We start from the raw sequence: 56,283 nt of genomic DNA on the forward strand, positions 1-56,283 counted from the left end.
GCCCAGGCCGTCGCCCCGGCCGCGTCCCACGCCACCGGAGCCGCCGCCCCGCCCGATGCGCACCCAGACCGGCCGTCGGCCGCGTCCCACGCCACCGGAGCCGCCGCCACGCAGGGCGCGCACCCGGACCGGCCGTCATCCGCGTCCTACGCCACCGAGGCCGTCGCCCTGCCCGGCGCGCACCCGGACCGGCCGTCGGCCGCGTCCCGCGCCACCGGGGCCGTCGCCCCGCCCGGCGCCCGCCCGGACCGGCCGGCTCCGCGGGTCGCCGTCGCCGGTGGGCCCGCGTTCACCTTCTCCTACGCCGAGCACACCGAGCTGCTCACCGCCGCGGGCGCCGAGGTCGTGCCCTTCGACCCGCTGCGCGACGAGCGACTGCCGGACGGCACCCGCGGCCTGGTCATCGGGGGCGGCTTCCCGGAGGTGTACGCGGCCGAGCTGTCCGCCAACGAGCCGCTGCGCAAGGCCGTCGCCGACCTGGCGCTCGGTGGTGCTCCGGTCTCCGCCGAGTGTGCCGGGCTGCTGTACCTGTGCCGGGAGCTGGACGGGCAGCCGATGTGCGGGGTCCTCGACGCGCGTGCGCGGATGACCGAGCGGCTCACCCTCGGGTACCGGGACGCCGTCGCCGTGAGCGACAGCGTGCTGGCGGGCGCCGGGACGCGGATGCGGGGGCACGAGTTCCACCGGACCGTCGTCGAGCCGGGGGCGGGCCAGGACCCCGCCTGGGGGCTGCGGGCGCCCGAGCGACGGGTCGAAGGTTTCGTACAGCGCGGTGTGCACGCGAGTTATCTGCACACGCACTGGGCGTCCGAGCCCGGTGTCGCCCGTCGGTTCGTGGAGAGGTGCCGGACGTCATGAGCAGCAGGCTGATCGGAGTCGGGGTCGGGCCCGGGGACCCGGAGCTGGTGACCGTCAAGGGCGTCAACGCCCTGCGCGCGGCGGAGGTCGTCGTCGTGCCCGTGATGGACACCGGCGAGCGGGGGCGGGCCGAGGCGACCGTGCTGCACTACGTGCCGCCGGAGAAGGTCGTCCGGGTGGTGTTCGCGCTGAACGAGCGCACCGACCGGGCCCGGCGGGAGGCCGCCTGGGACGCGGCCGGGGAGCGGGTCGCCGAGCTGCTGCGCGCCCACGGCAGCGTCGCGTTCGCCACCATCGGCGACCCCAACGTGTACTCGACGTTCACCTACCTCGCGCAGACCGTCGCCGAGCTGGTGCCGGGGACCGCGGTGGAGACCGTGCCCGGCATCACCGCCATGCAGGACCTGGCGGCGCGGTCCGGGGCCGTGCTCACCGAGGGCACCGAGCCGCTCACGCTGGTGCCCGTCACGGCCGGGTCCGCCGTGCTCAAGGACGCCCTGGCCGGTCCCGGGACCGTCGTCGCCTACAAGTTCGGGCGGCAGGCCCGGGAGGTCGCCGAGGCGCTGCGGGAGACCGGGCGGCTCGGCGACGCCGTGTGGGGTTCGGCGCTCGGGCTGCCTCAGGAGTCCATCCGGCCGGCGGCCGACCTCGACGCCGGTCCGCTGCCGTACCTGTCGACGCTGATCGCGCCGGCGCGGCGCGACGGCGGGCGGGGCGGCAAGCTGTGAACCCGTCCGCGTCACTCGCCCAGACCGACCACGAGCCAGATGAACGCCGCTCCCACGACCGTGCACAGCAGCGTGGAGCGGGCGCGGTGCTCGTGGTGCGCCTCGGGGAGGATCTCGGCGGCGGCCAGGTAGAGCAGCGCCCCGCCGAACAGGCCGAGATAGCCGCCGAGCAGGGGCTCGGGGACGGTGACGAACGCCGTGGAGGCCGCGCCGAGCACCGGCGCCGCCGCGTCCGCGCACAGCATCAGCAGCGCGCGGCGGCGGGCGTTGCCGTAGACGCTGGTGATCGTGTAGGTGTTGAAGCCGTCCGCGAAGTCGTGGGCGATGACCGCGAGCGCCACCGCGGCGCCCATTCCCCCGTCGACCTGGAACGCCGCGCCGATCGCCACCCCGTCCATCGCGCTGTGGCCGACCATCGCCGCGGCGGCCGTCAGGCCCACCTCGGGGGTGCGGCCGTCGGTCTCCCCGGCGCCGTGCGCGGCCTGCCGGTGGGCCAGCAGCCGTTCCACCAAGTGGGCCAGCAGGAATCCGGCGACGAACAGCAGCAGCGCGGCCGGTACGCCGTGGATCTCCGTGCCCGCCGCCTGAAGCGCCTCCGGCAGCAGGTCCAGGCCCACCACGCCGAGCATCAGGCCGCCGGCCAGGCCCAGCACCAGGTGGCGGCGGTCGGTCACGCGCTGTGCCGTCCAGCCGCCGGCCAGCGTCATCAGGAACGCGCCCAGCGCGACGAGAACCGCCATGCGCCCTTGCTATCGGATCGGCCCCCGGTCGCGCACGTCCGACAGCCCGTCACGCACTGACTTACGCCCCGTACTTGTAGGAGAGGACCGATTCCCATGGCCGATGCCCCCACCGGCAAGGTGACCTTCGTCGGTGCCGGCCCCGGCGCCGCCGACCTGCTGACGTTCCGTGCCGCGCGCGCCATCGCCGAGGCCGACGTCGTGATCTGGGCCGCGAGCCTGGTCCAGGAGGAGGTCCTGCAGCACGCGCGTCAGGACGCGGAGATCCTCGACTCGGCGACGATGCCGCTGGAGGACGTCGTCGCGGTGTACGAGCGGGCCCACCGGGAGGGCCTGAGGGTCGCCCGCATCCACTCCGGCGACCCGGCCCTGTGGGGCGGCACGCAGGAGCAGCTCGATCGCTGCCAGGAGATCGGCATCGCCACGGAGATCGTGCCGGGCGTCTCGTCCTTCTCCGCGGTCGCCGCGCTCGCCCAGCGGGAGCTGACGATCCCGGAGGTCGCGCAGTCCGTGGTGCTGACCCGGCTCGGTGGCGGCAAGACGCCGATGCCGCCCGGGGAGGAGGTCCGCGAGTTCGCCAAGCACGGCACCACCATGGCGATCTTCCTGTCGGCCGCCCGCAGCGGGCAGCTCGTGCGGGAACTGCTGGAGGGCGGCTACCCGACCAACACCCCGGTCGTCGTGGCCTACCAGGCGACCTGGCCGGAGGAGCTGATCGTCCGGTGCACGATCGCCACGCTGGAGGAGACGGTCAAGGAGCACAAGCTCTGGAAGCACACCCTGTTCCTGGTCGGCCCCGCCCTCGACGCGCACGGCACCCGCTCGCACCTCTACCACCCCGGTCACTTCCACGGCTACCGCAAGGCCGACCCCGAGGCCCGCAAGGCCCTGCGCTCGCGAGGGGCCGGTACATGATCACCGTCGTGGGGGCGGGGACGGGATCGCCGCCGGCCGATGATCTTCTCGCGCGGGCCGAGCTGGTGGTCGGCGGGCGGCGGCACCTGGACGCCGTACCGCTGCCGGAGACGGCCGAGCGGGTCGTCCTCGGACCGCTGGAACCCGCCCTGGACACCATCGCGGCGTACGACCGCGCGGACCGGCGGGTCGTCGTGCTGGCCTCCGGGGACCCCGGGTTCTTCGGGATCGTGCGGGTGCTGGCCGAGCGGTTCGGGCCCGGGCGGCTCCAGGTACACCCCGGGGTGTCCTCGGTGGCCGCCGCCTTCGCGCGGCTCGGACTGACCTGGGACGACGCGGTGGTGGTCAGCGCGCACGGGCGGGACCTGCGGACCGCCGTACACCTGTGCCGGGCGCGTCCCAAGGTCGCGGTGCTGACCGGGCCGGGGGCCGGGCCCGCCGAACTCGGCGCGGCGCTGCGGTCGTCCGACCGGGTCCTGGTCGTCGCGTCCGCGCTCGGGTCCCCGGACGAGCGCGTGGAGCGCGTGAGCCCCGCCGACGCCGCCGCCCGCGACTGGGGCACGGCGGTGAGCGTGGTGCTGTGCCTGGACGAGACGCGGGCGCTCGGCCCGGTGCGGACGGTCGCGGGAGGGGATCCGGCGCCCGCCGGTTGGGCGCTGCCGGAGTCGGCGTTCGCCCACCGCGACTCGATGATCACCAAGTTCGAGGTGCGGGCGCTGGCCCTGGCCCGGCTCGGGCCGCGCCCGGGTGACCTGGTGTGGGACGTCGGCGCGGGCTCCGGCTCGGTGGCCGTCGAGTGCGCCCGGTTCGGCGCCGCGGTCACCGCCGTGGAGAAGACGGCGGAGGGCGTCGAGCAGATCCGCGCCAACGCGCGCGTGCACGGCGTCGACGTCCACGTGGTGCACGGCGCGGCGCCGGAGGCGCTGTCCGGCCTCGACGACCCCGACGCCGTGTTCGTCGGCGGCGGGGGGCGTGAACTGCCCGCCGTCGTCACGGCGTGCGCGGCGCGCGCCCGGCGGAGCGTGGTCGTCGCCCTGGCCGCGCTGGACCGGGTGCCGGCCGCGCGGGCGGCGCTGACGAGCGCCGGGCTCGACTGCGACGGGGTGCTGCTGCAGTCGTCCCGGCTCGCCCCGCTGCCGGGGGACGTCACCCGGCTCGCCGCGACCAATCCCGTGTTCCTGCTGTGGGGCGTCAGGTCCCCGGCGCGTAGTGAAGGAGTTGCCCAGTGATCGGCCTCATTTCCGCCACCGCGGCGGGAGCGGCGGCGCGGGACCGGCTGGCCGCGGCGTGGCCGGACCGCACGCGCGTGTACGACGGTCCCGTCGGGGACGCCGTACGGACCGCGTTCGCCCAGTGCGAGCAGCTCGTGTGCTTCCTGGCCACGGGGGCCGTGGTGCGGCTGGTGGCCCCGCTGCTGGAGGGCAAGACCTCCGACCCGGGCGTGGTGTGCGTCGACGAGGCCGGGCGGTACGCCGTGTCCCTGCTCGGCGGGCACGCGGGCGGCGCCAACGACCTGGCCCGTGAGGTCGGCGAGGTGCTGGGCGCCGAGCCCGTCGTGACGACGGCGACGGACGCGGCCGGGCTGCCCGGGCTGGACACGCTCGGCTTCCCTGTCGAAGGGGACGTCGCCGGTGTCACGCGGGCCCTGCTGGACGGCGAACCGGTGGCGCTGCGCGCCGAGGTGAGCTGGCCGCTGCCGCCGCTGCCGGTCGCCGGCCAGGGCGCTCATGTGATCCGGGTGACGGACCGGCTGGCGGAAGGCGCCGAGCGCGAGGTGCTGCTGCGCCCGCCGTCCCTGGTGGTGGGCGTGGGCGCCTCCCGGGGCGCTCCCGCCGAGGAGGTGCTGGAACTCGTCGAGGGCGCCCTGCGCGACGCCGGGCTGTCGGCCGCCTCGGTGGCCGAACTCGCCACCGTCGACGCCAAGGCGGAGGAGCCCGGCCTGCTGGCGGCGGCCGAGCGGCTGGGGGTGCCCCTGGTGACGTACCCGGCCGAGGAGCTGGCGCGGGTCGAGGTGCCCAACCCGTCCGACGCGCCGCTCGCCGCCGTCGGCACGCCCTCCGTCGCCGAGGCCGCCGCTTTGCTGCGCGGCGGCGAACTCCTCGTGCCCAAGCGGAAGTCGGCCATGGCGACCTGTGCCGTGGTACGGCGGCCCGGGCGCGGGCGGCTCGCGGTGGTCGGGCTCGGGCCGGGCGCGCGGGACCTGCTGACGCCCCGTGCGACGGCGGAGCTGCGGCGGGCCTCGGTGCTCGTCGGCCTCGACCAGTACGTCGACCAGATCCGCGACCTGCTGCGGCCCGGCACGCGCGTGCTGGAGTCGGGGCTGGGCGCGGAGGAGGAGCGGGCCCGCACGGCGGTCGAGGAGGCCCGGCGCGGGCACGCCGTCGCGCTGATCGGCAGCGGCGACGCCGGGGTGTACGCCATGGCCTCCCCCGCGCTGGCGGAGGCCTCCGACGACATCGACGTGGTCGGCGTGCCCGGTGTCACCGCGGCCCTCGCGGCCGGGGCGATCCTGGGCGCGCCGCTCGGCCACGACCACGTGTCGATCAGCCTGTCCGACCTGCACACGCCGTGGGAGGTCATCGAGCGGCGGGTGCGGGCGGCGGCCGAGGCCGACCTGGTCGTGACGTTCTACAACCCGCGCAGCCGGGGCCGCGACTGGCAGCTGCCCAAGGCCCTCGCCATCCTCGCCGGGCACCGGGAGCCGGCCACGCCGGTCGGTGTCGTACGCAACGCGTCCCGGCCCGACGAGTCGAGCCGGGTGACGACCCTGGCCGCGCTCGACCCGGCGACGGTCGACATGATGACGGTCGTGACCGTGGGCAACACCGCGACCCGCACGATCGCGGGCCGCATGGTGACCCCGCGCGGCTACCGCTGGCAGGAGGAGCCGAAGTGAACCGTGTCGTCCACCCCATCGAACAGGAGTCCTTCCGGCGGCTGCGCGCCCGGCTGGACACCTCGCACTTCCCGCCGCTGACCCGGGCCGTGGTGGAACGGGTCATCCACTCCTCCGCGGACCTGGCGTACGCCGACGACCTCGTCATGGACGAGGACGACCTCGTGACGGCGCACGCGGCGCTGCACGCCGGGGCACCGGTCGTGGTGGACGTGGAGATGGTGGCCGCCGGGATCACCCGCCGCGAGACCGTCTGCCGTCTGAGGGACGCCGGGTCCGGTCCCGGGCTGACGCGGTCGGCGCACGCGATGCGGCTGGCGTACGAGCAGGTCGGGCCGGGCGCGCTGTGGGTGATCGGCTGTGCGCCGACCGCCCTGGAGGAGCTGCTGACCCTGGACGCCTCCCCCGCGCTGGTCATCGGGCTGCCCGTCGGGTTCGTCGGCGCGGCCGAGTCCAAGGCCGCGCTGCGCGAGAGCGGACTGCCCGCCGTGAGCAACGTGTCCGAGAAGGGCGGCTCGGCCGTCGCCGCCGCCGCGCTCAACGCCCTGCTGTACCACCCCACGTCGTCTGCGACCGAGGAGAACCTGTGACCACCCCGCCCGCCCTGCTCATCGCCGGACACGGCACCCGGGACGACGCCGGCGCCGAGGCGTTCCGCGACTTCGTGCGGGAACTCGGGCGCCGCAACCCCCACCTGCCCGTCGCCGGCGGCTTCATCGAGCTGTCCCCGCCGCCGCTCGGCGAGGCCGTCACCGAACTGGTCGAGCGGGGCGTACGGCGGTTCGCCGCCGTACCGCTGATGCTGGTGTCCGCCGGGCACGCCAAGGGCGACATCCCGGCGGCCCTGGCCCGCGAGAAGGAACGCCACCCCGGCATCTCCTACACCTACGGCCGTCCGCTCGGCCCGCACCCGGCGCTGCTGAGCGTGCTGGAGCGGCGGCTGGAGGAGGCCCTCGGCGGCGGCGCGGGCAGTGCCCCCGGGGACCGGTCGGACGTGACCGTGCTGCTGGTGGGGCGCGGGTCGACGGACCCGGACGCCAACGCCGAGGTGTTCAAGGCGGCACGGCTGCTGTGGGAGGGGCGCGGGTACGCGGGCGTGGAGACGGCGTTCGTGTCGCTGGCGGCGCCGGACGTGCCGAGCGGGCTGGACCGGTGCGCGCGGCTGGGAGCCCGGCGGATCGTCGTGCTCCCCTACTTCCTGTTCACCGGGATCCTGCCGGACCGGGTGCGGCAGCAGACCGAGGTCTGGGCGGCCGCGCACCCGGAGGTCGAGGTGCGGTCGGCGGACGTCATCGGGCCGGAGCCGGAGCTGCTGGACCTGGTGATGGAGCGGTACGAGGAGGCCCTCAAGGGCGATCTGCGGATGAACTGCGACTCGTGCGTGTACCGCATCGCGCTGCCCGGGTTCGAGGACAAGGTGGGCATGCCGCAGCAGCCGCACTTCCACCCCGACGACGACGGCCACCACCACGGGCACGGTCACGGGCATCACCACCATGGCTCGCACTCCCATGCGCACTGAGCACCCGGGCGGGGCGGGACAGGCCGGGCCGGACCTGCGGCACCACGGGGACGCGGAGGTCCGCGACGACGGGTCCGCGCTGGTCGACCTGGCGGTGAACGTGCGGGCCGACACGCCTCCGGCGTGGCTGCGGGAGGTGATCGCCCGGTCGCTGGACGGCCTGGCCGCCTACCCGGACGGGCGGGCCGCGCGGGCGGCGGTCGCGGCGCGGCACGGGCTGCCGGTGGAGCGGGTACTGCTGACGGCGGGAGCCGCGGAGGCGTTCGTGCTGCTGGCGCGGGCGCTGAAGGTACGGCGGCCGGTGGTGGTGCACCCGCAGTTCACCGAGCCGGAGGCGGCGCTGCGGGACGCCGGGCACACGGTGGACCGGGTGCTGCTGCGCGAGGAGGACGGCTTCCGGCTGGACCCGGCGGCCGTCCCCGAGGACGCGGACCTGGTGGTGATCGGCAACCCGACGAACCCCACCTCGGTGCTGCATCCGGCCGAGGCCGTGGCCGGGCTCGCTCGTCCGGGGCGGGTGCTGGTGGTGGACGAGGCCTTCATGGACGCCGTGCCCGGGGAACGGGAGGCGCTGGCCGGGCGGGTGGACGTGCCCGGGCTGGTGGTCCTGCGGAGCCTGACCAAGACGTGGGGGCTGGCCGGGCTGCGGATCGGGTACGTACTGGCCGCGCCGGAGGTCGTCGCGGAGCTGGAGCGGGCGCAGCCGCTGTGGCCGGTGTCGACGCCGGCGCTGGCGGCGGCCGAGGCGTGTGTCGGGCCGCGGGCGCTGGCGGAGGCGGCCCATGCGGCGCACCGGGTCGCGGCGGAGCGGGCCCACCTGCTGGCCGGGCTGTCCCGGTTCGCCTCGGCCGGGTTGCGGGTGGTGGAACCGGCGCAGGGGCCGTTCGTGCTGGTGCGGTTGCCGGGGGCGGCCGGGGTACGGCGGCGGCTGCGGGAGCTGGGCTTCGCCGTGCGGCGCGGGGACACGTTTCCCGGGCTCGGGGAGGAGTGGCTGCGGCTGGCTGTACGGGACCGGGGGACGGTGGAGGCGTTCCTGCGGGCGTTGGAGGAGGCGGTGGGCTCCGCCCCGGGCCCTTGCGGGGGCTGACAGGGACCGCCCCCGCACCCCGCTCAGGTCTCCCGCCGAACCACGCCTAACCGGCCACCCACCCGTTCAGCACCACCCGCCGAGGTGCCCCCAGCACCCGTACGTCCGCCCGCGGATCCTCCTCGTACACCACCAGGTCCGCCGGTGCGCCCTCGTCCAGGCCTGGGCGGCCGAGCCAGGTGCGGGCCGACCAGGTGGTCGCCGACAGGGCGTGGACGGGCGGGATGCCCGCGGTGACCAGTTCCGCGACCTCGGCCGCGGCCAGGCCGTGCGGGAGGGTGCCGCCCGCGTCGGTGCCGACGTAGACGGGGATGCCGGCGTCGTAGGCGTTGCGGACGGTGTCGTAGCGGCGGGCGTGCAGCCGGCGCATGTGGGCCGCCCAGCGGGGGAACTTGGACGCGCCGCCGTCGGCGAGCCGCGGGAAGGTCGCGATGTTGACCAGGGTCGGCACGATCGCGACGCCGCGCGAGGCGAACAGGGGGATCAGCTCGTCGGTGAGACCCGTGGCGTGCTCGATGCAGTCGATGCCCGACTCGACCAGGTCGCGCAGCGAGTCCTCGGCGAAGCAGTGGGCGGTGACCCGCGCGCCCAGGCGGTGGGCTTCGGCGATGGCCGCCTCGACCGCCTCGCGCGGCCAGCAGGCCGACAGATCGCCGAGGTCCCGGTCGATCCAGTCGCCGACCAGCTTGACCCAGCCGTCGCCACGCCGGGCCTCCTGGGCGACGTAGGCCACCAGTTCCTCCGGCTCGATCTCCCAGGCGTAGTTGCGGATGTAACGGCGGGTGCGGGCGATGTGCCGACCGGCCCGGATGATCTTCGGGAGGTCGTCGCGGTCGTCGATCCAGCGGGTGTCGGAGGGCGAGCCCGCGTCGCGGATCAGCAGGGTGCCCGCGTCCCGGTCAGTCAGCGCCTGCTTCTCGGCGACGTCCTGGGGGACCGCGCCGTGCTGGTCGAGACCGACGTGGCAGTGCGCGTCGACGAGGCCGGGCAGGACCCAGCCCTCGACCGTGCGGACATCGCGGGCGCCGGCGGGACGGTCGTACGAGATCCGGCCGTCGATCACCCACAGCTCGTCACGGACGTCCTCGGGGCCGACGAGCACCCGTCCCTTCACGTGCAGCACCGCGCGTTCGCTCATGAACCGCACCTTAGACGGTGCCCGGAGGCGGCCCGTCGCCCGCCCGCGACCGGGAACGGACCCGCCGTTCCCCCGCGAAGCCGGCCGCGACGGCGCACCCGGCGGCGGTGCCGCCGAGGGCCGCCACACCGGGGTTGACGTAGCCGGGGACGGTGTCGCTGACCACGTCCTGCCGGGCGCCGGCGGTCTCGCAGACGAAGCGCAGGGGCACGTACGCGACCGAGTAGCCGACCACGGGCTCGGCGGTGTGGGCGCAGGCACCCAGCGGCGCCGAGGACGTGCCGCCGTCCTCCGCCTCCAGCACCGCGCCGGCCACCGCCAGGGCGCCCCAGGCGTACAGCAGCAGGGCCGCCGCGCCGGTGAGCCCGGCGAGGGCGCGCAGCGCCGGAGCGGGGTCACCGCGCCCCGGGCCGTGGCGGGAGAGGGTCTGGCAGCCGTGGCCCGCGAGGGCGACGGCGGCGACGACGGCGATCAGCATGACCAGCAGGAGCGGCAGCATCCGGGGAGTCCAGCACCCGGTGGCCGGCGCCGCTGTGCCGGAAGCCACAGTTCCGGCAACGGGTGTGTCACGGCCGCCGGTTACCCTCGACTGCGTCCCCGCCCGCGCACGACGACGAGAGAGCAGAGCACCGCCGTGACCCACCCCTTCCTCGACCTCGCCCCCCTGAGCGCCCCGCGCTTCGCATCGATCGAGGACCGTGTGGCGCGGCTGCTGCGCACCGAGCAGGACGTCGTGATCATGCAGGGTGAGGCGCTGCTGCCGCTGGAGGGCGCCCTGCGCGGCACGGCCGGCCCGGGGACGACCGCGCTGAACGTGATCACCGGGCCGTACGGGCAGACCTTCGGCGACTGGCTGCGGGACTGCGGCGCCACGGTGATCGACCTGGCGGTGCCCTTCCACACGGCGGTGAAGGCCGAGCAGATCCGGGAGGCGTTCGCCGCGCACCCGGAGATCGACCTGGTGTCGCTGGTGCACGCGGAGGCCGCGACCGGCAACACCAACCCGGTCGCGGAGATCGGCGAGGTGGTGCGGGCGCACGGCGCCCTGTTCTACCTGGACGCGGTGGCGTCGGTCGGCGCGGAGCCCGTGCTGCCGGACGCGTGGGGTGTGGACCTGTGCGTGATCGGCGCGCAGAAGGCGATGGGCGGTCCGGCCGGGGTGTCGGCGGTGTCGGTGAGCGAGCGGGCCTGGCAGCGGATGGCGGCCAACCCGCGGGCGCCGCGACGGTCCTACCTGTCCCTGCTGGACTGGAAGGAACGCTGGATCGACGGCGGCCGCAGGGTGCTGCCGCACGCTCCGGCGCAGCTGGAGATGCTGGCGCTGGAGGCGTGTGTCGAGCGGATCGAGACCGAGGGGCTGCCGACCGTGATGGCACGGCACGCGGCGGCCGCCGCGGCCACCCGGGCGGGGGCGGTGGCGCTCGGCGGGGGCCTGGAGCCGTACGTGGACGAGGCGGCGGAGGCGGCACCGGTCGCCACGACGCTGCGGGCGCCCTCGGGTGTGGTGGCCGCCGAGCTGGTGGCCCGGGCACGGCGGGCCGACCCGGCGGCGCCGCTGGCCGCGGGCGGGGGCGCGCTGGCCAAGGAGATGATCCGGGTCAACCACTACGGCGCCGACGCCACGCCGGGCGCGGTCCGCGCGAGCCTGTCGGCGCTGGGCACCGCGCTGGCCGAGCAGGGGCTCGACGTGGATGTGGCGGGGGCCCTGAAGGCGGCGGAGGAGGCCTGGCGGTAGCCGTCGGCCGTTCCCGGCCGGTTCCGTCGGTTCCCCGGCCCCTGCCCGTTCTCGGCGCACAGCCGCGCGGCCGGCGGGTGACGCATGCCATGCTCCCGGTATGACCGCTCTCCCACCCGCGGCTCTGCCTGACGGCCGCCCCGTTCCCCTGATGACCGGCGAGGAGCGGGCCATGCTGGAGAGCTGGCTCGCCTTCCATCGCGCCACGCTGGAGCTGAAGTGCGCCGGGCTGGACGACGCGCAGGTGCGGCGTGCCTCCGTCGAGCCGTCGGGGCTGACGCTGCTCGGGCTGGTGCAGCACCTCGCCGAGGTCGAGCGCAACTGGTTCCAGCGGGTGGCGGGCGGGCTGGACGTACCGCCGGTGTTCGACGATCCGACCGGGTACGGGCTGGATCCCGCCCGGGGCCTCGACGAGGCGCTCGCGATCTGGCGGCGGGAGATCGAGCGGGGGCGGGAGGTGTGCGCCGGACGGTCGCTGGAGGACACCGGGCGCATCGCCGACGGGCCGATGGCCGGGGCGGAGGTCAGCCTGCGCTGGGTGTTCGTGCACATGATCGAGGAGTACGCCCGGCACAACGGTCACGCCGACCTGCTGCGCGAGCGTATCGACGGAGTGACCGGAGCCTGAATTCCACGCCATTACCGGAATTACTCTGCATTACTCCGCATTGCTCTCCGCATTGTTCTGCCGATTTTTTGCGCGCCTTTACTTGAGTAGCTTCCCGTATCCTTCTGCCCGCTCTTCACGAACCTAAACGCAAAGATTCTGCGAACGCCGAGAGGCGTGATTCGGGCAGATCTCGTGAGGGTTACACGGTTGTGACGCGTTCCACATGACGCCCGTTTCATCCGGTAATGTCCGGGCAAACCGGTGCATTTCTCCAGCTCGGCTGCCGACCTTCGCGCCCGCGCGATAACACACACCAGGCCCGTACGTAACCCCATCCGGCGATGCATTTTTCAATTGCCGTCGGTAAATTCGCTTTGCATGACTGCCGCACAAGCAGACCTGCAAATCGACCGTCCGACGGTGGCGGACGGGGCCGCGCTGTGGCGGATAGCGAAGGACTCGAAGACCCTCGACCTGAACTCGTCGTACAGCTATCTGCTGTGGTGCCGTGACTTCGCCGCCACATCGGCCGTGGCGCGCGACGAGGACGGCGCGCCCGTCGGCTTCGTCACCGGCTACGTCCGGCCGGACCGCCCGGACACCCTGCTCGTCTGGCAGGTGGCGGTGGACGAGTCCTACCGCGGGCGCGGCCTGGCCGCCGCGCTGCTGCACGGCCTGGCCGCCCGGGTCGTCGCCGAGCGCGGGGTGACCACCGTGGAGACCACCATCACCCCGGGCAACACCGCCTCCGAGCGCCTGTTCACCTCGTTCGCCGAGCGGCGCGGCGCCCGGCTGGAGCGCGAGGTGCTGTTCGGCACGGGCCTGTTCCCCGACGGGCCGCACGACACCGAGGTGCTGTACCGCATCGGCCCGCTCTCCCTCTGACTTCCCCTCCCACCACTCCCCTGCCTCACCACTCCCCTCCCCCCTCACCCCGCCCGACTTCCCCAGCACGTCCCCCCACGCAACGAGGAGCGATTCGTCGTGACCATCACCCAGCCCGACCTGAGCGTCTTCGAGACCCTCGAGTCCGAGGTGCGCAGCTACTGCCGCGGCTGGCCCACCGTCTTCGACCGTGCGCTGGGCAGCCGCATGTACGACGAGGACGGCCACGAGTACCTCGACTTCTTCGCCGGCGCCGGTTCCCTCAACTACGGCCACAACAACCCGGTCCTGAAACGGGCGCTGCTCGACTACCTGGAGCGGGACGGCGTCACGCACGGCCTCGACATGTCGACCACCGCCAAGCGCCGCTTCCTGGAGACCTTCCAGAACCTCCTCCTGCGCCCGCGCGACCTGCCGTACAAGGTCATGTTCCCGGGCCCGACCGGCACCAACGCCGTGGAGGCCGCGCTGAAGCTGGCGCGCAAGGTCAAGGGCCGCGAGGCCATCGTGTCCTTCACCAACGCCTTCCACGGCATGTCCCTGGGCTCGCTGGCGGTGACCGGCAACGCCTTCAAGCGGGCCGGGGCCGGCATCCCGCTGGTGCACGGCACGCCGATGCCGTTCGACAACTACCTCGACGGGCAGGTGCCGGACTTCCTGTGGTTCGAGCGGCTGCTGGAGGACCAGGGCTCGGGCCTGAACCGTCCGGCCGCGGTCATCGTGGAGACCGTGCAGGGCGAGGGCGGCATCAACGTCGCCCGGGCCGAGTGGCTGCGCCGGCTCGCCGAGCTGTGCGAGCGGCGCGACATGCTGCTGATCGTCGACGACATCCAGATGGGCTGCGGTCGCACCGGGGCGTTCTTCTCGTTCGAGGAGGCGGGCATCACGCCGGACATCGTCACCGTCTCCAAGTCCATCAGCGGCTACGGACTGCCCATGTCGCTGTGCCTGTTCAAGCCCGAGCTGGACGTGTGGGAGCCGGGCGAGCACAACGGCACCTTCCGCGGCAACAACCCCGCCTTCGTCACCGCGACCGCGGCCCTGGAGGCGTACTGGACCGACGGCGCGGCGATGGAGAAGCAGACCCGTACCCGCGGCGAGCAGGTCGAGCAGGCACTGATCTCCATTACCGAGGAGAACCTCGCCGACGTCAAGGAGTACCGGGGCCGGGGCCTGGTGTGGGGCATGGAGTTCCACGACAAGTCGCGGGCCGAGCGGGTCGCCCGGCGCGCCTTCGAGCTCGGGCTGCTCATCGAGACGTCCGGCCCGGAGAGCGAGGTCGTCAAGCTCCTGCCCGCGCTGATCATCACCCCGGACGAGCTGGAGGAGGGCCTGACCACGCTGGCCCGCGCCGTCCGCGAGACGGCCTGACCGTCCCACCCGCGACCACCACCACCTAGGAGGCATCGCAGCACCGTGATTGTCCGCTCCTTCAAGGACATCGAAGGCACCGACCGGCATGTGAAAGCCGCGTCCGGGACCTGGGAGAGCAAACGCATCGTCCTGGCCCGCGAACGGGTCGGCTTCTCCCTGCACGAGACGATCCTGTACGCCGGAACCGAGACGTCGATGTGGTACGCCAACCACGTCGAGGCCGTGGTCTGCGTCGAGGGCGAGGCCGAACTGACCGACCACGAGACCGGGCGGAGCTACACGATCACGCCCGGCACCATGTACCTCCTGGACGGCCACGAGAGGCACACGCTGAAGGTCAAGGAGGACTTCCGCTGTCTGTGCGTGTTCAACCCGCCGGTGACCGGCCGGGAGGACCACGACGAGAACGGCGTCTATCCGCTGCTCACCGAACCCGAGGAGGTGTGATTCATCGTGACCACGACCACCACGACCACCGTCACCGATCTCTACCCCAGCCGAGGCACCAGCGAGGTGCTGATCCCGCGCCAGGACCCGGTGGTGTGGGGCGCGCCCGACGCGCCCGGGCCCTTCGAGCCCGCCGACCTGCAGGCCTTCGAGCGTGACGGCTTCCTCGCCATCGACCAGCTGATCACCGAGGACGAGGTGGAGGTGTACCGGCAGGAGCTGGACCGGCTGGTGACCGACCCGGCGATCCGTGCCGACGAGCGGTCCATCGTGGAGCCGAAGTCCAAGGAGATCCGCTCGGTCTTCGAGGTCCACAAGATCAGCCAGGTGTTCGCGAACCTGGTGCGCGACGAGCGGGTCGTCGGCCGGGCGCGGCAGATCCTCGGCTCGGACGTGTACGTCCACCAGTCGCGGATCAACGTCAAGCCGGGCTTCGGCGCCAGCGGCTTCTACTGGCACTCGGACTTCGAGACCTGGCACGCCGAGGACGGACTGCCGCGGATGCGCACGGTGTCGGTGTCGATCGCGCTGACCGAGAACTACGACACCAACGGCGGGCTCATGATCATGCCGGGGTCGCACAAGACGTTCCTCGGCTGCGCGGGGGCCACGCCGAAGGACAACTACAAGAAGTCGCTGCAGATGCAGGACGCGGGCACGCCCTCCGACGAGGCGCTGACCAAGCTCGCCTCCGAGTACGGCATCAAGCTGTTCACCGGCAAGGCCGGTTCGGCGACCTGGTTCGACTGCAACGCCATGCACGGCTCCGGGGACAACATCACGCCGTTCCCGCGCAGCAACGTGTTCATCGTCTTCAACAGCGTGGAGAACGCGGCGGTGGAGCCCTTCGCGGCGCCGGTGCGGCGGCCCGAGTTCATCGGGGCGCGGGACTTCACGCCGGTGAAGTAAGCGCTGGTGACGTGACAAGCGGCGACGGTGGGGCCTCCTCCTGCGGGACGGGAGGCCCCACCCGTCTGTTCAGCCGGACAGCACGTCCAGCAGCCGGTCGACGTCCGCCGCCGTGTTGTAGAGGTGGAAGGACGCGCGCAGGTTGCCCGCCCGGTTGGACACCTCGATGCCGGCCTCGCTCAACTCGCTCTGGCGGTGCCCGAGTCGGGGCACGGAGACGATCGCCGAGCCGGGCGCCGGGACGGGCTCGTGGCCGAGCCGTGCGAGTCCCGCGCGGAAACGGTCGGCGAGCGCGAGGTCGTGGGCGCGGATGGCGTCCACGCCCAGTTCCTCGATCAGGGCGAGGGACTGGCGCAGCGCGGCATAGCTGAACAGGGCGGGGGGCAGGTCGAACCGCCGTGCGGAGTGGGCGAGTTCGGTGACGGGGCCGTAGCAGCTGTCCCAGGGGTTCTCCCCCGCGACCCAGCCGGCCAGGACCGGCGTGAGGTCCCCGAAGTCCTCGGGGACCACCAGGAAGCCGGCCCCGTGCGGGCCGAGCAGCCACTTGTAGGCGACGGAGACCGTGTAGTCGTACGCGTCGGCGTCCATGGGCAGCCAGGTGGCGGCCTGGGAGAAGTCGACGTACGTGCGGGCGCCGTGCGTGCGGGCCGCCTCGCGCAGGGCGGGCAGGTCGGCGATGCGGCCGTCGGCGGACTGGGCGGCGCTGACGGCGACGAGCGCGGTGCCCGGCCGCACGGACTCGGCGAGCCGCTCCAGGGGCACGGTGCGCACCTTGAGGTCGCCGCGGACGTGGAAGGGGTTCACCACGGAGGTGAAGTCGTCCTCGGCGGTGAGGACCTCGGCCCCGGAGGGCAGCGAGGCCGCGACGACCCCGGTGTAGACGGCGACCGAGAAACCGGCCGCCACCCGGCCGGCCGGGACCCCGGCCAGCCGCGCGAAGGAGGCCCGGGCGGCCTCGACGTCCGCGAACAGCGGATCCAGCGCACGGCCCTCGAACCGCAGCCGCGCGGCCTCGGTGAGGGCGGCTACGGCGCGGGCGGGCAGCAGCCCGCTGGTCGCGGTGTTGAGGAAGGTGTTCTTCGGGGCGAACTCGGCACGGACGAGGTTCTCGAAGGTCTCCATGGGTCCACTGTGCGGCCCCGGGAACTCCCCGTCCATTGCCCAGTTCTGCGTGATACCGCTAAGAAACGCTTATGGATGCCCGGTGACCTGCTCGTTCACCCCACGGGCGGTACGGCGCACCCGTCGGGACCGCAGGCCTGAGCGTCGCCCTGATCGACCAGCCGCAGCGGCGTCCGCTCGCCCCACGCCCGGGTCAGCGCCTGGGCGAAGACCTCGACGGGCTGGGCGCCGGAGACGCCGTAGGTCCGGTCCAGCACGAAGAACGGCACCCCGGTCGCGCCGAGCTGCGCGGCCTCCCGCTCGTCGGCACGGACGTCCTCGGCGTACGCGCCCGGGTCGGCCAGCACCTTGCGCACCGCGTCGGTGTCCAGCCCGGCCTCGGCGGCCAGCTCCACGAGCCGCTCGGGTCCCTCGGAGTAGACGGACCGCTCCTCGGCGAAGTTCGCCCGGTAGAAGATCTGGAGCAGCTCGTCCTGCCTGCCGTGCTCCTTGGCCAGGTGCAGCAGGCGGTGCATGTCGAAGGTGCTGCCGTGGTCGCGGCCGCGGGTGCGGTAGTCCAGGCCCTCGGCGGCGGCCAGCCGGCCCAGGTTGTCCTCCCCGGCCTCGGCCTGCGCCGCGCTCATCCCGTACTTCCTGGTGAGCATGGTGACGACCGGCTCGATGTCGTCCTGGGCGCGGCCCGGGTCGAGTTCGAAGGACCGGTGCACCACCTCCACCTGGTCGCGGTGCGGGAAGGCGGCCAGCGCCTTCTCGAAGCGGGCCTTGCCCACGTAGCACCAGGGACAGGCGATGTCGCTCCAGATCTCGACGCGCATGCTTCGGCTCACTCCAGGTCGTACGGGTGCGGAGACTCCCTCCGTATGTGCTGGAACGTTCAAGCAGCCGGCTTCATTCCGCGTCCAGGGACAGCCGCAGCCGCAGGTGGTGATCTCCGTCGGCGAGCGGGTGCGCGGGATCGGGCAGCCAGCCGTGGCGGCGGTAGAAGGCCTGCGCCCGCTGGTTGCCGACGTGCACCTCCAGCACGGCGGTGCGCCTGCCGTCGGCCCGCCACTGCTCCCGGCACGCGGCGTGCAGGGCGCTGCCCACACCGCGGCGCCAGTGGCCGGGATCGACGTGGAACTGGAACAGCATGACCGTGTCCTCGCGGGCGTCCTCCGGGACACGGAAGGAGGCGATGCCCACCAGCCGCCCGTCGCGCACCACGCACAGCACCTGCCCGTCGGGGCGCTCGATGGCCTCCTGCCACCTGGCCGGCCAGTCGACGTCGTCGGCCGGGAGGCCGTCGGGGTAGTACGTGGCCCGGGCCCGGGCGTGCAGCCCGGCGACGGCGGGGGCTTCGGCGGGCAGGGCGGTTCTGATCACCAGGGTCTCGGCCGTTCGGCGCGCTGTGGTCACGCAGCCGAGGACGTGCTCTGCCCGGGCCCGGTTCCCAGGCGGCTGAACTGGGCCCGGTACGCGCTCGGTGTCAGACCCGTGCGGCGGACCAGGTGGGTGCGCAGCGAGTCGGCGGTGCCGAGGCCGCAGGCCCGGGCGACCTGGTCCATGGGCAGGGTGGTGGTCTCCAGCAGTTCCTTGGCCCGCTCGACGCGCTGGTGGAGCAGCCACTGCAGGGGGCTGACGCCGCTCTCGGCGTGGAAGCGGCGGGTGAGGGTGCGGACGCTGACGCCCGCGTGCCGGGCCAGGTCGGTGAGGGTGAGGTGGCGGCGGTGGCGTTCGTCCGGATCGAGAACCGCCGGGCGCATCCGGTCGTCCCACTCGGCCTGTTCCGCAGCCGGACCGTGTCCGTGGCGGTCGCCGCGGGGGCGGCGGTGAGCGTGGCGTTCTACGGCGTGGTGTTCGTGTTCTCCCTGTTCTTCCAGCAGGTCCTTAAACCGGTCCGCGCTCCAGGCCGGCCTGATGTTCCTGCCGATGACGGGCCTGATCGGCGTGACGAACGTGGTGGCGGGCAAGCTGGCCGGCCGCTACGGCCCCCGCCCGCCGATGGTGGCCGGGCAGGGCCTGGCGGGTGCGGGCCTGCTGCTCCTGCTGGGGGTCGGCCAGCACACGCCCGCGGCGCTGGTGGCCGTGCTGCTGGTGCCGATGGCGCTGGGCTGCGCGCTGACGGTGCCGCCGCTGACCGCCCTGATGCTGGAGGCGGTACCCGCGGAGCGGGCCGGGCTGGCCGCCGGTGTGCTCAACGCGGCCCGTCAGGTGGCCGGAGGGCTGGGCATCGCCGTCTTCGGGTCCCTGGTCGCCGGCGGCTTCGCCGCGGGCATGCGGATGAGCCTCGGCATCAGCGCGGTGCTGCTCCTGGTGACGTTCCTGTTCAGCCTCCGTCTCGCAGGTCGCCCGGCCACTCGGGCCTGAACTCCAGGTGGTCGTACGTCACCACGCACCCCTCCCCCGTCGGCGACTGCGTCATGAAGCCGACCAGGGCGGCGCCCGTCTCCTTCTCGTCGCCCAGGGTGAACAAGCGGACGAAGGTCCAGCGCTCCCCGTCCCGGGAGGCGTGGAAGGCGAAGGCCCGGCCGGTGCGGCTCACCCGCAGCCAGACGGAGCTGCCGTCCACGGTGAAGGAGTTGGCGTCGTCGGAGTGTCCCCGGGTGACCACCGTGCAGACGGTGGGCACGTCCGGGGAGTACTCCAGACACAGCTTGGCCCAGGCCCGCTCACCGGCATGGACGTACAGCACCCCGGCGTCGAAGGCCGCGCCGAACCCGACGGCGACCCGGGCGATGAGCTGGAAGTCGCCGTGGGGCGCTCCCAGCAGCCGGGGCGCGTCGGAGGCAGGGTCCAGGGCTTCGCCGGTAGGCGGCACGAACCGGTCCTGCCGGGGCCCGGCCCACCCGGTGAGCACCCCGTCCTCGTAGGACCACTGCCCGTCGGGCCCGTAGGACCGCAGCCGGAAAGGGAGTTCGGGAATGTCCAGTTCCATCAACCCGGCTCCTCACCGGCCGGCCCACGGCGCCGCACGGTCAGACTTCCAGACGCCCGTTGAACCGGCGGGGCAGCCCCAGCGGGTTGTCGTCCCTGAGTTCCGGCGGCAACAGGGCCTCGGGGGCGTTCTGGTAGACGACCGGCCGCAGCCACCGCTCGATCGCCGTGCCGCCCACCGAGGTCGACGTCGAGGTCGTGGCCGGGTACGGCCCCCCGTGGTGCTGGGCCGGCGCGACGGCGACGCCCGTGGGCCAGCCGTTCACCAGCACACGCCCGGCCAGCGGCGTCAGCTCCTGGAGCAGCTCGGCCCCACGGCCCTCGCCGGCGGCCTCCGCCTCGGACAGGTGCACGGTCGCGGTGAGGTTCCCCGGCAGCCGCGACAGCACGGCCTCGACCTCGCCCTCGTCCTCGTAGCGGGCCACCACCGTGACCGGCCCGAAGCACTCCTCCAGCAGCGTGTCGTGCTCGCCCTCCTGCGCCAGCCTGCTCGCCGGCACGGTGAGGAAGCCCGCGCTGACGGTGTGCTCACCGCCCGCCCCGGGCGTCACCGGCGACTCCACGTCGGGCAGCTGCGCGCGCTCGGCGACACCGGCGACGAAGTTGTCCCGCATGCGGTGGTCGAGGAGCACCCCGGCCTCGGTGTCGCTGACGGCGTCCGTCAGGGACTTCACCAGGCGGTCGCCCGACGCGCCGGCCGGCGCGAGCACCAGGCCCGGCTTCACGCAGAACTGGCCGACGCCCAGCGTCATCGACCCGGCCAGGCCCTGCCCGATGGCCTCGGCACGCTCGGCCGCGGCGGCCTCGGTGACGACGACCGGGTTCAGGGAGCCCAGCTCGCCGTGGAACGGGATCGGCACGGGACGCGCGGCCGCCGCGTCGAACAGGGCACGGCCGCCCTTCACGGACCCGGTGAAGCCGGCCGCCGCGACCAGGGGGTGCTTGATGAGCTCGATGCCCGCCTCGAAGCCGTGCACCAGACCGACGACCCCGTCGGGGATGCCGTGCCGGGCGGCGGCGCGGCGCAGCACCTTGGCGACGTACTCGGACAGGGCCGGGTGGTCGGGGTGCGCCTTGACCACGACGGGGCAGCCGGCCGCCAGCGCGCTCGCGGTGTCGCCGCCGGCGACGGAGAACGCGAAGGGGAAGTTGGACGCCGAGTAGACGGCGACGACACCGAGGGGGACCTTGTAACGGCGCAGGTCCGGGACGGGCGGGGTCGCGGTGTCGTCGGGGTGGTTGATGACGACGTCGAGGAAGGCGCCCTCGTCGACGATGTCGGCGAAGGCCCGCAGCTGGTAGCAGGTGCGGGCGAGCTCGCCGGTCAGGCGGACCGGGCCGAGCGCGGTCTCGGCGTCGGCGGTCTCCACGAGGCCGTCCTTGGCCGCCTCCAGCTCCTCGGCGCAGGAGCGCAGGAAGGCCGAGCGAACGGTGCGGTCGGCCAGCGAACCGCGCGCCTCGTGCGCGTCACGGACGGCGGCGTCGACCTCCTGGGCTGTGGCCTCCACCGCAACCTGTTCACGCTGCTTCCCGGTTCGGGGGTCGACACTCCAGACTGGTGCTGCTGCCACCGCGGGTCCCTCCACGTCGATTACGCCTTGCAATGCCGCAGTATGTAGGTCATCCACCAGGGGTGTTCGATATACTGAACACTGTCTCTGATGCTGAACATCTTCGGAGACTATAACTCTGGTTCTCGTCGAGCGAAGGGGTCAAGGGCGATGTCGGCAGGCGAGACAGGCGGCGGAGCGCAGGTCAAATCGGCGGTGCGGACCGTCGAACTGCTCGAGTTCTTCGCCGGACGCCCGGGCATGCACTCCCTCGCGGCGGTCCAGGAAGCCGTCGGCTATCCGAAGTCCAGCCTCTACATGCTGCTGCGCACCCTCGTCGAGCTCGGCTGGGTGGAGACGGACGCGACGGGCACGCGCTACGGCATCGGCGTACGGGCGCTGCTGGTCGGCACGTCCTACATCGACGGCGACGAGGTGGTCGCGGCGGCCCGCCCGACGCTGGACCGCCTCTCGGACGACACCACCGAGACGATCCACCTCGCCCGCCTCGACGGCACCAACGTGGTCTACCTGGCCACCCGCCAGTCCCAGCACTATCTGCGCCCCTTCACCCGGGTCGGCCGCCGCCTGCCCGCCCACTCGACCTCCCTCGGCAAGGCGATCCTCGCCACCTACAGCGACGAGCAGGTCCGCAAGATGCTGCCGGAGACGCTGCCCGCGCTCACCGAGAACACCATCACCGACCGGGAGAAGCTCATCGCGGAGCTGCACCAGGTGCGTGAGCAGGGCTTCGCGGTCGACCGGGAGGAGAACACGCTGGGACTGCGCTGCTTCGGCGTGGCGATCCCGTACCGCACCCCCGCCCGGGACGCGATCAGCTGCTCGGTGCCGGTGGCGCGGCTGACCCCCGCGCACGAGCAGATGGTCAAGGACGCCCTGTTCGACGCCCGGGACCGGCTGACCCTCGCCACCCGCAGGCTCTGACCGAAGGGCCGGTGGGGCCGCCGGCTCCGGCCGTCCTCGCGGCTTTTGAGGCGGGTTTCATGAACATCCGATGAGAAAAGGTCCGGAAGGGAACGTTCCGATCCATTCCGTTCGTCTTTCCCGGCGGAATGAACAAGACGATCAGGCGCGCCGCGGTCTTCACCCTGCTCCTGGTGCTTGCCCTGCTGATGCGGGCGACCTGGGTGCAGTTCTACGAGGGCCAGGCACTCGCGGACGACAAGGACAACCGGCGCAACGCCATCGAGACGTACTCCAGGCCGCTCGGGAACATCATCGTGGCCGGGAAGTCGGTCACCGGCTCGGCGCCGACGCAGGGCGGCGACCTGAAGTACAAGCGGACGTACACCGACGGCCCGCTGTACGCGGCGGTGACCGGCTACGCCTCGCAGGCCTACGCGCCCACCCAGCTGGAGGGCATCTACCAGGACCTGCTCAACGGCACGGACCCCCGCCTGAAGAGCGTGCTGGACACGGTCACCAACCAGCGGGCCGCGCCGGGCAACGTGGTCACCACCATCGACCCGGACGTGCAGAAGGCGGCCTTTCAGGCGCTCGGCGACAAGAAGGGCGCGGCCGTCGCCATCGACCCGAAGACGGGCAGGATCCTCGCGGTGGTGTCGACCCCGTCGTACGACCCGTCCTCGCTGACCGACGCGAACACCGCGGGCACGGCCTGGACGAAGCTGACCAAGGACCCGGACAAGCCGCTGACCAACCGCGCGCTGCGTCAGCCGCTGCCGCCCGGGTCGACGTTCAAGCTGGTCGTGGCGGCGGCCGCGCTGGAGGACGGGCTGTACGCGTCGGTGGACCAGCGCACCGACAGCCCCGACCCGTACCCGCTGCCGGGCACCACCCGGAAACTGACGAACGAGAACCCCGACGCGCCGTGCGCCGACGCCTCGATCCGGGTCGCCCTGGAGTACTCCTGCAACAACGTCTTCGCCAAGATGGCCGTCACGCTCGGCCAGGACAAGGTGCGGGCGATGGCCGAGAGGTTCGGCTTCGACGACGACCGGCAGGACGTGCCCGTTCGGGCCTACACCAGCGTCTACCCGTCGGACATGTACCCCTCCGAGACGGCCCTGACGGGCATCGGCCAGTTCGACGTGACCGCCACCCCGCTCCAAATGGCCATGGTGTCGGCGGCCATTGCCAACGGCGGCAAGCTGGTTTCCCCGCACATGGTGTCGCAGATCACCAACAGCGGCGGCGATGTGCTCGAGGACTACGACGACGAGGCCGGCACCAAGGAGGTCATCAGCTCCTCCGTCGCCGAGCAGCTCCAGTCGGCGATGCGGACGGTGGTGGAGAAGGGCACGGGCACGAACGCGCGGATAGCGGGCGCGACCGTGGGCGGCAAGACCGGCACGGCCCAGCACGGCGAGAACAACAGCGCGACGCCGTACGCCTGGTTCACCTCGTACGCGAAGTCCGACGCGTCCGGCAAGGAGGTCGCCGTCGCGGTGGTCGTGGAGCAGTCCGACGCGGCCCGCTCCGAGGTCAGCGGCAACGGCCTGGCGGCGCCGGTCGCCAAGGCGATGATGCAGGCGGCGCTGCGGAACTGACCCCGGCGACAGGCACATCCTCCGCCGCGCACCGGCCACCTGACAGGACGGGCCGCCCCCATCCCCCCGGAGGGCGGCCCGTCGCCTCCCTGCCTACTTCACGCCCAGGACCTGCTCGATCGGGTCGATGGCGAAGTACACGAGGAACAGCGCCGAGGTCCCCCACAGCAGCCAGTGGACCTCCTTGGCCCGGCCGAGCACGGTCTTGATGACGACGTAGGCGAGGAAGCCGGCGCCGATGCCGTTGGTGATGGAGTACGTGAACGGCATCACGGCGATGGTCAGGAACGCGGGGATCGCGATGTCGTAGCGGTCCCAGTCGATGTGCTTGACCTGGGTCATCATCAGGAAGCCCACGGCGACCAGGGCCGGGGCGGCCGCCTGGAGCGGGACGATGGTGAGCAGCGGCGTGAAGAACAGCGCCAGGGCGAACAGGCCGCCGGTGACCAGGTTGGCGAAGCCCGTGCGGGCGCCCTCGCCGACACCGGCCGCCGACTCGATGTAGGAGGTCGCCGAGGAGGCGGAGGCGGCGCCGCCCGCGACGGCCGCGGCACCGTCGATGAGCAGCACCCGCCCGAGGTTCGGGACCTTGCCCTGCGCGTCGAGCAGCCCGGCCTCGGCGCTGATGCCGACGACCGTGCCCATGGTGTCGAAGAAGTCCGACAGGATCAGGGTGAACACCAGCAGGACCACGGTGATGACGCTCGCCTGCCCGAACGCGCCGAACAGGCTGAAGTGGCCGATCAGCCCGAAGTCGGGGGTGTCGAGGAGCCGGTCGGGCCACTGAGGGGTGGTCAGGCCCCAGGTCTTGATGTCGGCCAGGGAGTTGATCGCGATCGCCAGGACCGTCATGGTCACGATGCTGATCAGGATGGCGCCCTTGACCTTGCGGGCGAGCAGTCCGATGGTCAGCAGAACACCGAGGCAGAAGACGAGAAGCGGCCAACCGGTGAGCGTGCCGGAGCCGCCCAGCTGCACCGGCACGGTGGTGTGGGCGGCGTCCGGGATGCGGCTGACGAACCCGGCGTCGACGAAGCCGATGAAGGCGATGAACAGGCCGATGCCGACGCTGATGGCCTGCTTCAGCGGCTGCGGGATGGCGTGCATGACGGCCTCGCGCAGTCCGGTCACCACCAGCACACAGATCAGCAGGCCCTCCAGGACGATCAGGCCCATGGCGTCGTCCCAGCTCATCAGCGGGGCGATCTGGAAGGCGACGACCGCGTTCAGGCCCAGTCCGGCGGCCAGGGCGAGGGGCAGGTTGCCGCCGACGCCCATGACGATCGTCATGACAGCGGCCACCAGGGCGGTGGCGGTGGTCAGTTGGACGGCGTCCAGCTGGTGGCCGAACTTGTCCTTGGCGCTGCCCAGGATGATGGGGTTCAGGACCAGGATGTAGGCCATGGTGAAGAACGTGGCGAAGCCGCCGCGTATCTCCCGGCCGAGCGTGGATCCCCGCGCGGAGATCTTGAAGAACCGGTCGACGCTGCTGACCGCGGGGGGCGGGGCGTCGGCCCGGCCGGCCGCCTGCTGGGTGTCGGACATGGCGGGTGCTCCTTGGCGCCTTGGTGATCGGGGGCGGATGCTGGCTGGATTGTTCCCTCGTTGAACCGGGTTCAGGTTTTCTCCGTGTTACGGAATCAGGCTCGACCCACCAGACTGCGTTCGAAGGCTCGTACGAGACACTGATCGAACACTGCTACGCTTCCGGATCTCGGCCTGATCGTCTTCGGATGATCACATGTCATCTACATGACACACACAGGCACCTCGTGGGTGCCCGAAGCCGCTGCGAGGAGAGGTCGCCCGTGGGCACAGTCGTCGACGACGCCGCCTCCGTGGAGTTCCACGCCTTCTTCGAGCGCCACTACGCCGAACTGTCCCGGCTGGCCTACCTGTTGACGGGCGAGTCGGACACCGCGGACGACCTGGCGGCGGACGCGTTGCTGGCGCTGTGGCACCGCTGGGACCGGGTCCGCGCCGCCGACCATCCGGCGGCCTACGCCCGCGGGGTGGTCGCCAACCTGGCCCGCACCCGGATCCGCAGCGCGGTGCGCGAACGGCGGCGGATCGCGCTGTTCTGGTCGCAGCGCGAGGAGAAGACCGAGAACCCGGACGTGGCGGGGGTGGTGGACGTGCGGGAGGCGCTGCGCCGGCTGCCGTTCCGCAAGCGGGCCTGTGTGGTGCTGCGCCACGCGTTCGACCTGTCGGAGAAGGACACCGCGCTCGCCCTGGGCGTCTCGGTGGGTACGGTGAAGAGCCAGACCTCGAAGGGCATGGCCGAACTGCAACGGCTGCTCGGCGATCAGGTGGTGCCGCAACGGGTGCACGCGGCGATGGCTCGGACCGGTGAGGCCGGAGGAAGGGACCGATGACGATGCGGCGGGACGTGCACGAGGAGCTGCGCGCCCGGCTGCACGAGGCGGCCGGGGCCCATGAGCCCGACCGGGCCCGGATCCTGGCCCGTGTCGAACGCGGCATGACCGGTGCGGCGCGGCCCGGCCACCGCGCGACGCGTCCGCCCGTGTGGGGCTGGGCCCGGGTGGTCAGCGCCACCGCCGCGGTCGCGGGGGTGCTGGCGGTGGGCGGGTACGCGGTCGCCTCCGCGGTGAAGTCGCAGGAGACGCCGCCGCAGCGGAAGGTGGCGGTCTCGGCGACACCCACTCCGTCGCCGCAGGCGACGAGCCGTCCCCCCGTGCCGCCGGCCGGTCCCACCCCGAGCACCGCGCCCGGCACCCGCACCCCGAGCACCCCTCCCGCAGCGTCGTCCGGTACGGCCGGCACGGCACGGCCGCCCGCCGACGGCGTCGAGGACGGGCCGCTGTGGTCGGACGGCTCGGTCGACCCGCACAGCAACGAGTTCTGGGCGCAGAGCAACGTCACCCTCAGGACGCGGCAGGAACTGACCGCGCTCACCGTGGAGTTGCGGATCGCGCAGACCGGCGGAGTGTCCTCCACGGGCGCCTTCCGGACGCTGCCCGAGGACGACTTCACGCTCACGGTCGGCGAGCGGGACGGCTTCCTCGTCTACACCTGGACCCTCAAGAAGGGCCGTACGGTCCCGGCGGGCCAGTGGGTGTTCGCCGGGCAGTACGACCACCAGCGGGGCGGCCGGGACGCCAAGGACGACCGCTACACGGCGACGGCCACCGCCGGGAACCGGCAGCTGTCCGTGGGCGGCGACTTCGCGGCCCACCAGGACCAGGACGGCACCGCCGGGTCCGACGAGGACGCGTCGTGAGACGTGCCGGCGACCACGGCGACAACAACACCGGCAAGGAGCCGAAGGAGCTCGGCTCCGGACCGGACGGCGAGACCTGCGTGTTCGCGCCCTCCGACCTCACCTGCCGGTGAGCCGTCCCCGGCGCGTGTGACCCCGGGCCGTCGTATCGACGTCCGACGGCCCGGTCCCGGCCCCGCCCTTCCCCCCTTGGGCGGGCCGGACGCCAGGTGGCTCGAACCCCATTCGGGTCACCGGCACCCGGCCGTCCGGAGCCCCCTCCGGACGGCCGCACCAGCCGCCGGCCGAGCCCCCCTCGGCCGGCGGCACGACGCCCCCGTCGGCTCCGGCCCGCGGGGGCGTCCTGGTGTCCGGGGTGCCGAAAACTTTCGACTCTCCGGCCCCACCGCAATCCGTTGACGCCTTGCTGCCCACCAGTGACACTCCGAAAGGCCCGCACTCAACACAACCCCCCAGACTCCGACAGGAAGTGTCATGCGCCCCCGCACCGCCCGCACGCTCCTGCTCCCGCTCCTGGCCCTCCCCGCCCTGCTGCTGTCCCTGCTCACCGCCCCACCCGGCGCCGCACAGTCCGGAGCACCCTCTGTGAAACACCCGAAGTACGCCGGTTACCTCTTCGCCTACTTCACGGGCGAGGGCACCGCCGACGGCGAGCAGATCCGCTACGCCCTCAGCCGGGGCAACGACCCGCTGCACTGGCGCGAACTGAACGCCGGCAAGCCGGTGCTGACCTCCACGATCGGCGAGAAGGGCCTGCGCGACCCGTTCGTCATCCGCTCCCCGAAGGGCGACCGGTTCTACCTGATCGCCACCGACCTGCGGATGTACCAGAACTCCAGCGGCAGCTGGGACCACGTCCAGCGGCACGGCAGCAAGTCGATCATGGTGTGGGAGTCCACCGACCTGGTCCACTGGACCGACCAGCGCCTGGTGAAGGTCGCCCCGGACACCGCGGGCAACACCTGGGCCCCGGAGGCCTACTGGGACGACGAACTCGGCGCGTACGTCGTGTTCTGGGCGTCGAAGCTGTACGCCGCGGACGACCCGGACCACCGGGGCGACACGTACAACAAGATGCTGTACGCGACCACGAAGGACTTCCGCACCTTCAGCGAGCCGAAGGTCTGGAACGACCCCGGCTACTCGGTCATCGACTCCACGGTCGTCAAGTACAAGGACACCTACTACCGCTACACCAAGGACGAGCGCGACCCCGGCTCCTCCAGCCCCTGCTCGAAGTTCGTCACCGCCGAGAAGTCCACGTCCCTGACCTCGACGAGGTACGACTTCGTGGCCGACTGCATCGGCCGCGGGGCGATGGAGCGCGGTGAGGGCCCGACGGTGTTCAAGTCGAACACCGAGAAGAAGTGGTACCTGTTCATCGACGAGTACGGCGGCCGGGGTTACGTCCCCTTCGAGACCACCGACCTCGACTCCGGCCGGTGGACCCCGTCCACGGACTACCAGCTCCCGGCGAGCCCCCGGCACGGCACGGTCCTGCCGGTGACGCGGGCGGAGTACGACCGGCTGCTGGCCGCGTACCCGGCCACGCCCACCTCGGTGGTGGACGTGACGGCGAAGGACCAGAAGGGGTACGCGATCGTCACGGACAGCGCCTCGAAGGTCGTCCTGCCGATGGAGCCGGAGGCCGACCTGCGGGGCCTCGCCCCCACGCTGCGGGTCGCCGAGGGCGCCACGCTGAGCCCGGAGTCCGGTACCCGCCGCGACTTCCGCACACCGCAGACGTACACGGTGACGGCCGCGGACGGCACCAGGCGCACCTGGACGGTCGAGGCGGTCCGCACCCGCAGCCCGATCCTGCCCGGCCTCAACGCCGACCCGGACGTCCACTACTTGAACGGCGAGTACTGGATCTACCCGACCACGGACGGCTTCCAGGGCTGGAGCGGCACCCGGTTCAAGGCGTACTCGTCGAAGGACCTGGTCCACTGGAAGGACCACGGCGTGATCCTGGACCTCGGCCCGGACGTCTCCTGGGCGGACAGGTACGCCTGGGCACCGGCGATCGGCGAGCGCGACGGGAAGTACTACTTCTACTTCTGCGCCGAGCAGCAGATCGGCGTGGCGGTGGCGGACTCCCCCGCCGGGCCGTTCGAGGACGCCCTCGGCAAGCCCCTGGTGGCCAAGGGCGGCGCCCTGCAGGGGCAGATGATCGACCCGGCCGTCTTCACCGACGACGACGGGCAGGCGTACCTGTACTGGGGGAACGGCCGCGGCTATGTCGTGCCGCTGAACGACGACATGGTGTCGTTCGACCCGTCGAAGGTGAAGGACATCACCCCGGCGGGCTTCCGCGAGGGCTCCTTCGTCATCAAGCGGAACGGCACGTACTACTTCATGTGGTCCGAGGACGACACCCGCAGCGAGAACTACCACGTGGCGTACGCGACGGGTCCGTCCCCGCTCGGCCCGTGGACCAAGCGGGGCACGATCCTGCACAAGCGCCCGGAGTACGGCATCCTCGGCACCGGCCACCACTCCGTGGTGAACGCCCCCGGCACCGACGACTGGTACATCGTCTACCACCGGTTCGCCCTGAACGGCCCGGGCCGGCCGGGCGGCGACGGCATGCACCGCGAGACCACCGTCGACCGCATGAGGTTCGCGCCCGACGGCACGATCGAGCCGGTGGTGCCGACGCTGGAGGGGATCCGGCCGGTGCGGGACGCAAGGGACTAGCGCGGGGAAGCGCGCCGCACGTACGGCGGCGACGGGCGTCCTAGTCGCTTGCGGGGCGCATGTCGCCGTCGTACACCGTGCGGTAGTCCGGGACGACCACCCGCGTCGCCGGAGCCGCCTTGTGGACCTGGGCGAGGAAACCGTCCAGGTCCATCTGCGGGTCCCGTACGGGGGAACCGCTCAGCGGGATCTCGAAGTTGTCCCAGTGGACGGGGACGACGACAGGAGGGGTGTCCAGCGCGCGGAGCAGCCGGGGCACGTAGCGATGGGTGGAGGTGCTGGAGGGTACGGCGATCATCGCGACGTCGGGGCTCAGGCCCCGTACCGCCCGCTCGGAGAAGTCGCTGGCCCCCATGAGGAACGCCGACGGTCCGCCGTCCCCGGCCGTGACCTGGAAGGCGAGGGTGTCGCCCTCCGGCAGGTCCGCGATGGTGCTCGGGACCGTCGCGGGCGGGGCGTTGAGCGTGCCCGGGGCGAAGTAGGAGCACTTCTTGTTGCGGCTGTGCAGGCTCGGCACCACCTCCACGATGATCCCGTCGAGGTCCAGCACCTCACCGCCCTTCACCACGGAGATCTGTCCCGGGTCGACCCCGAGGGCGACGAGCAGGTGGTACGTGGTCTCGGTGCCGACGACACGGGCGCCGGTGGTCCTGGCGATGTGGGGCACGTCGGCGAGGTGGTCCCAGTGGCTGTGGCTGACCAGGACCACCGTGGGCCGGCCGACGTGCGCGTCCACGGCCTCCGGCCGGGTCCGCAGCGGGGTCCGCGGGTCGAAGGCGCCGGTGAACAGGCCCGTGGGGAAGCGGGTGAGGTACGGATCGAAGAGTACGGTCCGGTCGCCTGTGTCGATGCGCCAGCCGGCCGTGCCGAGCCAGCGGAACGACGCGGAACCCGCGGCTGTACGACGGCCCCGGCCGCTGTCCCCGGCCGAGGCGGTGGCGGCCGTGGCCGGGATCAGCGGGGCGGCCGCGCCGAGCGTGGCACCGCGCAGCACCGTACGGCGGTCGAGCCCGCGGCCGGCCGCGTCCGGTCTGCCCGTGACATGTGTGTGCTGGGTCATGGCGTCAGCAGATCAGAGCGTGAACTCCCCTGTCCAAGACCAGACTTGATCCCCGGTGATACGCGAACGCATATGTGATCTGGTCACCGGCCGTCGCGGCCTGCGCGCAGGAAGCCGACCGCGATTCCGGCGGCCTTGCCGATCGCGGCATCCACCGTGGGGCGGGATGCGGCCAGGTCGTGGGTGCGGGCGAAGACGGCGATCGCGTAACACCCGCCGTCGGGATAGCGCACGACGCCCGCCTCCATGTGCAGCCCCGGCAGGGTGCCGGTCTTGGCCGCGACCGTGACGTCGTCCGGGAAGCCCGACGCCAGCCGGTGGCGGAACACCTGCCGGCTCATCAGGTCACGTACGTGGGCGCAGGCTTGCGGCGGTCCGGCCGCGTCGCTCCAGATGAGCCCGAGCAAGCGGGTGATCTCGCGGGGTGTGCTCGCCGTGGTGTGGCGGGGATCGAGGACGGCCAGTGCCCTCTTCCGCTCGTCCGGCAGGGCCGGGTAGCGCAGAGCGAACTCCCGCTCGTCGCGTGCCCCGACCTCCGCGAGCATCGACTCCAGCAGCTCCCGTGGCCCGCCCACGATCCGGGTCCGCTCCAGGCCGAGTTCCGCCGCGAGCAGCCGTACGGTGTCCAGGCCGACGCGGGCCAGCAGCAGGTCCGCCGCGGAGTTGTCGCTGACCGACATCGCGAAGTGGGCCAGGTCGCGCAACGACAGCTCGACGTCGTCCAGACAGCCGGCGGTCCCCCAGCCGCCGAGCCGGTCGGCCGTGGTCACCCGCACCCGCTCCCGCGGGTCGAGCTGGCCGGCGACGGCCTGCCGGGCGAACTCCAGCACCAGCAGGACCTTGAAGATCGAGGCGATCACCACGAGGTCGTCGGCGCCTACGGCGACCTCACGGGTGCCGCGCTGCGCGCCGGCCTGCCCGGCGGACCCCGTGCGCGCCGGAACGGGGACCGCGTGCAGGTGCGCTTCGGCCCCCACCTCGGCGAAGACGTCGCGGATCCGCGCCTCGATCACTCATTCCCCCTTGCCCTCGGCTCGTCCGGGGGCATCGATCCGCCGCCCCCGGCCGACGGATCCGTCCCCCAGCGGCACTCACGTACGATTCTTGATCGTGGATCTCTTGCGCCACCTGCGTCTTTTCGTCACCGTAGCCGACGAGCTGCACTTCAGCCGGGCAGCCGAGCGGCTGGGCATGGCGCAGCCGCCGCTCAGCCAGGCGATCCGCAGGCTGGAGAAGGAACTCGGTGCGCAGCTGTTCGACCGCTCGCAGCGCGGCGTCCGGTTGAGCGCCGCGGGGGCGGCACTGCTGGAGGAGGCCCACGAGCTCCTGGCCCGGGAGGAGCGGTTGCGCGTCCTGGCCCGCCGCGCCGCCGACGGCGGCCTGGGGACGCTCCGCGCGGGGGTACCGCCCGACACCACGGCCGCCGTGCTGTCCGCGCTGCTCTCCGCCTGCGCGGAGCACGCTCCCGAACTCTGCGTCGACCTGCAGGAGGTCACCACCGAGGAGCAGGTGCGGTTGCTGTCCTCGGGCGGCCTGGACGTCGGACTCGTGCACCACCCCGTCGACGCCACCGAACTGGAGCTCGGCCGCGAGGTCTTTCTGGATCTGGGGGTCGTCCTGCCCCGTACCTCGCCGCTGGCCCGGCTGCCGGAGGTGACACTCGGCGACCTGGCCGGCCACGACCTGCTGCTCTTCCCGCGCGCCCACGCACCCGGCTGGTACGACCGGATCCTCCATGTGTGCCGTGCCGAAGGCTTCGTCCCCGGCCGCCTGCGGCACGCCTCCCATCCGGAGTTCCTGCTCGCCCTGGTGGTGGCGGGGCACGGCGTCGCCTTCGACCAGGGGCCGGTGGCCCGCAAGGAGCCGCGTGTCGCCTGGCGGCCCCTGGCCGGCCGCCCCCTCACCCTGCGCATCGGCGGGGCCTGGCCCGCCGGCCGCGGAGCCCACCCCGCCGCGCGCCGCTTCGCGGACCTCGCGGCCGACGTCCTGGCCCGCGACCACACGGCAACCCGGCGGCGCGAGAGCGTCCCTCCCCCACCGGACGACTCGCCTCGCCCGTGGTCGGTGGTCTACGGCTGACGCGGTACGGGCAGCGGTTCAGGGCTCGTGCGGGTGGGGAGAGGGGAGGCCGGGGCGGCGTGCGGTCCGCCCCGGCCGGTTCGGGGGGAGGTTCAGCACACGCGCCCGGCGCCCGCCCGGGCGTCGACGATGCCGGGGACGGCCCTGGGCGGGTCGACCTTCGTCCGCAGCGCAGGCGTCCACCCGGCGCCCGACTGGAGGGTCTCCGCGGGGATCTCCGCGTTGTGGACGGCGATGAGGTCGGTCAGCCTGCCGTTGACGTAGTTGTTCGCGGCGGTGAGCGGCGCCTCCTTCCACTTCTTCAGCGTCTTGGCGGCGCTGACCCCGGACGGCAGCGAGAAGGCGTTGTCCGTGGCGTACAACCGCGAGTCGATGCCGATGCCGAACGTGTAGGCGTACTGCTGGGTCCTGGTCACGACGAAGTGGTTGTTGTACGCGTCGACCTGACCGAACCGGACGCGCGGCGCCCGCTCCACGATGCCCCGGAAGAGGTTGTGGTGGAGGGTGACCTTGAGCTTGCCGCTGTCGGTGGCGGCGGCGCTGTCGCTGTTGCCGATCAGCATGGTCTTGTCGTGGTCCGCGAAGTCGTTCCAGGACACGGTGACGTGGTTCGCCCCGCGCACGATGTCGAGGAGCCCGTCGTGCTGCTGGAAGACCTTGCCGAAGTAGGAGGGCAGGGAGCTGTCGGGGTAGCGCCCGTCGGTGAGCGTGTTGTGGTCGATCCACACATGGGTGGAGCCGTACACCACCACGGCGTCGTACTCGGAGTTCCAGGCGCCGGTGTGGTTGTCGTCGGTGGGGTCCCACTGCGGGAAGCAGTCGAGGGGTGCCTCGATGGCGAGGTTGCGGACGATGACGTTGTCCACGGCCCTGATCTGGAGGCTGCCGCCGCGGATCGCCGCGCCCTTCCCGACGCCGACGATGGTGGTGTTGGCGGGGACGGCGGCCTTGATCTCCTTGTCCTGGCGGGCGGCGGAGGCGGCCCGCAGGTCCTCCTGGACGCCGCTGACGGGCTTGTCGTGGCCCCAGACGGCCGGGTCGTAATCCTTGAGGTACTGCTGGAAGTCGTAGCCCTCGGCCGCGAAGGCGTCACAGCCCTGCGAGACGGCGTCGATCACACCCTTCACCTTGATGATCTTGGGTGCGCTGCCGCCGTCCGCCAGGGCGGCCTTGAACCCGGCCCAGGTGGTGACGGTGTAGACGTGCTCGGCGTCGGCGGCCGACCCGCCCGTCGTCCCCGTGCCCTCCGCGGCCCAGCCGTCCTGCGCGGCGAGCACCTCGCGACCGAGGTCTCGGCCCCCCGCCTGGGCGGCCGTCCCGGTCAGCGCGACCACCAGCGCGGCACAGCCGGCCACGGCGGCGACCCTCTTCATGTCATGATCATGCCATCCACGTACGCTCATGATGCGGCTCTCTCTTGTCGGGTCGGTGGGTGTCACGCGGTGGCCTCCGGCCAGGTGATCCACGACTCGGGGATCTCCTCGTCCAGCCGGCGCACCTCGCGCGGCGCGAGCACCCGGGTGCGCAGCAGCTCCCGCGCCACCAGCCGGGCCACGGCGATCGCGCCGGGCGGGTTGAAGTGCGTGTTGTCCTGCTCGGTGGCGGTCCAGTTGAAGTACTTCTTCGTCTCCTCCGCCCCGAGCCGCTGCCACAGCGCGAGGGACAGCGCCTGGATGTCCAGCAGCGCGACGCCCTCCCGCGCGGCGAGCGCCCGCATCGCCGCCGGATAATCGCCGTGGGTCGGCAGCGCCGTGCCGGCCGTGTCGAACTTCCGCCGCTCCACGGACGTGGCCAGCACCGGCCGCGCCCCACGCGCCCGGGCCCCCTCGATGTACATCCGCAGATACTGCTGGTACGTGGTCCAGGGTTCGGTGTACCGGGCGGGGTCGTTGACCTTCTCGTCGTTGTGGCCGAACTGGACGAGGAGGAGGTCGCCGGGCCGGATCCGCCGGAGGATCACCTCCAGCCGTCCCTCGTCGACGAAGCTTTTCGAACTGCGTCCGTTCACCGCGTGGTTGGCGACCGGCCGGTCCCCGGCGAGGAAGAACGGCAGCGCCATCCCCCACCCGGTCTCGGGCGCCGCGTCGGCGTACTTCTGGGCGGCGGTGGAATCACCGGCGATGTACACCGTACGCGAGCGGCGCGGGCCGGCTTGTGCGGTACCGGTCATGGCGTACACGAGAGGGACGGCGGCGACAGCGGCCGCGCTCACCTGCCTCCGGCTGAGCGACACATCATGCCTTTCTTCAGCGAGCCTCGAACGGGCGCGCAACGGTTGCCGCGCGCCCGGCCGGGGACGGCCGCGGTCCGCGGACCACCGACCGCCCCCACGACACAACCCGGCGCGGACCTAACCGTTCTGCTGCTTCCACTCCTTTTGCGCCTCGTTCAGCTGCTCGGCCATCTTGTCCAGGAAGTCCTTGGCGCTGAGCTTGCCGAGCAGCACCTTCTGGAAGTTCGGCTCGTTGTCGGCCTTGGAGATGGTGTTCCAGTCCGGCAGGTAGTACGGCAGCTGCACGATCGACGTGGAGCCGTCGCTCAGCGCCCGCGCGGCCAGCTTCGTCGGCTCGGCCTTCTCGATCCACGGGTCCTTCGCCGCCTCGAGGTTGGCCGGCACCTGGCCCGCCGACTCGTTGAACCTCGAGTTCACCTCGTGCGACAGCGCGAACTCGATGAACTTCCAGGCGGCCTCCTTGTTCTTCGAGCTCTTGAACAAGCCGAGCCCGTCGACGGGGTTGGACACCTGCACCCGCCTGCCGCCCGGCCCGGTCGGCTGCGGAACACCGCGGAACTTGTCGACCCCGAGCGCCTTCACATGGTCCTGGTACGACCCGAGGTTGTGGTTGAGCATGCCGATCGTGCCGGAGTCCCACTGCGCGACCATCTTGGTGAAGTCGTTGTTGAGGTCGGCGGCCGGAGTGACCTTCTTGTACAGTCCCGCGTACTTCTCCAGGGCCGCGACGTTCTTCGGGTCGTTGACCGTGGTCTTCTCACCGCTGGAGTCCCAGAAGGAGGTGATCCCGGACTGCCCGTACATCGCGTCGAGCGCCTGGGCGATGGAGCCGGCACCGCCGCGGATGGTGTACCCGAACGCGTTCTTGCTCTTGTCGGTGAGCTTCTCCGCGGCCTTGTAGAAGTTCTCCCACGTCGTCGGCTCGGCCAGGCCCGCCTTCTTGAACAGGTCGGTCCGGTAGTACAGGACACCGTTGTTCGCGGAGGTCGGGATCGAGTACAGCTTGTCGTCCCCGCCGCCTGCCGCCTTCAGCGACTCGATCATGTCCTTGTTGAGCTTGCCGTTCAGCGAGGACTTGGCGAGCCGGCCGTCCAGCGGCTCCAGCGCGTTCTGTGCGGCGAACCCGGCGAGCATGGCCGCGCCGACACCGCCGACGTCCGGCAGGCCGCCGCCCTGGATGGCGGTGTCGACCTTGGACTGGTACTCGGTGGAGGCGATCCCCACGTACTGGACGTCGATGTCCGGGTTCGCCTTCTCGAAGTCGGCGATGATCTCCTTCCAGATGTCGGTGCGGACACCGCCGTTGTTGTCCCAGAAGACGATCTTCCCCTTGCCGCTGCCCTCGGCTCCCTCACCGCCGCCGCTGCCGTCGTCGCCGCAGGCGGTGGCGGTCAGGGCGAGCACGGCCCCCAGGGCGACGGCAGCCGACGTCCGGCGCCTTCCTGTGCTGGTGCTGCGATTGCTGATCTTCATCGGTCGGCTCTCTTCTTCTGGATCCAACGGAGATGTGCGGTGGGTGTGGGGGGTCAGTGCCGGTCGTACGGCGCCCAGCCGTCCGACCCGTTCAGGTAGCGGGCGACGGTGTACGACCGTGCCTCGGCGTCGCTCAGCTGCGGCCGGTCGGCGGTCACGGCCGCACCCGGCCCGAAGGTCCGGTACTCGGCGAACCGCGCGTCCCGCCACGAGAAACCGCCCATGTCGGTCCACGGCGCGGCCTTGACGGCGGCGGGCAGTTCGGTGTCCCGGAACACCACCTGCGCGACGGCGTCCGGCTCGCCGCCCGGGTGCCAGGGCCGCCCCAGGTGGTAGCTCCCGGCCGGCGCGTCGCTGACGACCTTCGACCGGGTGATCAGGAACCCGTACGGGTTGTCCTTCCAGGTCGAGGCGGCCGTGATGTAGCCGTTGTTCGTCGTCGAACCCCGGCTCAGCGCCCGGATCACCGACCGCTCGATGACGGTGGTGGCCCGGCCGTAGATGAAGTCGACGTCGCCCTCGATGAAGGAGTCGCGGATGTAGACCCGGCTGACGGTGGTCAGCTTGGGGCTGTCGGTCATCAGGGTGTCCTGGTTGCCCAGGAAGGCGGTGTCCTCGAAGACGATGCGGTCGCCGGTCGTCTTCATCGCCAGCGCCTGCTCGCCCTTCAGCTCGTGCGCGGCCTCGTCGAAGTCGTTGCTGAAGGTGAGATGGCGGGCCGTGACGTCGCTCGCGGCGATCCGGACGGTCGCGCTCCCCGTGGAGCCGCCGTACTCGGCGGGTGTGTCGTAGACGATGACCGTGTCGGACCGGTGCCGTCCGGTCCCCCGCAGCACCAGGTGCGGCTTGCCCGCGGGGACGACCACCTTCTCGCGGTAGGTGCCCGGCGCGATCGCGAGGGTCACCGGCACGTCGTTGCCGTCGGGCACGGCGTCCACGGCGGCCTGCACGGTCGGGTAGTCCGCCGGGACGCGCAGGGTGACACCGATCCGCCGCTGCGGGCCGGAGAACCGCTTGACCAGCGCGGGCACGGCGGCGGCCGGGTCCAGCCGGTAGGCGTAGAACTCCCGCGGCTCGAACGCGGCACCCCACGCGTCGTGCCGCCCTGTCGTGTTGCGCAGGATCGACCCGCGCTGCACCAGCTCGGCGGCCGCGTCGGCCTGGTAGGGGTGCTGGACGCCGTCGTAGTAGCTGTTCTCGATGACCATCCTCGTCCGGCCGCGCGCCCAGTTCCCGTACGTCCACACCGGGTCGCCGTCGGCCACCTGGCCGGAGAGGTAGTTGTTGTACAGGTGCGCGTAGGCGCAGTTGTCGGCGGACGGGTTGCGCTGCTTGGTGCCGGCGAACCAGTTGTGGTCGAGGGTGATCTGCGTCCTGACGTTGCTCGTCCAGCCGATGCCGAGCGCCTTGTTGTGGTGGGTGAACCGGTTGTAGGAGACGGTGATGTACTGGCTGTCCTTGCGGATGTCGAGCAGCCCGTCACCCATGTGCGTGAAGCGGTTGTGGTCGATCCAGACGTGGTCGGCGGAGTCCATCTGGATGGCGTCGAAGTCGGTGGTCTTGCCGTCCCAGTCGCCCTCGACGTAGGAGTCGCGGATCGTCAGGTTGCGGATGATGACGTTGCTCGTGCCGGGATTCAGGTGGAGCTCCCCGTGCACGATCTCGCCGGTGTCGCCGACGCCGATGATGGTCTTGTCCGAGGCGACCACGATGTCCGAGCCGAACGGCTCGACCGAGATCGAGCCCTTGACCCGGATGACGTACGGCTCCTCGGCCGCCGCGTACGTCGCCAGCGAGGCCTGGTCGGTGACGGTGACGACCTTGCCGCCCGCCCCTCCGGTGGTGCCGCCGGCGAGGGAGGCGAAGCCATGCGGCCGCTCGGTCCAGCGGCCGGCGGACGACGACGGGGACACCGCGGGCGCGGCCTGGGCCCGCCCGTGGGGTGCGTGGCCCGGCGCGGCCTGGGCCTCCCCGAGGGATCCGAGGCCCAGCGCGGCCACCAGGCCGAGCACGGCGGCCACGACCCTGCCCCGCCCGGGCCTCGATCTCGGAAAGCGCTTGCTAAGGAGGTGCGTCATTGCGGCTCCCACAGGCGTGTGAACGGTCAGGACGGCGTGATCCGGAACTGGGTGAACATCGCCGTGCCGGCGTGGCCGGCTCCGGCGGGCGCGACGGCGAAGAGGCCGAGCAGGGCACCGACCCAGCGCCAGGGGGTGGCGGCGAAGACCGGTCCCGACGGCCTGAACCCCTCCCCCACGTCGAACGAGAAACGGCAGCGCGCTCCGGGCCCGGTCTCGATCCGCAACCGGGCCCTGCCCTCCGGCGCGAGCCGCGGATGACCGGCGTCGCGTTCGTGCTCCGCGACCGCCTCGGCGAACCGGTGCACCAGATGGACCGTCCCGTCGGCCCCCCGCTGCAGCCCGATCCAGCCGAACGCGTCCCCGAGCACCGCAAGCCCCGCCCGCGCTCCGGCCTCCCGGCTGTCCAGGCGCAGCTCCACCTCGACCGCGCAGGGCGTGCCGGGCAGCCGCTGGGTCAGGACGTTCGGCAGCTTGCGCAGGTCGTGCGCGTCGGCCGAGCGGACGCAGGTCAGCCGCAGCCCGTCGGCGGAGTGCTGGGTGGCCCAGCCGTCCTGGGGGTTGGCCGTCCACTGCCACTGGCGGCCGTACCGTCCGCCGGGGAAGTCGTCGTCGGTGGCGGGCGCGGCCGGCGGCTGCGGCGGCAGGCCGGGCCGCCGGTGTTCCCGGACGGGGGCGCCGTCGTCGCCCAGCACCGGCCAGCCGTCCGGCCCCCAGCGCATCGGCTGCAGGTGGACGACCCGGCCGTAGGCGCCGCGCTGCTGGAAGTGCAGGAACCAGTCCTCGCCGGACGGGGTACGCACCCAACCGCCCTGGTGCGGCCCGTTGACGTCGGTGTCCTTCTGCTCCAGGACGATCCTCTCCTCGTACGGCCCGAAGAAGCCGCGCGAGCGGAAGACGCCCTGCCAGCCGGTCTCCACGCCCCCGGCCGGGGCGAAGATCCAGAACCAGCCGTCGTGCCGGTACAGCTTGGGGCCTTCGAGGGTGAACCAGCCGGGGATGCGGTCGCCGTCGACGATCACCTTGCCCTCGTCGAGGAGTTCGGTGCCGTCGGGACGCATCCGGTGGCCGGTGAGGCGGTTCTTGACGCCGGAGCGGGACTTGGCCCAGGCGTGCACGAGGTAGGCCTCGCCGGTCTCCTCGTCCCACAGGGGGCAGGGGTCGATCAGCCCCTTGCCCGCCTTCAGCAGGTGCGGGCGGGTCCACGGGCCGCGCACATCGGGGGCGTTGACCTGGAAGATGCCCTGGTCGGGGTCGCCCCAGAAGATCCAGAAGCGGTCGTCGTGATGCCGGAGCGACGGCGCCCAGACGCCGCAGTCGTGGCGGGGTCGCGCGAACTCCTCCTGAGGCTCCAGGCGTTCCAGGGCGTGCCCGACCAGGGTCCAGTTGACCAGGTCGCGGGAGTGCAGCAGCGGCAGCCCGGGGACACGGCCGAAGCTGGAGGCGGTCAGGTAGAAGTCGTCTGCGACGCGGACGACGTCCGGGTCGGACCAGTCGGCGTTCAGGACGGGGTTGGTGTAGGTCGCCTCGTCGGTGGCGGTCACGGGGTCACCGCCTTGCGGACGAGGGCCGCGGCCTGCTCCCGGTCGAGGCGGCCGTCGGCCACGACGGTGACGATCCGGCGTACGGCGGTCTGCCCGGGCGGGATCGGCAGCCGCTCGCCGTACGCCAGGGAGGAGCCGACCCCGGGGTACTCCCCGGTGCGCACGAACCACGGGTCGCGCCGGGTCTGTTCGGTGGCCCCGGCGAAGACCAGCGTCCAGGTGGCGCCGGCCAGGGCGAGCCAGTCGGCCGGCCTGCCGTGCGCCCGGGCCTCGCCCTCGGTGGCGGGCGTGAAGACGTCCGGGGCCGTGGCCTCCTTGCGGGCGCGCCAGAAGAAGCCGCCGTACGCGGCGCCCGGGCGCCCGTTCGTCGCCGGGCTGCCGATCGACACCAGGCGCTCGGTGACGTTGGTCAGGGAGAAGGTGAGGTCCAGCGCCCAGGCGGTGTCGGTCAGTCCGGTCGCCGCGACCGTACGGCGTTCGCGCAGCACCTCGGCGCCCGCCGCCATCCAGCGCAGCTGCGCCACGAAGCCGTCTTCGTCGCGCAGCTGGAAGGCGACGTGCCGCTGGGAGCCGTGGTTGTCCAGCTCGGTCGGGCCCTGGTCGCGCACGAAGGTGCGTCCGCCCCAGAAGTTGTGCCCCTCGACGTCGGGAACGGCGACACCGACGCCGAGGTGGTGTGTGTGGTCGGCCGGGCTCAGCTCGGTCACGGCCGTGCCGGCCAGGGTGGTGACGGGGTGCAGGTAGGGGCGCGGGGAGAGCCGGGCCGGCAGCTCGGGCCGGGTGACGTACCGGGCGACCGGGCGGCCCGCGACGCGCAGGACGGTGGTGTCGCCGCCGGTCATCGGGCGCTCACCTCCTTCCGGCGCGCGGGGCGCGCCCAGGGGGCGCCCAGTTCGGAGTAGAGGGAGAGGGTGTCGGCACAGGCCGCGACCAGCCCGTCGATGCCGGGCACGACCCTGCGCTGCTCGCCGGGGATCCGGTGCCAGGCGCCGCCGGGCAGCGGCACCGGGTCGGGGGCCGTGCGGATCGCCTCGACGACCGTCATGAAGGCACCCGTCGCCTCCGGTGTGACGAGCAGTTCGGCACCGTCGGTCAGGTGCGCGACGAGGTTCTCCAGCAGGTCGGTCCGGCCGTACTCGTACTCCTCGGGGCCGTGGCCGGCGCGCTGGAGCAGGACGCGGTCCTGCTTGTACCAGAAGGTGATGCGGCCGCTGCTGCCGTGCACCAGGACGTACGGCTCGTCGGCGTGCTCGGCGCACAGCGTCGCGGCGACGGTGACCGGGTGGCCCTGGGCGGTGGTGATCCGGACGCAGGAGGTGTCGTCGGACTCGATGTCGTTGGCGCGCAGCAGCTCGGTCTCGATGCCGGTGACGTCCTCGGCGCGGGTGCTGCCGCCGAGCGCGAGGGCGGTGGCGACGGCGTGCGCGAGGGGGTTGGTCAGGGCCCCGTCGATGACGTCGGCGCCGTTCAGCCGCCGCTTGCCCGCCCAGGGCGCGCGGCGGAAGTAGGCCTCGTCGCGCACCCAGGCCCCGGCCCCGCCGAGCCCGACCAGCTGCCCGATCGCGCCCTGGCCGACCAGGTCGCGGATGGCGGGCAGGGCGTGCGAGCCCAGCGACTGGAAGCCGATCTGGCAGGCGACCCCGGCCGCCGCGACCCCGTCGGCCATCCGGCGGAACTCGGCGCAGGAGGGGGCGGGCGGCTTCTCCAGCAGGATGTGCACGCCTCGTCCGGCCGCGGTGAGCGCCAGGTCGGTGTGGGTCGGGATGGGGGTGCAGATCACCGCGATCCGGGCGCCGGTGGCGTCCAGCAGGGCGCCGAAGTCGGCGGACTGCTCGGGCGTGCCGAGGCCGTGCAGTTCGTCCTCGGTGAGCGGCGTCAGCTCGCAGACGCCGGCCAGGCGGACCAGGCCCTTGTGCTGGAGGCGGCGGATGTTCTCGAGGTGCCAGCGGCCGTGGCCGCGGGCGCCGGCGAGGACTACCGGAAGGGGTGTGTTCATCGGATCCTCCCCGCTCCCGCGCCGCGGGCCACCGCTCGGTCGGCCGCGTCGGCGCTGTCGATCGTCGTGTGCAGGGCCGGGGTCCAGCCCACGTCGGCGGTCAGGTCGCGCTCGCTGCCGGAGTTGTAGGCGTTGTGGATCGCGAGCAGGTCGACCGGGTACCCGTTGAAGAGGGTGCCGCTCTGGTGCAGGGCGCTGCCGTTCCAGCTCTTGACCAGGTCGGCCGCCTCGACGTGGCCGGGGGTGGTGAAGGCGTTGTTCTCGGCGTAGATCGCGGACTCGGTGGAGACCCCCAGGCAGTAGCGGTAGTCGTGGGCGTCCGGGGGGACGACGTACCGGTTGTTGTAGACGTGCACCTGTCCGAAGCGGACCCGCGGCGCGCGCTGGACGACCGACTCGAACGCGTTGTGGTGCAGGGTGACCCGCAGCTTGCCGCGGTCGCTGGTGAGTGCGTCGCTGTTGCCGATGAGCATCGCCTTGTCGTGGTCGGCGAACCGGCTCCAGGAGACGGTCACCAGGTCGGAGCCGTTGGTGATGTCCAGCAGGCCGTCGTGGCGCAGGTAGTTACGGGCGAAGTAGGTGGGTTCCTTCTCGTCGGGGTGGCCTGTGTCGCTGAGGGTGACGTGGTCCACCCACACATGGGTGGCGCCGGTCAGCCAGATGCCGTCGTAGGCCGTCTTCCAGTCGCCCAGGCCGCCGGTGTTGGGCTGCCAGACGGGGAAGCAGTCGTAGGCGTCGCGGATGTCGAGGTTCCGGATGATCACGTTGTCCGCGTTGCGGACCTGAAGGCTCGCGCCCTTCAGGACGGCTTTCGCGCCCAGGCCCACGAGCGTGGTGTTCGAGCCGACGGGCAGCACGATCCGCTCGGCCTGCCGGGCCGCCGACGCCTGCCGGGCCTCCTCCTGCGGGCCGCTGGGCCTGGCGGAGCCCCAGGTGCGGGGGTCGTAGGCGGCGAGGTACTTCTCCAGGCGGTAGCCGCCGGTGGCGTAGTCGGCGCAGTCCAGGTGGTCGCCGTCGTCGTCGGTGTTGGCGTCGATGGTGCCGGCGATCTTGATGATCTTCGGGGTGTCGCTGCCGCCGTCCAGGGCGCGGACCAGTCCGGCGCGGTCGGTGACCGTGTGGACGTGGGCGTCGTCGGCCGCGGCGCCGCCGGTGGTGCCGGTGCCGTGGGCGGCCCAGCCGTCACCGGCCGGCAGGGTGTCGCGGCCGATGTCCCGGCCCTGGGCCTCGGCGGGGACGCACAGCAGCCCCAGCAGGCCCAGCGACACGGCGATCAGACGGACTCTCATCCCTTCACCGCCCCCGCGCTGAACCCGGTGATGAGCCACTTCTGGATGAAGGCGAACACGATCACCACGGGCACGGCCGCGATGATGCCGCCGGCGGCCAGGGCGCCGAGGTCCACGCTGTCCGCGCTCATCAGGGTGTTCAGGCCGACCGGGATGGTCTGCTTGCCCTGGTTGTTGAGGAACATCAGGGCGAACAGGAAGTGGTTCCAGGAGTGCACGAAGGCGAAGGAGCCGACGGCGATCAGGCCGGGCCGCAGCAGCGGCAGGACCACGATCCGGAAGGCCCTCATCCGGCCACAGCCGTCGACCCAGGCGGCCTCCTCCAGGGAGTACGGCACGTTCTTGATGAAGTTGCTGATCAGGATCATCGACAGCGGCAGCTGGAAGACCGTCTCGGCGATGATGACGCTGCCCAGCGAGTTGATCATCCGCAGTTCGGCGAAGATCTCGAACAGCGGGACCAGCAGCAGCGCGCCGGGGACGAACTGGGAGCACAGCAGGGCCAGCAGGAACACCTGCTTGACCCGGAAGTCGAACCGGGCCAGGGCGTACCCGCCGGCCAGGGCGACGATCGTCGTCATGACCAGGGTGGCGACGCCGACCAGGACGCTGTTGCCGAAGTAGGTGCCGAAGCTGCGCTCGGTCCACACCTTCTCGAAGTGCTCGAAGGTGACCGGCCAGGGCACCAGCGAGGTGGAGCCGGCCGGGCGCAGCGAGAACAGCAGGATCCAGTAGAACGGGATGAGGGTGAAGACCAGGTAGACCGACAGCGGCAGGTAGATCTGCCAGCGCGGCACCTCGTCCCAGGCGCGGTGCTTCCTCGCCGGGCGCTGCGGTTCGGGGGCGGTCGTCCGCACGGGGGCGGGGGCGGTCTTGGTGGCTTCCTTGACGCTCACTTCTCGCCTCCGAACTTGCTCAGCCGCAGGTACACGATCGAGCAGAAGAGCAGGACCACGAACGCGACCGTGGTGAGGGCCGACGCGTATCCGAAGTTGTGGGACTCCACCGAGGTGGTGGCGATGTACAGCGGCAGCGTGGTGGTCTCGCCCGCGGGTCCGCCGCCGGTCAGTGTGTAGAGCAGGTCGACGTTGTTGAACTCCCACACCGCGCGCAGCAGCGTGGACAGGATGATGGCGTCCTTCAGGTGCGGCAGCGTGATGTGCCAGAACTGCTTGAGCTTGCTCGCCCCGTCGACCTCGGCCGCCTCGTACAGGTCCTTCGAGACGGACTGCAGGTCGGCGAGGATGAGGATCGCGAAGAACGGCACCCCGCGCCACAGGTCGGCGACGATCGCCGCCGGGAAGACGGTGGAGGTGTCCGACAGCCAGCTGGTGCCGTACGAGCCGATGCCGAGGTCGGCGAGGTAACGGGTGATGCCTGTCTGGGAGTTGTACAGCAGCACCCAGATCGCGGAGGTCAGCACGCCGGAGACGGCCCACGGGGAGAACACCAGGGCGCGTCCCAGCGCCCGGCCCGCGAAGGTCTGGTTGACGATGAGCGCCAGCGCCAGACCGAACAGCAGTTGCAGGCCGACCTCGACGAACACCCACTTCGCGCTGAAGAGCAGGGTGTCGTAGAACAGGTCGTCCTTGGTGAAGATCTCGACGAAGTTGTCGAAGCCCGCGTATCCGTTCCGCCACGGCTTGGTGGGGTTGTAGTGCTGCAGGCTGTAGTAGAAGACGCTGACGACCGGGTAGGCGATGAAGCCCAGCATGAGCAGGGCGGCCGGGGCGATCAGCAGGTACGGCAGCCTGCGCGGCGTGGCGGAGGCACGGCGCCGCCTCGGTGGCGCGGGCGGTTTCGCCACGGCTGCGGCTTGGGCCATGACTGTTCTCCGTTCGCAGTGGGGCAGATACAGCGGGTGCAGGAAGCGCTTGCTCGGGACGCGTCCGGATGCCGCCGGCCCGGGGCCGGGGCGGGGCCGGGTCAGCCGGCGTAGGGGTCCGGCACGGTGCCCGGCCGGGCCAGGAACTCGAAGTCGCAGCCGGTGTCGGCCTGGGTGATCTGGTCGTGGTAGAGCGCGCCGTAGCCGCGCTCGTACCGGGTGGGCGGCGGCGTCCAGGCCGCCCTGCGGCGCTCGAGCTCCTCGTCGTCCACCTCCAGCCGGAGGGTGCGGTTGTCGACGTCGAGGGTGATCAGGTCCCCGGTCCTGACCAGGGCCAGCGGTCCGCCGACGTACGACTCGGGCGCCACGTGCAGCACGCACGCGCCGTAACTCGTGCCGCTCATACGGGCGTCGGAGATCCGGACCATGTCCCGTACGCCCTGCTTGAGCAGGTAGTCGGGGAGGGGGAGCATGCCGTACTCGGGCATGCCCGGCCCGCCCTTGGGGCCGGCGTTGCGCAGCACGAGCACGTGGTCGGGGGTGATGCCGAGCGCGGGGTCGTTGATGGTGCGCTGCATGGTCCGGTAGTCGTCGAAGACGACCGCGGGGCCGGTGTGCCTGAGCAGGTGCGGCTCGGCGGCGATGTGCTTGATGACGGCGCCGTCCGGGCAGAGGTTGCCGCGCAGCACGGCGACCCCGCCCTCGCTCGCGACCGGGTTGTCCCGGGGCCGGATGACGTCGTCGTGGTGGACCTGGGCGCCCGCGAGCTGCTCGCGCATCGTGTCGTGCGCGACGGTGGGCCGCTCCAGGTGCAGCAGGTCCGGGATCCGGGAGAGGAACCCGGGCAGGCCGCCCGCGAAGTGGAAGTCCTCCATCAGGTACGTCCGTCCGCCGGGCCGTACGTTGGCCAGCACCGGGACCCTGCGGGCGATGCGGTCGAAGTCGTCGAGGGTGAGCTTGACGCCCGCGCGGCCGGCCATGGCGATCAGGTGGATGACGGCGTTGGTGGAGCCGCCGAGGCCCAGCACGGTGGTGACCGCGTCCTCGAAGGCGTCGGCGGTGAGGATGTCGCTCAGCTTCCGGCCCCGGTGGACCAGGTCGACGATCGTCAGCCCGGCCCTGGCCGCCATCCGGTCGTGCCCGGAGTCGACGGCGGGGATGCTGGAGGCGCCCGGGACCGTCACGCCGAGCGCCTCGGCGGCGGCGGTGAGGGTGGAGGCGGTGCCCATGGTCATGCAGTGGCCGGGCGAGCGCGCGAGGCCGTTCTCCAGCTCCTGCATCTCGCAGTCGCCGATGAGCCCGGCGCGCTTGTCGTCCCAGTACTTCCACATGTCGGTGCCGGAGCCGAGCACCTCGCCCCGCCAGTGGCCCGGCAGCATGGGTCCGGCCGGCACGAACACGGCCGGCAGGTCCACCGACGCGGCGCCCATCAGCAGGGCGGGCGTGGACTTGTCGCAGCCGCCCATCAGCACGGCCCCGTCGACCGGGTACGACCGCAGCAGCTCCTCGGTCTCCATGGCGAGGAGGTTGCGGTAGAGCATCGGGGTCGGCTTCTGGAAGGTCTCGGAGAGGGTGGAGACCGGGAACTCCAGCGGGAAACCGCCCGCCTGCCACACGCCCCGCTTCACCGCCTGCGCACGGTCACGGAGGTGCACATGACAGGGGTTGATGTCGGACCAGGTGTTGAGGATCGCGATGACGGGCTTGCCCAGGTGCTCCTCGGGCAGGTAGCCGAGCTGGCGGGTGCGGGCGCGGTGGCTGAAGGACCTGAGCCCCCCGGTCCCGTACCACTGGTGGCTTCTGAGCTCCTCGGGACGCTTCTTCGGCTGGGTCACGCGGACCACCCGGCGGCTATGGCGGCGACTTCGGCGCGGTCGGGCTCGGGCAGCGGCCTGCTCGGCGGGCGCACGTCCCGGCGGCACAGCCCGAGGGAGGCGAGGGCCTCCTTGACGACGGTGACGTTGTTGGCGGAACCGTTGGCGGCGCGCAGTTCCTCGAAGCGGCGGATCTGCTCCCAGACCTTCATGGCGCCCGGGTAGTCGCCGCAGCGCAGCGCGTCGAGCATGTTCCGCGAGACGGCCGGGGCGACGTTGACCAGCCCGGAGGTGAAGCCGGTGGCGCCGGCGGAGAAGTAGGACGGGGCGTACGGCTCGGCGAGCCCGGCGACCCACACGAACCGGTCCAGGCCCGCGTCCCGCGCGAAGGCGGCGAACCTGACGGCGTCCGGCACGGCGTACTTCACCCCGATGACGTTCGGGCAGGCGTCGGCGAGTTCGGCCAGGCGGGCGCCGGTCAGCTGCGCGTTGCGGATGTACGGCACGACACCCAGCTCGGGCACGGCCTCCGCGATGGCGCGGTGGTAGTCGACCCAGCCGGCCTGCGAGACGTACGGGTGGACGGGCTGGTGGACCATCACCATCTGCGCGCCGAGGTCCCGGGCGTGCCGGGCGGAGGCGACGGCGGTGGGCACGTCGTGCCCGATCCCGACCAGGACCACCGAGCGGTCCCCGGCCTCCTCGATCGTCAACTCGGTGACCAGGCGGCGCTCTTCGGGGGTGAGGGCGTAGAACTCGCCGGTGTTGCCGTTGGGGGTGAGGGTGGTGATGCCGCCGTCGAGCAGGCGGCGCAGCAGGGCCCGGTAGGTGTCCCGCGCGAGGGAACCGTCCTCGGCGAACGGGGTCACCGGGATCGCCACCACGTCGGCCAGGGCCGCCCGCTGGGCCTCGAAGGTCGCTGTCATGCCTGACCGTCCTCTCCCTGGAGCTCGGCCCCCACGGCAGGGAAGGCCCGCTCGACGAACGACGCGATGTGGGCGCGCAGGGCACGTGCCGCGCCGTCCGCGTCGCCTGCCAGGGCGAGCCGCAGGATCTCCTCGTGCTCGCTCGCCTCCCGCTCCCAGGAGGGGTTGGCGGCCCAGGCGACGGCGGAGACGAGGGCGGCCTGGTCACGGACCTCGTCGAGCATCCGGCCGAGCAGCGGGTTGCCGCACGGCAGGTACAGGGCGCGGTGGAACTCCCGGTTGGCGAGGGAGCGTTCGGCGGTGTCGGTAGCCCCGTCCGCCCGGGTCAGCGCGTCCCGGGCGGCCTCCAGGGAAGCCCCGCGGCGCACGGCGCGCCTGAGCGCCTCGGGCTCCAGCAGCAGCCGCACGTCGTAGACCTCGCGCGCCATGTCCGCGTCCACCATGCGCACCGTGACGCCCTTGTACTGGCTCATCACCACCAGTCCGGTGCCGGCCAGGGTCTTGAGCGCCTCACGGACCGGGGTCTTGGACACCCCGAACTGCGCGGCGAGCTCGGTCTCGACCAGGGCCTGGCCGGGCGTCAGCTGCCCGGTGAGGATGCGGCGTTTGATCTCCTCCAGCACGAACTGCGTGCGGGAGGGGATCGGCGTGGGCACAGAGGTCATGCGCGCCTCTCGGATCTTCGCGTCGGATCGCGTACATCGCGTATCGCGTCTCATATATGACGTACGAAGTACGACGCGATGACCGTAGGAGCGGCGCTGTGTTTCGTCAATGCTTCGGACAGAGGAAGTTGTGGTCGCCGCAATGCGGGAGGGTGCCGGGGCGGCGCACGGGAGCGCCGGCGCCCGGTGAGCGCTACGGCCGCCGCGTCCACCCCGGGTCGCGCCCGCTCAGCCCGACCGTCCGGTCCAGCAGCGGCGCGTCCGGCGCGACGGGGACGACGGGGCCGAAGATCTCGCCCCGGCCGGGGTCGTCGGCCGCCGCCGTGAGGAAGGCGTGGCAGACCTGGAGGGCCGCGGGGTCGGGGGCGTAGGCCTGGCCGGTGGCGCGGGCCAGGTCCCAGCCGTGGATGACCAGCTCGTCGGTGGCGACGAGGCCCGCGACCTCGCCGGGCAGGTCCACGCCCCCGGCGCGGGTCATGCCGGTCCAGGCGGCCGGGTCCCGCCATGCCTCGGCCAGTTCGTCGAGCACCTTGGGCAGCTCCTCCCGCCAGCCGGGCCCGATGTCGGGAAGGGCGGTCTGCGGGCTGGTGTCGGTGGTGACGCCCAGGTCCTTGCGGCCGGCGTCCCGGAAGGCGGCGGCCAGCCCGGCCAGGTGACCGAGCAGGTGGCGCACCGCGTACCGCGGGCAGGGCGTCGGGTCCGCGAGCTGCTCGTCGGTGACGTGCTCGGCGAGGCGGGCCACCGAGGTGGCCTGCGGTCCCAGGTCGAGGGTGGGGGTCGTGCCGGTCATCCGGGGCTCCTCGGGGTCGTCGGGTCCTTGAGTCGTCAGGTCCTGAAGGGTGGACCGCGGCGGCCGGCGGAACTCATCGCCCGGGTGCGCACCTGTTGCACGGGGCGGTGTCTTGTACGGCACCTGCCCGATGCGCGCGCCGGGTCCTTAGCCCGACGATGACCAGGCATGACGAGGTCGCCAACGGAAGCAACCGAAGGAACGCGAGGGGCGAGGACGCCGTGGGCCGTCGTGCGCGTCCTGCGGGACCGCAACGCGGGGCTGTGCCTCGCCGCCGTGGTGGTCTCCGGGTTCGGCACGTCCGCGCTGTGGCTGGCGTCCGGAGTGTGGGTCAAGGACCTCACCGGCTCCGACGCGCTGGCCGCGCTGTGCCTGGCGGCGATGTGGGCGCCCACCCTGGCGGGCCCCGTGCTGGGCACGGTCGCCGACCGCACCCGGCGCCGGCCCCTGCTGCTGGGCACCAACCTCCTGCTGGCCGGGGTGCTGCTCACCCTCCTCACCGTCGACTCGGCCGGCGGCGTGTGGGTGCTGTACGCGGTGCTGTTCGTGTACGGCGCCGCGGGCGTCGTCCACGACGCGGCCGAGTCGGCGCTGGTCGCCACGGCGGTGGACCGGTCCCTGCTCGGCGACGTCAACGGGCTGCGGATGACGGCCACCGAGGGCATGAAGCTGCTGGCCCCGCTGGCGGGCGCGGGCCTGTACGCGGCGTACGGCGGGGCCGCCGTGGCCCTGCTGGACGCGGTCACGTTCCTCCTCGCCGCCGCGCTCTGCGCCGGCCTGCGGGTACGCGAGGACCGCCCCGCACCGGCCGGCGGCGGCCGCTGGGCACAGACGGTGGAGGGCGCCCGGTACCTGTGGACGCACCCCGCCCTGCGTCCCCTGGTCGTGGCCGGCGGCGCCACGATGCTGTGCGCCGGTGTCAGTGGCGCCCTGACCTACGCCGTCATCGACGCTCTCGGGCACGCGCCGCCGTACGCCGGGGTGCTGTACGCCGTCCAGGGCGCCGGTTCCGTGGCGCTCGGCCTGCTGACCGGGCCCGCCCTGCGCCGCCTGGGCGAGAGGCGTTTCGCGGCGTACGGCATCGCCCTGCTGGCCGGGGCGCTCGCGCTGCGGGCGGTGCCGAGCGACCCGGCGGCCCTCGTCTCCAGCGCGGCGATCGGTGCCGGGCTGCCCTGCGTGCTGATCGCCGCGCTGACCGCCGTGCAGCGCCGCACGCCCGGGCCGCTGCTGGGCCGGGTCACCGCCACCGCCCACACCTTGGTGTTCACGCCCAACGTCATCGGCCTGGCCGTGGGTGCGGCCCTGGTCGAACTCGTCGCCCTCGGATGGCTGTTGCTCCCGCCGGCCGGGGGGCTGCTGGTCACGGCGGTGGCGCTGGCCCGTCGCCTGCCGGTGCGGGAGACCGAAGGCATGGCGGCCTCCTCTTGAGGGGCGGTTCGCCCGACCTGGCGGGCAAGGGGCCGTGGGGCGGCGGGGGCAGGGGCCGCCGCCCCAGGTCGGCGCAGCGGCCTACCGCCGGGCGAGCGCCGCCCGCGCGCCGGCCAGGTCCCCGTCCGACGCCAGCCCGGCGTGGTAGAGCCGGATCTGGGTCGCCCCGAGCTCACGCGCGCGTGCGATGTCGGAGGCCAGGGTGTCCGGGTTGCCTCCCATCCCCGAGACGATCGTGAAGTTGGCCGCGATCACGGCGTCCTGTCGCCCCTGCTCCGCGAACGGCGTCAGCAGTCCCGGACCGCCCGCGCACGGCACGACCACGCCGTCCGCGACGGACAGGATGTGCGCGGGGTCGACGCCCGGGTTGGCGCCGCAGTGGTACGAGACGGGGTCGGCGTGCAGCAGGACCTGGAAGCCGTCCGGGGCCGCCGCGCGCACCGCCTGGATCGCCGCCTCCTGCAGGGAGCGGGCGGTGGCGTCGCGCCACGCGCGTGTGGCGGCGGCCGTGGTCTCGCCGAGGAGCTTCTCGACGCCCGCCCAGCCCCCGTCGGAGGGCGCACCCCGCCACACCGGCTCCAGCGCGGCCCGCACGTCGGCGGCCAGCCGGCCGGCGTCCAGACCGTGCCGCCCGTAGCCCTCCTGGCAGGCCGGGCAGAAGCACAGCGCCATCAGGTACTGCCCGGCGTCCCCGAGACCGACCCCGCCGGTCTTGTCGTGGGCGTGCAGGTGCTGCAGGCCGTACCAGCCGAGGGACTCCAGCTCGGTGCCGCGCGCGCCGGGCCGTACGGCCGCCTCCGCCGCCAGGTCGGTGAGGTACGCGCGGGTGGCGGGCTGCGCGATGCACGGCGCCCAGGGGTAGCGGTCGCCGTAGGCGTTGACGACGGAGGTGGCCGGGTGCTCGGCGCCGAGGCGGGAGTTGTGGGCCAGGACCACCCAGGTGTGCACCTCCAGGCCGGCCTGGGCGAGCGCGCCGGCCGCCTCGCCGAAGGCGTCCCCGGGCGCCCAGTCGCCGGCCGGGTACGGGCGCAGCTCCCGGCCCTGCCAGCGGTCGCCCGCGGGGTAGAGCACGGCGGCGTGTTCGGCGGTGACGACGCGGTGGCGCGGGTGGCGGGGCGTGAGGGCGCGGGTGGAGTGGTAGGCGGCGGCGAGCGTCACCTGCTGCACCCCCAGCCCGGCGATCCGGGCGGGCGCCTCGGGGTCGCCGTTGACGTCCCAGGGGTAGACGAATGCCGACGCCTTCACCTGTCCTCCTCGAGCAGCGCGTAGCCACGCTCGATCACCTGAGCGAGCTGCTTGACATGATCCTCGGCCGGCTCGTGCAGCGGGGGCCGCACCTCCCCCACGTCCAGGCCGCGCAGCCGTACCCCCGCCTTGACGAGGGAGACGGCATAGCCGCGGCCCTGGGCGCGCAGCTCCACGAACGGCCGGTAGAAGCCGTCCAAAAGGCGCCGCACGGTGGTGTCGTCCCCGGCGTCGAGCGCCTGGTGGAAGGCGACGGCGATCTCGGGGGCGAAGCAGAAGACGGCCGAGGAGTACAGCGTGATGCCGATGCCCCGGTAGGCGAGCTGGGTCTGCTCGGCGGTGGGCAGCCCGTTGAAGTACAGGAAGTCGCCGGGGACCTCGGTGCGTACGGCGCTGACGATCCGCTGCATGAGGTCGAGGTCGCCGAGCCCGTCCTTCAGGCCGACGATCCCGTCGGTGCCGACCAGCTCGACGACGGTCTCCGGCGTGAACACGGCGTTGTCGCGCTGGTAGACGATCACGGGCAGGGAGGTGGCGGCGGCCAGCTCCCGGTAGTGCCGCAGCAGCCCCTGCTGGGGCGCCTGGACGAGGTACGGCGGCAGGGCGAGCAGCCCGTCCGCCCCGGCTGCCTCGGCGAGCCGGGCGTAGCGCACGGCGAGCGCGGTGCCGTACCCGGTGCCGGCGACCACCGGGACCCGCCCCTGGGCGGCTTCGACGGCCGCCGCCACGCACGCCTCGAACTCCTCGGGGGCGAGCGAGTGGAACTCCCCGGTGCCGCAGCACGCGAACACGGCGGCGGCTTCGGCCTCGACGCCGCGGCGCACATGGGCGCGGTAGGTGTCCAGGTCCACGGAGCCGTCGGGGCCGAAGGCGGTGACCGGGAAGAACAGCGGCCCGCTGGGGATACGGAGTCGAGCGGCGAGAGGGGCTGACGTCACGGGCTCTCCCGGTTCCATATTCATGATCTGCGTCTACATTTCTGAACTCCCTCACGCTAGAGGCCCCCCGGGAGGGCGGTCAAGCGCGCCAAGTCCGGACACACCAGCGGATTCACCACTCCCCACTGGCCTTGACGGGTCACGTCCCGGCTCCCTAGCGTGTCCACGTTTATGAATAACGTGCGCCCTTGTGCACGGCGGCCGATACAAGGAGACCCGAGGATGCCCGCTCCCCGCACCGTTCTGCTCACCGGCGCCGCCGGCGGGCTCGGCACCCTGATGCGGGATCTGCTCCCCGACTACGGCTACGACCTGCGCCTGCTGGACCTGCGCCCCGTCGAGGGCGCGCCCGACGCGATCACCGCCGACCTCGCCGACCAGGAGGCGCTGCGCGAGGCCGTACGGGGCGTCGACGCGATCATCCATCTCGCGGGCATCTCCCTGGAAGCCCCCTTCGAGAAGATCCTCAGGGCGAACATCCAGGGCACCTACCACCTGTACGAGGCCGCCCGCCAGGAGGGCGTGCCGCGCATCGTGTTCGCCTCCTCCAACCACGCCGTCGGCTACACCCCGCGCCCCCAGGGCGAGCCGCCCCTGGACCGCGATGCCCTGATCCCGGTCGACACGCCGCGCCGCCCGGACACCTTCTACGGGCTGTCGAAGGCCTTCGGCGAGGACCTCGCCCAGTTCTACTGGGACAAGTACGGCCTGGAGACCGTCTCGGTGCGCATCGGCTCCTGCTTCCCCGAGCCGACCAGCGTGCGCATGCTCTCGATGTGGCTGAGCCCCGCCGACGGCGCGCGCCTGTTCCACGCGGCCCTGACCGCCGAGCACGTGGGCCACACCGTCGTCTACGGCTCCTCGGCCAACACCCGCCTGTGGTGGGACCTCAGCACGGCCCGCGCCCTCGGGTACGAACCGCAGGACGACTCCGAGCCGTATGCCGAGAAGCTCATCGCCGAGCAGGGCGAGCTGGACCCGGAGAACGAGGCGCACGCCTGTCTGGGCGGGCACTTCGTGACGGACCCGCCGGTCTGGCCCCACTGACCTCTGACCGAAAAACATCGCCGCGCGAGGCGGGCGGGCACCGAACGGGCCCGCCCGCCGCCGCATTCGGGCACCGCCGCTGCCCGCTCCCACGCCCCGGCCGGCGCCGCCGCAGGTCCGCCGCGGGCACCGGCCGCGCCGAACGGGCACAAGCGGGCAGCATCGGCCCCGCAACAGGCCTGGTCAGCACCGCACCCCCGCTGTAGAAATCTGCCCAGGGCCCCACCGGGCCCGAACGGGCACGACAGGGAAGGCAGGTGCGGGCCATGGCGGCGAGGACGGCGGAAGAACGCCAGCGGGAGATCGTACGGGTCGCGCGCGCCACCGGCTCGGTCGACGTCACCGCACTCGCCGCCGACCTGGGCGTGGCCAAGGAGACCGTACGGCGCGACCTGCGCGTCCTGGAGGACCACGGCCTGCTGCGCCGTACCCACGGCGGCGCCTACCCGGTGGAGAGCGCGGGTTTCGAGACCACGCTCGCCTTCCGGGCCACCAGCCACGTCCCCGAGAAGCGCCGGATCGCCGCCGCGGCGGCCGAGCTGCTCGGCGACGCCGAAACGGTCTTCGTCGACGAGGGCTTCACTCCCCAGCTCATCGCCGAGGCCCTGCCCCGCGACCGGCCGCTGACCGTGGTCACCGCGTCGCTGCCGGTCGCCGGCGCGCTCGCCGAGGCCGAGCACACCACCGTCCTGCTGCTCGGCGGCCGGGTCCGCTCCGGCACCCTGGCCACCGTCGACCACTGGACGACGCGGATGCTGGTCGGCTTCGTCCTCGACCTGGCGTTCATCGGCGCCAACGGCATCTCCCGCGAACACGGCCTGACCACACCCGACCCCGCGGTCAGCGAGGTCAAGGCGCAGGCGATGCGGGCCGCCCGCCGCACGGTGTTCGCGGGCGTGCACACCAAGTTCGGAGCGGTCAGCTTCTGCCGGTTCGCCGAGGTGGGCGCGCTGGAGACGATCGTCACCAGCACCCTGCTCCCGGCGGCCGAGGCGCACCGCTACTCCCTGCTGGGGCCGCAGGTCATCCGCGTCTGACCGGACACCTCGCGCCCCCTCGGGGCACCACCCCACTCCGCGATGCCCCTTATGCCCCCTTACGCACCCCCTCACCTCACCCCTTACGTCCAGGAGCGATCCATGCGAACCCAGAGCCGACGACGGCCCCCGCGAGCCACGCTCGCCGCGGCCGTCGCAGGGACGCTGCTCGCCCCGCTGCTCTCCGGCTGCTGGGTCGGGGCGGGCGGGGCCGGCTCCGGCGGCGACGCCATCGACGTCCTGATGGTCAACAACCCGCAGATGGTCGAGCTCCAGAAGCTCACCGCCGCCCACTTCACCCGCGAGACCGGCATCAAGGTCAACTTCACGGTCCTGCCCGAGAACGACGTCCGCGACAAGATCAGCCAGGACTTCGCCAACCAGGCGGGCCAGTACGACGTCGCCACCCTGTCCAACTACGAGATCCCGATCTACGCCCGCAACGGCTGGCTGCGCGAGATGAACGGCTACGTCGCCCGGGACCCGGCCTACGACGAGCAGGACATCCTCAAGCCGATGCGCCAGTCGCTGACGGCCGGGGACGGCAAGCTCTACGGCCAGCCCTTCTACGGCGAGTCCTCCTTCCTCATGTACCGCAAGGACGTCTTCGCCGAGAAGGGCCTGACGATGCCCGACCACCCCACCTGGACCCAGGTGGCCGGCCTCGCCGCGAAGCTGGACGGCGCACGCCCCGGGATGAAGGGCATCTGCCTGCGCGGCCTGCCCGGCTGGGGTGAGGTCATGGCCCCGCTCACCACCGTCGTCAACACCTTCGGCGGCACCTGGTTCGACAAGGACTGGAAGGCCCGCCTGGACTCTCCGCAATGGCGCAGGGCGACACGGTTCTACGTCGACCTGGTCCGCGAGCACGGCGAGTCCGGCGCCGCCCAGTCCGGTTTCGCCGAGTGCCTGAAC

The 56,283-nt window shown here is 72.6% G+C and carries 50 protein-coding genes and 3 pseudogenes (1 of these 53 only partly in view); 25 read left to right on the forward strand and 28 right to left on the reverse strand.

The window, feature by feature from the left end; all coding sequences use genetic code 11:
- Together AB0K80_RS08830 and cobI are read left to right on the forward strand one after the other, a co-directional pair.
- Positions 1 to 858 (forward strand): annotated as a pseudogene (locus tag AB0K80_RS08830) (cobyrinic acid a,c-diamide synthase); the annotation flags it as partial.
- A complete protein-coding gene (cobI, locus tag AB0K80_RS08835; protein WP_365667314.1) occupies positions 855 to 1,586 on the forward strand; it encodes a precorrin-2 C(20)-methyltransferase in 732 nt (243 codons plus the stop codon). The pseudogene AB0K80_RS08830 and the gene cobI, both read left to right, overlap by 4 nt.
- 11 nt (positions 1,587 to 1,597) lie before the next feature.
- Here cobI and AB0K80_RS08840 read toward each other — a convergent pair whose 3' ends face one another.
- Complete coding sequence (locus AB0K80_RS08840) at positions 1,598 to 2,326, reverse strand: ZIP family metal transporter (RefSeq protein WP_365667315.1); 729 nt, start codon at positions 2,324 to 2,326, stop codon at positions 1,598 to 1,600.
- A 96-nt stretch (positions 2,327 to 2,422) separates the two neighbouring features.
- On the opposite strand from AB0K80_RS08840, the gene cobM reads away from it, so the two are divergent.
- From cobM to cobC, 6 genes are read left to right on the forward strand one after another with little or no spacing between them, the layout of a single operon-like run.
- A complete protein-coding gene (gene cobM / locus AB0K80_RS08845) occupies positions 2,423 to 3,241 on the forward strand; it encodes a precorrin-4 C(11)-methyltransferase (protein ID WP_365667317.1) in 819 nt (272 codons plus the stop codon).
- Positions 3,238 to 4,470 carry a precorrin-6y C5,15-methyltransferase (decarboxylating) subunit CbiE gene (gene cbiE, locus AB0K80_RS08850; protein ID WP_365667319.1) on the forward strand — a complete coding sequence of 411 codons (1,233 nt, stop codon included), beginning with the start codon at positions 3,238 to 3,240 and terminating at the stop codon, positions 4,468 to 4,470. The genes cobM and cbiE overlap by 4 nt, the downstream gene beginning before the upstream one ends.
- Positions 4,467 to 6,137, forward strand: a complete 1,671-nt coding sequence (gene cobJ, locus AB0K80_RS08855; RefSeq protein WP_365667320.1) for a precorrin-3B C(17)-methyltransferase — start codon at positions 4,467 to 4,469, stop codon at positions 6,135 to 6,137. Before cbiE ends, cobJ begins: the two co-directional genes overlap by 4 nt.
- Positions 6,134 to 6,727: a precorrin-8X methylmutase gene (locus AB0K80_RS08860; protein ID WP_365667321.1), complete on the forward strand. Its 594-nt coding sequence runs from the start codon at positions 6,134 to 6,136 to the stop codon at positions 6,725 to 6,727. Before cobJ ends, AB0K80_RS08860 begins: the two co-directional genes overlap by 4 nt.
- On the forward strand, positions 6,724 to 7,659 hold the full coding sequence (locus AB0K80_RS08865; protein ID WP_365667323.1) for a sirohydrochlorin chelatase: 936 nt from the start codon (positions 6,724 to 6,726) through the stop codon (positions 7,657 to 7,659). Before AB0K80_RS08860 ends, AB0K80_RS08865 begins: the two co-directional genes overlap by 4 nt.
- Positions 7,649 to 8,746 (forward strand): Rv2231c family pyridoxal phosphate-dependent protein CobC, encoded by a 1,098-nt coding sequence (gene cobC, locus AB0K80_RS08870; RefSeq protein WP_365667324.1) that lies wholly within the window; start codon positions 7,649 to 7,651, stop codon positions 8,744 to 8,746. Before AB0K80_RS08865 ends, cobC begins: the two co-directional genes overlap by 11 nt.
- A gap of 46 nt (positions 8,747 to 8,792) precedes the next feature.
- On the opposite strand, the gene AB0K80_RS08875 is transcribed toward cobC, so the two are convergent.
- Entirely contained in the window at positions 8,793 to 9,884 is a 1,092-nt protein-coding gene (locus tag AB0K80_RS08875; protein ID WP_365667326.1) for an amidohydrolase family protein, read from the reverse strand.
- Positions 9,885 to 9,894: 10 nt separating this feature from the next.
- Positions 9,895 to 10,383, reverse strand: a complete 489-nt coding sequence (locus AB0K80_RS08880; protein ID WP_365667328.1) for a hypothetical protein — start codon at positions 10,381 to 10,383, stop codon at positions 9,895 to 9,897.
- A 135-nt stretch (positions 10,384 to 10,518) separates the two neighbouring features.
- On the opposite strand from AB0K80_RS08880, the gene AB0K80_RS08885 reads away from it, so the two are divergent.
- The 6 genes from AB0K80_RS08885 (at position 10,519) to thpD (ending at position 15,844) form a co-directional block, all read left to right on the forward strand.
- Positions 10,519 to 11,619, forward strand: coding sequence for an aminotransferase class V-fold PLP-dependent enzyme (locus tag AB0K80_RS08885; protein ID WP_365667330.1), 1,101 nt, complete (start codon positions 10,519 to 10,521; stop codon positions 11,617 to 11,619).
- Positions 11,620 to 11,719: 100 nt separating this feature from the next.
- Entirely contained in the window at positions 11,720 to 12,247 is a 528-nt protein-coding gene (locus AB0K80_RS08890) for a DinB family protein (RefSeq protein WP_365667332.1), read from the forward strand.
- A 360-nt stretch (positions 12,248 to 12,607) separates the two neighbouring features.
- Positions 12,608 to 13,114 (forward strand): diaminobutyrate acetyltransferase, encoded by a 507-nt coding sequence (gene ectA / locus AB0K80_RS08895; protein WP_365667334.1) that lies wholly within the window; start codon positions 12,608 to 12,610, stop codon positions 13,112 to 13,114.
- Positions 13,115 to 13,213: 99 nt separating this feature from the next.
- Positions 13,214 to 14,485, forward strand: a complete 1,272-nt coding sequence (gene ectB / locus AB0K80_RS08900; RefSeq protein ID WP_365667336.1) for a diaminobutyrate--2-oxoglutarate transaminase — start codon at positions 13,214 to 13,216, stop codon at positions 14,483 to 14,485.
- Positions 14,486 to 14,530: 45 nt separating this feature from the next.
- Positions 14,531 to 14,935: an ectoine synthase gene (locus AB0K80_RS08905; protein WP_365667338.1), complete on the forward strand. Its 405-nt coding sequence runs from the start codon at positions 14,531 to 14,533 to the stop codon at positions 14,933 to 14,935.
- Positions 14,936 to 14,941: 6 nt separating this feature from the next.
- Positions 14,942 to 15,844: an ectoine hydroxylase gene (gene thpD / locus AB0K80_RS08910; RefSeq protein ID WP_365667339.1), complete on the forward strand. Its 903-nt coding sequence runs from the start codon at positions 14,942 to 14,944 to the stop codon at positions 15,842 to 15,844.
- 69 nt (positions 15,845 to 15,913) lie between these two features.
- Here the strand turns inward: thpD and AB0K80_RS08915 are convergent, their stop codons facing one another.
- The 4 genes and pseudogenes from AB0K80_RS08915 to AB0K80_RS08930 form a co-directional block, all read right to left on the reverse strand.
- Entirely contained in the window at positions 15,914 to 16,966 is a 1,053-nt protein-coding gene (locus AB0K80_RS08915; protein WP_365667341.1) for an aminotransferase class V-fold PLP-dependent enzyme, read from the reverse strand.
- A gap of 95 nt (positions 16,967 to 17,061) precedes the next feature.
- Positions 17,062 to 17,781, reverse strand: coding sequence for a DsbA family oxidoreductase (locus AB0K80_RS08920; RefSeq protein WP_365667343.1), 720 nt, complete (start codon positions 17,779 to 17,781; stop codon positions 17,062 to 17,064).
- Positions 17,782 to 17,854: 73 nt separating this feature from the next.
- Entirely contained in the window at positions 17,855 to 18,361 is a 507-nt protein-coding gene (locus AB0K80_RS08925; protein WP_365667345.1) for a GNAT family N-acetyltransferase, read from the reverse strand.
- Positions 18,358 to 18,663: pseudogene (locus AB0K80_RS08930) on the reverse strand (helix-turn-helix domain-containing protein); the annotation flags it as partial. The pseudogene AB0K80_RS08930 and the gene AB0K80_RS08925, both read right to left, overlap by 4 nt.
- On the opposite strand from AB0K80_RS08930, the pseudogene AB0K80_RS08935 reads away from it, so the two are divergent.
- A pseudogene (locus tag AB0K80_RS08935) lies at positions 18,664 to 19,312 on the forward strand (MFS transporter); the annotation flags it as partial. It abuts the pseudogene before it with no gap.
- On the opposite strand, the gene AB0K80_RS08940 reads toward AB0K80_RS08935, so the two are convergent.
- Both AB0K80_RS08940 and AB0K80_RS08945 read right to left on the reverse strand, forming a co-directional pair.
- The gene (locus tag AB0K80_RS08940; RefSeq protein ID WP_365667347.1) at positions 19,272 to 19,880 is read right to left on the reverse strand and encodes a DUF1349 domain-containing protein; all 609 of its coding nucleotides are present in this window, start codon (positions 19,878 to 19,880) and stop codon (positions 19,272 to 19,274) included. The pseudogene AB0K80_RS08935 and the gene AB0K80_RS08940 overlap by 41 nt on opposite strands.
- A 40-nt stretch (positions 19,881 to 19,920) precedes the next feature.
- Positions 19,921 to 21,450 (reverse strand): aldehyde dehydrogenase (NADP(+)), encoded by a 1,530-nt coding sequence (locus AB0K80_RS08945; protein WP_365667349.1) that lies wholly within the window; start codon positions 21,448 to 21,450, stop codon positions 19,921 to 19,923.
- A gap of 150 nt (positions 21,451 to 21,600) precedes the next feature.
- Here AB0K80_RS08945 and AB0K80_RS08950 point away from each other — a divergent pair, with 150 nt between their 5' ends.
- Positions 21,601 to 22,374 (forward strand): IclR family transcriptional regulator, encoded by a 774-nt coding sequence (locus AB0K80_RS08950; protein WP_365667351.1) that lies wholly within the window; start codon positions 21,601 to 21,603, stop codon positions 22,372 to 22,374.
- A gap of 128 nt (positions 22,375 to 22,502) precedes the next feature.
- The gene (locus AB0K80_RS08955; protein ID WP_365667353.1) at positions 22,503 to 23,960 is read left to right on the forward strand and encodes a penicillin-binding transpeptidase domain-containing protein; all 1,458 of its coding nucleotides are present in this window, start codon (positions 22,503 to 22,505) and stop codon (positions 23,958 to 23,960) included.
- A gap of 93 nt (positions 23,961 to 24,053) precedes the next feature.
- On the opposite strand, the gene AB0K80_RS08960 is transcribed toward AB0K80_RS08955, so the two are convergent.
- Complete coding sequence (locus AB0K80_RS08960) at positions 24,054 to 25,505, reverse strand: NCS2 family permease (protein ID WP_365667355.1); 1,452 nt, start codon at positions 25,503 to 25,505, stop codon at positions 24,054 to 24,056.
- A 263-nt stretch (positions 25,506 to 25,768) separates the two neighbouring features.
- Here AB0K80_RS08960 and AB0K80_RS08965 point away from each other — a divergent pair, with 263 nt between their 5' ends.
- From AB0K80_RS08965 to AB0K80_RS08975, 3 genes are all read left to right on the forward strand, one after another.
- The gene (locus AB0K80_RS08965; RefSeq protein ID WP_365667356.1) at positions 25,769 to 26,335 is read left to right on the forward strand and encodes a SigE family RNA polymerase sigma factor; all 567 of its coding nucleotides are present in this window, start codon (positions 25,769 to 25,771) and stop codon (positions 26,333 to 26,335) included.
- Positions 26,332 to 27,201, forward strand: coding sequence for a hypothetical protein (locus tag AB0K80_RS08970; protein WP_365667358.1), 870 nt, complete (start codon positions 26,332 to 26,334; stop codon positions 27,199 to 27,201). The genes AB0K80_RS08965 and AB0K80_RS08970 overlap by 4 nt, the downstream gene beginning before the upstream one ends.
- Positions 27,202 to 27,675: 474 nt before the next feature.
- Entirely contained in the window at positions 27,676 to 29,901 is a 2,226-nt protein-coding gene (locus AB0K80_RS08975; RefSeq protein WP_365667360.1) for a family 43 glycosylhydrolase, read from the forward strand.
- Positions 29,902 to 29,941: 40 nt separating this feature from the next.
- Here the strand turns inward: AB0K80_RS08975 and AB0K80_RS08980 are convergent, their stop codons facing one another.
- Complete coding sequence (locus tag AB0K80_RS08980) at positions 29,942 to 30,961, reverse strand: MBL fold metallo-hydrolase (RefSeq protein ID WP_365667362.1); 1,020 nt, start codon at positions 30,959 to 30,961, stop codon at positions 29,942 to 29,944.
- 83 nt (positions 30,962 to 31,044) lie between these two features.
- A complete protein-coding gene (locus AB0K80_RS08985) occupies positions 31,045 to 31,974 on the reverse strand; it encodes a serine hydrolase (RefSeq protein WP_365667364.1) in 930 nt (309 codons plus the stop codon).
- A gap of 97 nt (positions 31,975 to 32,071) precedes the next feature.
- Here AB0K80_RS08985 and AB0K80_RS08990 point away from each other — a divergent pair, with 97 nt between their 5' ends.
- Positions 32,072 to 33,040 (forward strand): LysR family transcriptional regulator, encoded by a 969-nt coding sequence (locus AB0K80_RS08990; protein WP_365667366.1) that lies wholly within the window; start codon positions 32,072 to 32,074, stop codon positions 33,038 to 33,040.
- Between the two features lie 92 nt (positions 33,041 to 33,132).
- On the opposite strand, the gene AB0K80_RS08995 is transcribed toward AB0K80_RS08990, so the two are convergent.
- From AB0K80_RS08995 to AB0K80_RS09060, 14 genes are all read right to left on the reverse strand, one after another.
- Positions 33,133 to 34,443, reverse strand: coding sequence for a pectate lyase (locus tag AB0K80_RS08995; RefSeq protein ID WP_365667368.1), 1,311 nt, complete (start codon positions 34,441 to 34,443; stop codon positions 33,133 to 33,135).
- Positions 34,444 to 34,475: 32 nt separating this feature from the next.
- Positions 34,476 to 35,273, reverse strand: a complete 798-nt coding sequence (locus AB0K80_RS09000; RefSeq protein WP_365667370.1) for a rhamnogalacturonan acetylesterase — start codon at positions 35,271 to 35,273, stop codon at positions 34,476 to 34,478.
- Between the two features lie 117 nt (positions 35,274 to 35,390).
- Positions 35,391 to 36,746, reverse strand: coding sequence for a sugar ABC transporter substrate-binding protein (locus AB0K80_RS09005; RefSeq protein WP_365667371.1), 1,356 nt, complete (start codon positions 36,744 to 36,746; stop codon positions 35,391 to 35,393).
- Between the two features lie 53 nt (positions 36,747 to 36,799).
- Entirely contained in the window at positions 36,800 to 38,824 is a 2,025-nt protein-coding gene (locus tag AB0K80_RS09010) for a pectinesterase family protein (protein ID WP_365667373.1), read from the reverse strand.
- A 26-nt stretch (positions 38,825 to 38,850) separates the two neighbouring features.
- Complete coding sequence (locus AB0K80_RS09015) at positions 38,851 to 40,368, reverse strand: family 43 glycosylhydrolase (protein WP_365667375.1); 1,518 nt, start codon at positions 40,366 to 40,368, stop codon at positions 38,851 to 38,853.
- Positions 40,365 to 41,210, reverse strand: coding sequence for a PmoA family protein (locus AB0K80_RS09020; protein WP_365667376.1), 846 nt, complete (start codon positions 41,208 to 41,210; stop codon positions 40,365 to 40,367). Before AB0K80_RS09020 ends, AB0K80_RS09015 begins: the two co-directional genes overlap by 4 nt.
- A complete protein-coding gene (locus AB0K80_RS09025; protein ID WP_365667377.1) occupies positions 41,207 to 42,364 on the reverse strand; it encodes a Gfo/Idh/MocA family oxidoreductase in 1,158 nt (385 codons plus the stop codon). The genes AB0K80_RS09020 and AB0K80_RS09025 overlap by 4 nt, the downstream gene beginning before the upstream one ends.
- Positions 42,361 to 43,653, reverse strand: coding sequence for a pectate lyase (locus AB0K80_RS09030; RefSeq protein WP_365667379.1), 1,293 nt, complete (start codon positions 43,651 to 43,653; stop codon positions 42,361 to 42,363). Before AB0K80_RS09030 ends, AB0K80_RS09025 begins: the two co-directional genes overlap by 4 nt.
- Positions 43,650 to 44,549 carry a carbohydrate ABC transporter permease gene (locus AB0K80_RS09035; RefSeq protein ID WP_365667381.1) on the reverse strand — a complete coding sequence of 300 codons (900 nt, stop codon included), beginning with the start codon at positions 44,547 to 44,549 and terminating at the stop codon, positions 43,650 to 43,652. The genes AB0K80_RS09030 and AB0K80_RS09035 overlap by 4 nt, the downstream gene beginning before the upstream one ends.
- On the reverse strand, positions 44,546 to 45,478 hold the full coding sequence (locus AB0K80_RS09040; RefSeq protein WP_365667383.1) for a sugar ABC transporter permease: 933 nt from the start codon (positions 45,476 to 45,478) through the stop codon (positions 44,546 to 44,548). The genes AB0K80_RS09035 and AB0K80_RS09040 overlap by 4 nt, the downstream gene beginning before the upstream one ends.
- Positions 45,479 to 45,579: 101 nt before the next feature.
- Positions 45,580 to 47,313, reverse strand: a complete 1,734-nt coding sequence (gene araD / locus AB0K80_RS09045; protein WP_365667385.1) for an L-arabinonate dehydratase — start codon at positions 47,311 to 47,313, stop codon at positions 45,580 to 45,582.
- Entirely contained in the window at positions 47,310 to 48,218 is a 909-nt protein-coding gene (locus tag AB0K80_RS09050; RefSeq protein ID WP_365667387.1) for a dihydrodipicolinate synthase family protein, read from the reverse strand. The genes araD and AB0K80_RS09050 overlap by 4 nt, the downstream gene beginning before the upstream one ends.
- Positions 48,215 to 48,883: a GntR family transcriptional regulator gene (locus AB0K80_RS09055; protein WP_365667388.1), complete on the reverse strand. Its 669-nt coding sequence runs from the start codon at positions 48,881 to 48,883 to the stop codon at positions 48,215 to 48,217. Before AB0K80_RS09055 ends, AB0K80_RS09050 begins: the two co-directional genes overlap by 4 nt.
- Positions 48,884 to 49,076: 193 nt before the next feature.
- Positions 49,077 to 49,673, reverse strand: a complete 597-nt coding sequence (locus tag AB0K80_RS09060) for a TIGR03086 family metal-binding protein (RefSeq protein WP_365667390.1) — start codon at positions 49,671 to 49,673, stop codon at positions 49,077 to 49,079.
- A gap of 168 nt (positions 49,674 to 49,841) precedes the next feature.
- Here AB0K80_RS09060 and AB0K80_RS09065 point away from each other — a divergent pair, with 168 nt between their 5' ends.
- Positions 49,842 to 51,101 (forward strand): MFS transporter, encoded by a 1,260-nt coding sequence (locus AB0K80_RS09065; RefSeq protein WP_365667391.1) that lies wholly within the window; start codon positions 49,842 to 49,844, stop codon positions 51,099 to 51,101.
- An 81-nt stretch (positions 51,102 to 51,182) separates the two neighbouring features.
- On the opposite strand, the gene AB0K80_RS09070 is transcribed toward AB0K80_RS09065, so the two are convergent.
- Positions 51,183 to 52,346 (reverse strand): hypothetical protein, encoded by a 1,164-nt coding sequence (locus AB0K80_RS09070; protein ID WP_365667393.1) that lies wholly within the window; start codon positions 52,344 to 52,346, stop codon positions 51,183 to 51,185.
- Entirely contained in the window at positions 52,343 to 53,284 is a 942-nt protein-coding gene (locus AB0K80_RS09075; RefSeq protein WP_365667395.1) for a 5-dehydro-4-deoxyglucarate dehydratase, read from the reverse strand. The genes AB0K80_RS09070 and AB0K80_RS09075 overlap by 4 nt, the downstream gene beginning before the upstream one ends.
- 222 nt (positions 53,285 to 53,506) lie before the next feature.
- On the opposite strand from AB0K80_RS09075, the gene AB0K80_RS09080 reads away from it, so the two are divergent.
- The 3 genes from AB0K80_RS09080 to AB0K80_RS09090 form a co-directional block, all read left to right on the forward strand.
- A complete protein-coding gene (locus AB0K80_RS09080) occupies positions 53,507 to 54,331 on the forward strand; it encodes an NAD(P)-dependent oxidoreductase (protein WP_365667397.1) in 825 nt (274 codons plus the stop codon).
- 266 nt (positions 54,332 to 54,597) lie between these two features.
- A complete protein-coding gene (locus AB0K80_RS09085; RefSeq protein ID WP_365667399.1) occupies positions 54,598 to 55,368 on the forward strand; it encodes a DeoR/GlpR family DNA-binding transcription regulator in 771 nt (256 codons plus the stop codon).
- 102 nt (positions 55,369 to 55,470) lie between these two features.
- On the forward strand, positions 55,471 to 56,283 hold the 5' portion of the coding sequence (locus AB0K80_RS09090; protein ID WP_365667401.1) for a sugar ABC transporter substrate-binding protein. The gene runs 561 nt beyond the window's last position; 813 of the gene's 1,374 nt are visible here — the first part of the coding sequence; it begins with the start codon at positions 55,471 to 55,473; its stop codon lies off the right edge, out of view.

This window comes from Streptomyces sp. NPDC052682 (assembly GCF_040678435.1).
Taxonomy (GTDB): domain Bacteria; phylum Actinomycetota; class Actinomycetes; order Streptomycetales; family Streptomycetaceae; genus Streptomyces.

What these genes read in the sequence shown, in the direction of transcription:
- AB0K80_RS08980 (WP_365667362.1), bottom strand. Translation starts at nt 30,961, where the DNA reads ATGACCCAGCACACACATGTCACGGGCAGACCGGACGCGGCCGGCCGC.
- cobM (WP_365667317.1), top strand. Translation starts at nt 2,423, where the DNA reads ATGGCCGATGCCCCCACCGGCAAGGTGACCTTCGTCGGTGCCGGCCCC.
- ectA (WP_365667334.1), top strand. Translation starts at nt 12,608, where the DNA reads ATGACTGCCGCACAAGCAGACCTGCAAATCGACCGTCCGACGGTGGCG.
- AB0K80_RS09050 (WP_365667387.1), bottom strand. Translation starts at nt 48,218, where the DNA reads ATGACAGCGACCTTCGAGGCCCAGCGGGCGGCCCTGGCCGACGTGGTG.
- AB0K80_RS09080 (WP_365667397.1), top strand. Translation starts at nt 53,507, where the DNA reads ATGCCCGCTCCCCGCACCGTTCTGCTCACCGGCGCCGCCGGCGGGCTC.
- cobC (WP_365667324.1), top strand. Translation starts at nt 7,649, where the DNA reads ATGCGCACTGAGCACCCGGGCGGGGCGGGACAGGCCGGGCCGGACCTG.
- AB0K80_RS08940 (WP_365667347.1), bottom strand. Translation starts at nt 19,880, where the DNA reads ATGGAACTGGACATTCCCGAACTCCCTTTCCGGCTGCGGTCCTACGGG.
- AB0K80_RS08995 (WP_365667368.1), bottom strand. Translation starts at nt 34,443, where the DNA reads ATGAGCGTACGTGGATGGCATGATCATGACATGAAGAGGGTCGCCGCC.
- AB0K80_RS08920 (WP_365667343.1), bottom strand. Translation starts at nt 17,781, where the DNA reads ATGCGCGTCGAGATCTGGAGCGACATCGCCTGTCCCTGGTGCTACGTG.
- AB0K80_RS09020 (WP_365667376.1), bottom strand. Translation starts at nt 41,210, where the DNA reads ATGACCGGCGGCGACACCACCGTCCTGCGCGTCGCGGGCCGCCCGGTC.
- AB0K80_RS08975 (WP_365667360.1), top strand. Translation starts at nt 27,676, where the DNA reads ATGCGCCCCCGCACCGCCCGCACGCTCCTGCTCCCGCTCCTGGCCCTC.
- cbiE (WP_365667319.1), top strand. Translation starts at nt 3,238, where the DNA reads ATGATCACCGTCGTGGGGGCGGGGACGGGATCGCCGCCGGCCGATGAT.
- AB0K80_RS08960 (WP_365667355.1), bottom strand. Translation starts at nt 25,505, where the DNA reads ATGTCCGACACCCAGCAGGCGGCCGGCCGGGCCGACGCCCCGCCCCCC.
- AB0K80_RS08840 (WP_365667315.1), bottom strand. Translation starts at nt 2,326, where the DNA reads ATGGCGGTTCTCGTCGCGCTGGGCGCGTTCCTGATGACGCTGGCCGGC.
- AB0K80_RS09055 (WP_365667388.1), bottom strand. Translation starts at nt 48,883, where the DNA reads ATGACCTCTGTGCCCACGCCGATCCCCTCCCGCACGCAGTTCGTGCTG.
- AB0K80_RS09060 (WP_365667390.1), bottom strand. Translation starts at nt 49,673, where the DNA reads ATGACCGGCACGACCCCCACCCTCGACCTGGGACCGCAGGCCACCTCG.
- AB0K80_RS08970 (WP_365667358.1), top strand. Translation starts at nt 26,332, where the DNA reads ATGACGATGCGGCGGGACGTGCACGAGGAGCTGCGCGCCCGGCTGCAC.
- AB0K80_RS09005 (WP_365667371.1), bottom strand. Translation starts at nt 36,746, where the DNA reads ATGAAGATCAGCAATCGCAGCACCAGCACAGGAAGGCGCCGGACGTCG.
- AB0K80_RS09040 (WP_365667383.1), bottom strand. Translation starts at nt 45,478, where the DNA reads ATGGCCCAAGCCGCAGCCGTGGCGAAACCGCCCGCGCCACCGAGGCGG.
- AB0K80_RS09010 (WP_365667373.1), bottom strand. Translation starts at nt 38,824, where the DNA reads ATGACGCACCTCCTTAGCAAGCGCTTTCCGAGATCGAGGCCCGGGCGG.
- AB0K80_RS08950 (WP_365667351.1), top strand. Translation starts at nt 21,601, where the DNA reads ATGTCGGCAGGCGAGACAGGCGGCGGAGCGCAGGTCAAATCGGCGGTG.
- cobI (WP_365667314.1), top strand. Translation starts at nt 855, where the DNA reads ATGAGCAGCAGGCTGATCGGAGTCGGGGTCGGGCCCGGGGACCCGGAG.
- AB0K80_RS09030 (WP_365667379.1), bottom strand. Translation starts at nt 43,653, where the DNA reads ATGAGAGTCCGTCTGATCGCCGTGTCGCTGGGCCTGCTGGGGCTGCTG.
- AB0K80_RS08955 (WP_365667353.1), top strand. Translation starts at nt 22,503, where the DNA reads ATGAACAAGACGATCAGGCGCGCCGCGGTCTTCACCCTGCTCCTGGTG.
- AB0K80_RS08880 (WP_365667328.1), bottom strand. Translation starts at nt 10,383, where the DNA reads ATGCTGCCGCTCCTGCTGGTCATGCTGATCGCCGTCGTCGCCGCCGTC.
- AB0K80_RS08890 (WP_365667332.1), top strand. Translation starts at nt 11,720, where the DNA reads ATGACCGCTCTCCCACCCGCGGCTCTGCCTGACGGCCGCCCCGTTCCC.
- AB0K80_RS08915 (WP_365667341.1), bottom strand. Translation starts at nt 16,966, where the DNA reads ATGGAGACCTTCGAGAACCTCGTCCGTGCCGAGTTCGCCCCGAAGAAC.
- AB0K80_RS09025 (WP_365667377.1), bottom strand. Translation starts at nt 42,364, where the DNA reads ATGAACACACCCCTTCCGGTAGTCCTCGCCGGCGCCCGCGGCCACGGC.
- AB0K80_RS09065 (WP_365667391.1), top strand. Translation starts at nt 49,842, where the DNA reads ATGACGAGGTCGCCAACGGAAGCAACCGAAGGAACGCGAGGGGCGAGG.
- AB0K80_RS09085 (WP_365667399.1), top strand. Translation starts at nt 54,598, where the DNA reads ATGGCGGCGAGGACGGCGGAAGAACGCCAGCGGGAGATCGTACGGGTC.
- AB0K80_RS08875 (WP_365667326.1), bottom strand. Translation starts at nt 9,884, where the DNA reads ATGAGCGAACGCGCGGTGCTGCACGTGAAGGGACGGGTGCTCGTCGGC.